General features: G+C 69.8%; 55 protein-coding genes (1 of these 55 cut by a window edge). 17 read left to right on the top strand and 38 right to left on the bottom strand.

The features are described 5' to 3' along the window. Positions 1-63: 63 nt before the first annotated feature. The 3 genes from C882_RS15425 to C882_RS15415 all read right to left on the bottom strand — a co-directional run bounded on the left by C882_RS15425 (position 64) and on the right by C882_RS15415 (position 2,291). A complete protein-coding gene (locus tag C882_RS15425; RefSeq protein ID WP_152415358.1) occupies positions 64-693 on the bottom strand; it encodes a tyrosine phosphatase family protein in 630 nt (209 codons plus the stop codon). Further along, positions 693-1,922 (bottom strand): NAD(P)/FAD-dependent oxidoreductase, encoded by a 1,230-nt coding sequence (locus C882_RS15420; RefSeq protein ID WP_009541571.1) that lies wholly within the window; start codon positions 1,920-1,922, stop codon positions 693-695. The genes C882_RS15425 and C882_RS15420 overlap by 1 nt, the downstream gene beginning before the upstream one ends. Before the next feature lie 102 nt (positions 1,923-2,024). Beyond that, entirely contained in the window at positions 2,025-2,291 is a 267-nt protein-coding gene (locus C882_RS15415; RefSeq protein WP_009541570.1) for a hypothetical protein, read from the bottom strand. Between the two features lie 141 nt (positions 2,292-2,432). On the opposite strand from C882_RS15415, the gene C882_RS23390 reads away from it, so the two are divergent. Beyond that, on the top strand, positions 2,433-3,512 hold the full coding sequence (locus C882_RS23390) for a JmjC domain-containing protein (RefSeq protein ID WP_009541569.1): 1,080 nt from the start codon (positions 2,433-2,435) through the stop codon (positions 3,510-3,512). Here C882_RS23390 and C882_RS15405 read toward each other — a convergent pair. Beyond that, positions 3,487-4,758: a BaiN/RdsA family NAD(P)/FAD-dependent oxidoreductase gene (locus C882_RS15405; protein ID WP_009541568.1), complete on the bottom strand. Its 1,272-nt coding sequence runs from the start codon at positions 4,756-4,758 to the stop codon at positions 3,487-3,489. The genes C882_RS23390 and C882_RS15405 overlap by 26 nt on opposite strands. 99 nt (positions 4,759-4,857) lie before the next feature. Between C882_RS15405 and C882_RS15400 the strand changes: the two genes are divergently transcribed. Together C882_RS15400 and C882_RS15395 are read left to right on the top strand one after the other, a co-directional pair. Next, the gene (locus C882_RS15400) at positions 4,858-5,070 is read left to right on the top strand and encodes a dodecin (RefSeq protein ID WP_009541567.1); all 213 of its coding nucleotides are present in this window, start codon (positions 4,858-4,860) and stop codon (positions 5,068-5,070) included. A gap of 7 nt (positions 5,071-5,077) precedes the next feature. Further along, on the top strand, positions 5,078-5,344 hold the full coding sequence (locus tag C882_RS15395) for a hypothetical protein (protein WP_009541566.1): 267 nt from the start codon (positions 5,078-5,080) through the stop codon (positions 5,342-5,344). Between the two features lie 14 nt (positions 5,345-5,358). Here C882_RS15395 and C882_RS15390 read toward each other — a convergent pair whose 3' ends face one another. Further along, on the bottom strand, positions 5,359-6,474 hold the full coding sequence (locus C882_RS15390; RefSeq protein ID WP_009541565.1) for a fasciclin domain-containing protein: 1,116 nt from the start codon (positions 6,472-6,474) through the stop codon (positions 5,359-5,361). A 345-nt stretch (positions 6,475-6,819) separates the two neighbouring features. Between C882_RS15390 and proV the strand changes: the two genes are divergently transcribed. The 3 genes from proV to proX all read left to right on the top strand — a co-directional run bounded on the left by proV (position 6,820) and on the right by proX (position 10,091). Then, positions 6,820-8,013 (top strand): glycine betaine/L-proline ABC transporter ATP-binding protein ProV, encoded by a 1,194-nt coding sequence (gene proV, locus C882_RS15385; protein WP_009541563.1) that lies wholly within the window; start codon positions 6,820-6,822, stop codon positions 8,011-8,013. A 3-nt stretch (positions 8,014-8,016) separates the two neighbouring features. After that, entirely contained in the window at positions 8,017-8,982 is a 966-nt protein-coding gene (gene proW / locus C882_RS15380; RefSeq protein ID WP_009541562.1) for a glycine betaine/L-proline ABC transporter permease ProW, read from the top strand. Positions 8,983-9,074: 92 nt separating this feature from the next. Next, entirely contained in the window at positions 9,075-10,091 is a 1,017-nt protein-coding gene (gene proX, locus C882_RS15375; RefSeq protein ID WP_009541561.1) for a glycine betaine/L-proline ABC transporter substrate-binding protein ProX, read from the top strand. Between the two features lie 108 nt (positions 10,092-10,199). Here the strand turns inward: proX and C882_RS25070 are convergent, their stop codons facing one another. The 5 genes from C882_RS25070 to C882_RS15350 all read right to left on the bottom strand — a co-directional run bounded on the left by C882_RS25070 (position 10,200) and on the right by C882_RS15350 (position 15,692). Then, entirely contained in the window at positions 10,200-10,706 is a 507-nt protein-coding gene (locus C882_RS25070; protein ID WP_009541560.1) for a YbaY family lipoprotein, read from the bottom strand. Next, entirely contained in the window at positions 10,703-11,074 is a 372-nt protein-coding gene (locus C882_RS25065; RefSeq protein ID WP_009541559.1) for a ribonuclease HepT family protein, read from the bottom strand. Before C882_RS25065 ends, C882_RS25070 begins: the two co-directional genes overlap by 4 nt. 367 nt (positions 11,075-11,441) lie before the next feature. Beyond that, the gene (locus C882_RS15360; RefSeq protein WP_009541558.1) at positions 11,442-11,768 is read right to left on the bottom strand and encodes a hypothetical protein; all 327 of its coding nucleotides are present in this window, start codon (positions 11,766-11,768) and stop codon (positions 11,442-11,444) included. 94 nt (positions 11,769-11,862) lie between these two features. Further along, the gene (locus C882_RS15355; RefSeq protein WP_009541557.1) at positions 11,863-14,727 is read right to left on the bottom strand and encodes a PAS domain S-box protein; all 2,865 of its coding nucleotides are present in this window, start codon (positions 14,725-14,727) and stop codon (positions 11,863-11,865) included. A gap of 107 nt (positions 14,728-14,834) precedes the next feature. Continuing rightward, entirely contained in the window at positions 14,835-15,692 is an 858-nt protein-coding gene (locus C882_RS15350; protein ID WP_009541556.1) for an alpha/beta hydrolase, read from the bottom strand. A gap of 220 nt (positions 15,693-15,912) precedes the next feature. On the opposite strand from C882_RS15350, the gene C882_RS15345 reads away from it, so the two are divergent. The 4 genes from C882_RS15345 (at position 15,913) to C882_RS15330 (ending at position 21,850) form a co-directional block, all read left to right on the top strand. Further along, on the top strand, positions 15,913-16,509 hold the full coding sequence (locus C882_RS15345) for a PadR family transcriptional regulator (protein ID WP_009541555.1): 597 nt from the start codon (positions 15,913-15,915) through the stop codon (positions 16,507-16,509). Positions 16,510-16,521: 12 nt separating this feature from the next. Continuing rightward, the gene (locus C882_RS15340) at positions 16,522-17,766 is read left to right on the top strand and encodes an efflux RND transporter periplasmic adaptor subunit (RefSeq protein ID WP_009541554.1); all 1,245 of its coding nucleotides are present in this window, start codon (positions 16,522-16,524) and stop codon (positions 17,764-17,766) included. Continuing rightward, positions 17,763-20,918 carry an efflux RND transporter permease subunit gene (locus C882_RS15335; protein WP_009541553.1) on the top strand — a complete coding sequence of 1,052 codons (3,156 nt, stop codon included), beginning with the start codon at positions 17,763-17,765 and terminating at the stop codon, positions 20,916-20,918. The genes C882_RS15340 and C882_RS15335 overlap by 4 nt, the downstream gene beginning before the upstream one ends. A gap of 176 nt (positions 20,919-21,094) precedes the next feature. Next, positions 21,095-21,850 (top strand): endonuclease/exonuclease/phosphatase family protein, encoded by a 756-nt coding sequence (locus C882_RS15330; RefSeq protein WP_009541552.1) that lies wholly within the window; start codon positions 21,095-21,097, stop codon positions 21,848-21,850. Between the two features lie 15 nt (positions 21,851-21,865). Here the strand turns inward: C882_RS15330 and C882_RS15325 are convergent, their stop codons facing one another. From C882_RS15325 to C882_RS15310, 4 genes are all read right to left on the bottom strand, one after another. Further along, positions 21,866-22,588 carry a GntR family transcriptional regulator gene (locus C882_RS15325; protein ID WP_009541551.1) on the bottom strand — a complete coding sequence of 241 codons (723 nt, stop codon included), beginning with the start codon at positions 22,586-22,588 and terminating at the stop codon, positions 21,866-21,868. Beyond that, complete coding sequence (puuE, locus tag C882_RS15320) at positions 22,585-23,520, bottom strand: allantoinase PuuE (RefSeq protein ID WP_009541550.1); 936 nt, start codon at positions 23,518-23,520, stop codon at positions 22,585-22,587. The genes C882_RS15325 and puuE overlap by 4 nt, the downstream gene beginning before the upstream one ends. A 168-nt stretch (positions 23,521-23,688) precedes the next feature. Further along, positions 23,689-24,609, bottom strand: a complete 921-nt coding sequence (locus tag C882_RS15315; RefSeq protein WP_009541549.1) for an ABC transporter permease — start codon at positions 24,607-24,609, stop codon at positions 23,689-23,691. Continuing rightward, entirely contained in the window at positions 24,609-25,394 is a 786-nt protein-coding gene (locus C882_RS15310; RefSeq protein ID WP_009541548.1) for an ABC transporter ATP-binding protein, read from the bottom strand. Before C882_RS15310 ends, C882_RS15315 begins: the two co-directional genes overlap by 1 nt. A gap of 65 nt (positions 25,395-25,459) precedes the next feature. Here C882_RS15310 and C882_RS15305 point away from each other — a divergent pair, with 65 nt between their 5' ends. Continuing rightward, entirely contained in the window at positions 25,460-25,729 is a 270-nt protein-coding gene (locus C882_RS15305; protein ID WP_009541547.1) for a BrnT family toxin, read from the top strand. Further along, entirely contained in the window at positions 25,689-25,955 is a 267-nt protein-coding gene (locus C882_RS15300) for a BrnA antitoxin family protein (protein ID WP_009541546.1), read from the top strand. Before C882_RS15305 ends, C882_RS15300 begins: the two co-directional genes overlap by 41 nt. 71 nt (positions 25,956-26,026) lie before the next feature. On the opposite strand, the gene C882_RS15295 is transcribed toward C882_RS15300, so the two are convergent. After that, the gene (locus C882_RS15295) at positions 26,027-27,070 is read right to left on the bottom strand and encodes an ABC transporter substrate-binding protein (RefSeq protein ID WP_009541545.1); all 1,044 of its coding nucleotides are present in this window, start codon (positions 27,068-27,070) and stop codon (positions 26,027-26,029) included. 215 nt (positions 27,071-27,285) lie between these two features. Between C882_RS15295 and xdhA the strand changes: the two genes are divergently transcribed. From xdhA to C882_RS15270, 5 genes are read left to right on the top strand one after another with little or no spacing between them, the layout of a single operon-like run. Further along, positions 27,286-28,725: a xanthine dehydrogenase small subunit gene (xdhA, locus tag C882_RS15290; RefSeq protein ID WP_009541544.1), complete on the top strand. Its 1,440-nt coding sequence runs from the start codon at positions 27,286-27,288 to the stop codon at positions 28,723-28,725. Beyond that, positions 28,722-31,034, top strand: coding sequence for a xanthine dehydrogenase molybdopterin binding subunit (xdhB, locus tag C882_RS15285; protein ID WP_009541543.1), 2,313 nt, complete (start codon positions 28,722-28,724; stop codon positions 31,032-31,034). The genes xdhA and xdhB overlap by 4 nt, the downstream gene beginning before the upstream one ends. After that, positions 31,031-31,816: a xanthine dehydrogenase accessory protein XdhC gene (gene xdhC, locus C882_RS15280; protein ID WP_009541542.1), complete on the top strand. Its 786-nt coding sequence runs from the start codon at positions 31,031-31,033 to the stop codon at positions 31,814-31,816. Before xdhB ends, xdhC begins: the two co-directional genes overlap by 4 nt. Then, complete coding sequence (uraD, locus tag C882_RS25885; protein ID WP_009541541.1) at positions 31,813-32,688, top strand: 2-oxo-4-hydroxy-4-carboxy-5-ureidoimidazoline decarboxylase; 876 nt, start codon at positions 31,813-31,815, stop codon at positions 32,686-32,688. Before xdhC ends, uraD begins: the two co-directional genes overlap by 4 nt. Before the next feature lie 3 nt (positions 32,689-32,691). Continuing rightward, positions 32,692-33,912 carry a urate hydroxylase PuuD gene (locus tag C882_RS15270; RefSeq protein ID WP_009541540.1) on the top strand — a complete coding sequence of 407 codons (1,221 nt, stop codon included), beginning with the start codon at positions 32,692-32,694 and terminating at the stop codon, positions 33,910-33,912. A gap of 2 nt (positions 33,913-33,914) precedes the next feature. Here C882_RS15270 and C882_RS15265 read toward each other — a convergent pair whose 3' ends face one another. From C882_RS15265 to C882_RS15155, 23 genes are all read right to left on the bottom strand, one after another. Beyond that, positions 33,915-34,568, bottom strand: a complete 654-nt coding sequence (locus tag C882_RS15265) for a TadE/TadG family type IV pilus assembly protein (RefSeq protein ID WP_009541539.1) — start codon at positions 34,566-34,568, stop codon at positions 33,915-33,917. A gap of 17 nt (positions 34,569-34,585) precedes the next feature. After that, the gene (locus C882_RS23385; protein ID WP_009541538.1) at positions 34,586-35,062 is read right to left on the bottom strand and encodes a TadE/TadG family type IV pilus assembly protein; all 477 of its coding nucleotides are present in this window, start codon (positions 35,060-35,062) and stop codon (positions 34,586-34,588) included. Between the two features lie 4 nt (positions 35,063-35,066). Then, complete coding sequence (locus C882_RS15255; protein ID WP_009541537.1) at positions 35,067-36,620, bottom strand: pilus assembly protein TadG-related protein; 1,554 nt, start codon at positions 36,618-36,620, stop codon at positions 35,067-35,069. A gap of 12 nt (positions 36,621-36,632) precedes the next feature. Next, positions 36,633-37,139 (bottom strand): A24 family peptidase, encoded by a 507-nt coding sequence (locus C882_RS15250; protein ID WP_009541536.1) that lies wholly within the window; start codon positions 37,137-37,139, stop codon positions 36,633-36,635. Between the two features lie 24 nt (positions 37,140-37,163). After that, positions 37,164-38,123 (bottom strand): tetratricopeptide repeat protein, encoded by a 960-nt coding sequence (locus tag C882_RS15245; RefSeq protein WP_009541535.1) that lies wholly within the window; start codon positions 38,121-38,123, stop codon positions 37,164-37,166. Continuing rightward, positions 38,089-39,273 (bottom strand): LytR C-terminal domain-containing protein, encoded by a 1,185-nt coding sequence (locus C882_RS25060; RefSeq protein ID WP_009541534.1) that lies wholly within the window; start codon positions 39,271-39,273, stop codon positions 38,089-38,091. The genes C882_RS15245 and C882_RS25060 overlap by 35 nt, the downstream gene beginning before the upstream one ends. Before the next feature lie 4 nt (positions 39,274-39,277). Next, entirely contained in the window at positions 39,278-40,276 is a 999-nt protein-coding gene (locus C882_RS15235) for a type II secretion system F family protein (RefSeq protein WP_009541533.1), read from the bottom strand. A 22-nt stretch (positions 40,277-40,298) separates the two neighbouring features. Continuing rightward, entirely contained in the window at positions 40,299-41,252 is a 954-nt protein-coding gene (locus C882_RS15230; protein ID WP_009541532.1) for a type II secretion system F family protein, read from the bottom strand. Positions 41,253-41,274: 22 nt separating this feature from the next. Then, the gene (locus C882_RS15225; RefSeq protein ID WP_009541531.1) at positions 41,275-42,780 is read right to left on the bottom strand and encodes a CpaF family protein; all 1,506 of its coding nucleotides are present in this window, start codon (positions 42,778-42,780) and stop codon (positions 41,275-41,277) included. Between the two features lie 46 nt (positions 42,781-42,826). After that, entirely contained in the window at positions 42,827-44,071 is a 1,245-nt protein-coding gene (locus tag C882_RS15220; RefSeq protein WP_009541530.1) for an AAA family ATPase, read from the bottom strand. Between the two features lie 57 nt (positions 44,072-44,128). Then, positions 44,129-44,431 carry a hypothetical protein gene (locus C882_RS15215; protein WP_009541529.1) on the bottom strand — a complete coding sequence of 101 codons (303 nt, stop codon included), beginning with the start codon at positions 44,429-44,431 and terminating at the stop codon, positions 44,129-44,131. 20 nt (positions 44,432-44,451) lie between these two features. Further along, entirely contained in the window at positions 44,452-45,942 is a 1,491-nt protein-coding gene (locus C882_RS15210; protein WP_009541528.1) for a type II and III secretion system protein family protein, read from the bottom strand. A 37-nt stretch (positions 45,943-45,979) separates the two neighbouring features. Further along, positions 45,980-46,999, bottom strand: a complete 1,020-nt coding sequence (cpaB, locus tag C882_RS15205; protein ID WP_009541527.1) for a Flp pilus assembly protein CpaB — start codon at positions 46,997-46,999, stop codon at positions 45,980-45,982. A gap of 81 nt (positions 47,000-47,080) precedes the next feature. Next, a complete protein-coding gene (locus tag C882_RS15200) occupies positions 47,081-47,251 on the bottom strand; it encodes a Flp family type IVb pilin (RefSeq protein ID WP_009541526.1) in 171 nt (56 codons plus the stop codon). Positions 47,252-47,833: 582 nt separating this feature from the next. Then, complete coding sequence (locus C882_RS15195; RefSeq protein ID WP_009541525.1) at positions 47,834-48,550, bottom strand: response regulator; 717 nt, start codon at positions 48,548-48,550, stop codon at positions 47,834-47,836. Positions 48,551-48,753: 203 nt separating this feature from the next. Next, positions 48,754-50,499 (bottom strand): PQQ-dependent methanol/ethanol family dehydrogenase, encoded by a 1,746-nt coding sequence (locus C882_RS15190; RefSeq protein ID WP_043645915.1) that lies wholly within the window; start codon positions 50,497-50,499, stop codon positions 48,754-48,756. 192 nt (positions 50,500-50,691) lie between these two features. After that, entirely contained in the window at positions 50,692-51,834 is a 1,143-nt protein-coding gene (pqqE, locus tag C882_RS15185; RefSeq protein WP_009541523.1) for a pyrroloquinoline quinone biosynthesis protein PqqE, read from the bottom strand. After that, entirely contained in the window at positions 51,831-52,121 is a 291-nt protein-coding gene (gene pqqD / locus C882_RS15180) for a pyrroloquinoline quinone biosynthesis peptide chaperone PqqD (RefSeq protein WP_009541522.1), read from the bottom strand. The genes pqqE and pqqD overlap by 4 nt, the downstream gene beginning before the upstream one ends. Beyond that, positions 52,122-52,889: a pyrroloquinoline-quinone synthase PqqC gene (gene pqqC, locus C882_RS15175; protein ID WP_009541521.1), complete on the bottom strand. Its 768-nt coding sequence runs from the start codon at positions 52,887-52,889 to the stop codon at positions 52,122-52,124. Further along, positions 52,886-53,827, bottom strand: coding sequence for a pyrroloquinoline quinone biosynthesis protein PqqB (pqqB, locus tag C882_RS15170; protein ID WP_009541520.1), 942 nt, complete (start codon positions 53,825-53,827; stop codon positions 52,886-52,888). The genes pqqC and pqqB overlap by 4 nt, the downstream gene beginning before the upstream one ends. A 70-nt stretch (positions 53,828-53,897) precedes the next feature. Then, positions 53,898-54,020: a pyrroloquinoline quinone precursor peptide PqqA gene (gene pqqA / locus C882_RS15165; protein ID WP_009541519.1), complete on the bottom strand. Its 123-nt coding sequence runs from the start codon at positions 54,018-54,020 to the stop codon at positions 53,898-53,900. Between the two features lie 238 nt (positions 54,021-54,258). Then, positions 54,259-55,200 (bottom strand): quinoprotein relay system zinc metallohydrolase 1, encoded by a 942-nt coding sequence (locus tag C882_RS15160; protein ID WP_009541518.1) that lies wholly within the window; start codon positions 55,198-55,200, stop codon positions 54,259-54,261. After that, a protein-coding gene (locus C882_RS15155; RefSeq protein WP_009541517.1) for a quinoprotein dehydrogenase-associated SoxYZ-like carrier crosses the window boundary here: on the bottom strand, positions 55,197-55,224 show its 3' end. 797 nt of this gene lie beyond the right edge of the window; 28 of the gene's 825 nt are visible here — the last part of the coding sequence; its start codon lies beyond the right edge, outside the window; it ends in the stop codon at positions 55,197-55,199. Before C882_RS15155 ends, C882_RS15160 begins: the two co-directional genes overlap by 4 nt.

The raw sequence follows: 55,224 nt of genomic DNA, 5'->3' as shown, positions 1-55,224 counted from the left end.
CCCGGCGGCGGTTCGGTCGGGCCGCCAGAGCCCGCGGGGGGAACGAAGCGAAGGGCGGAGCGTCTAGGGCCGTCGCACCTCGTGGGCGCGGCCGTTGATGCGCAGGTATTCCGCCAGGGCGGGGTCCTGCTCGGCGACAATGTCGTGGTGGCGGGCCATGGCCTCCACCAGCTTGCCGCCGCGGCCGAGCTTTTCGTCGGCGATGGCGCACAGCAGCCCGTTGGGCCAGCTGCGCGGACGGATCTGGCGCAGGTGCTCGAAGGCCTCTTCCTCGCGGCCCGGGTTGAACTGGGTCATGAGGATGGCCGCCGTGGCGGTGGAGCGCGAGACGCCGGCGTGACAGTGGATCAGCAGGTGGTCGACGTGGCTGTCGCGCAGGCGCTCGCCCAGTTCCAGGATCCGGTCGACGGCAGCCTCGTCGGGCATCACCGCGCCGTCCACCGGCGTCACGTGGTCGTCGAAGCGCCAGACCACGCGGGTGTGCTCGGGATAAATCTCGAACACCTCGGGGTCGGGGTGGTCGGGGTCGATGATGGTGACCACGTGGCTGACGCCCTTTTCGGAAAAGGCCACCAGCTCACGCAGGCCGCAGATGGAGATGGGATAGGGCACCAGATCGGTGCGCAGGAGGTCGCCGCAGGCCGTGGCGCGGGCGGAGGAAGCGGAGCCGGAGCGGGTCTGGTCGGTCGTCATCACACCACGTTCAGTTCTCGCACCGGCCGGTTGGCCGGGATGCGGTCGTAGGAAAAGGCCGACAGGTCAAGGCTGACCCAGCGGCCGTGCACGATCCACTCGGCAATGCCGCGCCCCACGGCAGGGGCCTGTTGCAGGCCGTGGCCGCTGAAGCCGTTTGCGAACAGCAGGTTCCGCGCGTCGGGATGCGGGCCCAGGATGGCATTGTGGTCCAGGGTGTTGACCTCGTACAAGCCCGCCCAGGCGCCAACCTGCTTGATCGCCTCGAAGGCGGGAACGCGGTGCGCGAGGATGGGCCAGATATGGTCATCGAACAGGGGGTAATCAACGTCGAGCGCCAGCGTGTCCGGGTCGTCGGCCTCGTCGGGGGAGACGCCGCAGATGAAGCGGTCTCCCTCCGGCCGCACGTAGACGCCCGAGGGGTCGACCATCAGCGGCAGGCCGGGCACCGGCTCGCGGCAGTCGAAGACGAAGACGCAGCGCCGCCGCGGCCGCACGGGAAGCTCCACCCCCGCCAGCGCCGCCACGTCGCCCGCGCGCGCCCCGGCGGCGTTGACCACCGTGCCGCAGGCGATGCGCCCGCCCGACCGGGTGAGGACGGCCGCAACGTCGCCCGTGCCGCCGCCCGCGCGGTCGAAGCCCGTCACCTCGTCGTCCACATAGGTCACGCCCAGCGACCGGGCCTTTTTGCGGAAGCCCTGGAGCAGCGCATAGGCGTCGAACCACCCCTCCCCGCTCAGGCCGAGCGTGCCGGCACAGACGTCGTCGGTGGTCAGCCAGGGGAAGCGGGCCTTGAGGTCGGCGGGTTCCAGCCAGGCGATGTCGGCCCCGGCGGCGGTCTGCAGGGCGTGGTTGCGCTCCAGGATGCCGCGCGTGTCTGGGGTGGCGAGGAACAGGTATCCGCCCTCCACCAGCGACAGCGCCGGGCCGTCGTCGCCGTCTACCGCCAGCCGCTCGGCCGCCTCGCGCAGGAAGCGGATGCCGTAGAGCGACATGGCGATGTTCTCGGGCACGCTGAACTGCTGGCGGATGGATGCCGCCGACAGGGCCGTGGAGCTTTCACGATAGCTCGGGTCGCGCTCGATGACCGTGACCGATCCGCCGAAGCCGGAGTCGCTCGCCAGGAAATAGGCGATGGCACTGCCGATGATCCCGCCGCCGACGATGACGACGTCGCTGGACGACGGCGGGCTTCCGGTGATCTTCGGCGGCGCGGCGGCGGCGGACATTCGGTCTCCCTGGTCTGGCGGCGGGCCGTTTTATGAAGATTTTATCGACGTTTTATCGTCGTTGTGCCCGCGTTGTGTCGAAAGGCTGCGAAGGGTATCCGATCAGCCCTCTTCATCCTGGTCATCGGCGGCCCGGCTGTCCAGGTATTCATCTATGAGGTCATAGATCACCGGCGCTGCTTCTTCGTCGCTGACGGCCAGGTTGGCCGTTTCGCCGAAGATGTTGAGGACATAGCCACGGGCGGCGCAGACTTTCTCCAGCGCGGCGACGAAGGGAATGATGACCTCGTCGTTCAGGCTTTCGGCGGTCTGGCACTGTTCCATGCGGGCGAGAAGGTCGCGGTGCAGCGCGTCGGGGCGCTTTGCCATGGGATGAACATCTCCTTGAGGACGGCTCGGGTTTGCGCGGCCGCAGTCTAGCCGCCTTGACCGCGCGACGGAACCGCCTTGACGCGGCCAACCTGGGCGTGCAGAAAGACGCAACGATTCACGCAGAGGACGGCGGCCTCCATGGGGATTTCCAGCTTCGCGGACCTGATCTCTCCGATGACGCCGGAGACCTTCTTTTCCCGGCACCAGGGCCGGCGCTGGGTGCACATCCCGGGCGCGGCGGACAAGTTCCGCGACGTCATGTCGTGGCCACGGCTGCAGGCATTGCTGGACATGACCGGCATCTGGTCGTCGGAGACCATGGTGGTCAAGGACGCGACGCGCACGGTGCCGCCGCAGGCCTACTGCACGCCCGAGACGGACCGCCGCAACCAGCAGGTGCTCCAGCCCGATCCCTCCAAGGTGATGGAGCTGGTGCGCGCCGGATGCTCCCTCGGCCTCAACCGGCTGGACACGCTGGACGCCGGCCTGCGGGCGGTGGGCGCGGCGCTGGAGGACGCCCTGGCCGGGAAGGCGCAGGCGAACCTGTACTATTCGCGCCGCAGCAACCAGGCCTTCGGCGTTCACAGCGACAGCCACGACGTCTTCGCCCTGCACTGCGAAGGCGAAAAGGAGTGGCATCTCTACGAAGGCGTCGACCCCGACCCCATCAACCATCCCGCCTTCAAGAAGCTGCCGCTGGAGGAACGCCGGCGCCGCGCGGGCGGCGTGGCGGAAACCCTGGTCATGAAGCCGGGCGACCTGCTCTACATTCCGCGCGGGCATTACCATGACGCGCTGTGCCGCACGGACGACTGCGTGCATGTCGCCTACGGCGTCACCCAGGTGATCGGCATGGACCTGCTGACCCTGCTGATGAACCGCGCCCCCGCCGACGCCGCCTTCCGCCGCGCCCTGCCCCACCCGGAGGCGGAGGACTACGACAGCGCCCTGGCCGCGCAACTTGCGGACCTGGGCGACCGGCTGAAGGCCATGGCGTCCGATGCCGAAAGCCGGGCCTTTCTGCGCCAGTACCAGACGGAACACTTCCGCACCCGCCGCGGCGGCTACGGCTTTCCGGTCACCGGCCCCACGGCGCAGGAACAGGCGCAGGCCGCCCGGGCCAGGGCGAACGCCGGTAACGCCCGCAGCCCCGGCACCGCCAAGCCGCTGCCCGCACAAGCCCGCGCGGCGATCATGGGGGCGGTGAAACCGCGGTGAGCCCCAGCTTGCGAGCGACGCCATCGGCCGCGCGCAGGGCGGTGGCGAAGGTGCCCTGCAGCAGGTAGCCGCCCGTCGGCGCCTCCCAGTCCAGCATCTCGCCGGCGACGAAGACGCCCGGCAACGCCGCCAGTTCCAGCGTCGCCGGGTCCACCGCGTCGAACCGCACTCCGCCGGCCGAGGAGATGGCCCGCTCCAGCCCCGCCGTTGCCGTCAGCCGCAGCGGCAGGGCCTTGAGCGCAACGGCAAGGCGGGCGGGATCGGCGCGCGTGGCGTCATCCGTGACCTCGTGCACCAGGGCCACCATCACCGGCGTGAACTTCAACGCCGCCTTGAGGTGCGCGGCCAGCGACCTGCCGCCCCGCCGCGCCGCCAGACGCTCCGCCACGGCCGCTTCCGCCAGATCGGGCTTGAGATCCAGGTGCGCCACCGCCGCCCCGTCGGCCTCCAGCGCATCGCGGAGCGGAGCTGACAGCGCGTAGACGATGCCGCCCTCGATGCCGGCCGCCGTCACCACCATTTCGCCTTTCACCGTCCGGCTGCCGCAGGTCAGGGCGACGTTCTTGAGGGGCGCCCCGGCGTGGCGGTCGCGCAGGAAGGCGCTCCACGCCACCCGAAACCCGCAGTTGCTGGGGCGGAAGGGCGCCATCGCGACGCCCCGGTCCGCCAGCAGCGGCGCCCAGGCACCGTCGGAGCCCAGCCGCGGCCAAGACGCCCCGCCCAGCGCCAGCAGGACGGCGTCGAACACCTCGTCCCGTGCGCCGGCCGGCCCCTCCACCGCCAGCACCGTCGCGCCGCCATGGCCGAAGCCGGTCCAGCGGTGGCGGGTTCGGAGTGTCACGCCCAGGCTTGCCAGTCGCCGCAGCCACGCGCGCACCAGCACGCTCGCCTTGAAGCTGTCGGGGAAGACGCGGCCCGAGGTCCCGATGAAGGTGTCGATGCCAAGGCCCTTGCACCACGCCCTGAGAGCATCGGGCGGAAATTCGGCCAGCACGGCGGCGAACCACGCGGACTGAGGGCCGTAGCGGGTGCAGAAGCGCTCCAGCGGCTCGGAATGCGTCAGGTTCAGGCCGCCGCGTCCGGCCATCAGCAGCTTGCGGGCGGGCGACGGCTTGGCCTCGAACACCGTGACGGCCGCTCCGCGCGCGGCCAGCAGCTCGGCGGCGAACAGCCCCGCGGGGCCGGCACCGACGATGCCGATGCGCGGGGCGGAGGGGGACGGGACGGCGGGCTCGGACGGGCTCATGGCCTTCCTTTATCCGGCGCGGGCGGGGCAACGCAAGGGCGCTCGCCTTCGTTGACGGGGACAGAGCTTCTACACGCATCCACAGACAATGGAGGTCACATGAGCGACCACGTCTACAGCAAGACCGAGGTCGTCGGCTCCTCGAAGACGTCCATCGACGACGCCATCCGCAACGCCATCAAGACGGCCAGCAAGTCCATCCGCAACACCGAGTGGTTCGAGGTTTCGGAACTGCGCGGCCACATCGTCGATGGCGACGTCGGACACTTCCAGGTTACGGTGAAGATCGGCTTCCGCTACGAGAAGGACTGATCCCGCCATGACAGCCGCCGCCGGCGCCGCCGCCTTCCTGCTGGTCTGGACCTACATGACCGGCCCCGACGGCGCGCCGATGGGCGGCGACCTGACCATGCAGCCCATGGCGAGCATGGACCAGTGCGAGACCGTCGGCCGCGCGACGCAGGTCTGGCTCCAGGGGCACTTCACCGACGGCGCCTCGTGGACCTGCGTGCCGGCCGATCCTCCCCCTGCCCCCGAGCATACTCCGGAAACCCAGGCCGGAGACGACGGCCCCGCTGCCGATTAGGCCGGCCGGCGCGCCTACTCGTCCAGGAACGGCCCGTCGCTCAGCCGCGCCCGCTCCATCACCTGCTCGGCCGTCAGATCGACCAGCAGGCGGCGCGGAATCGGTTCAACGGTGATGTCGTCGGCCTCGATGGTCACATGGCGGTCGCCGATGTCCAGCAGGCCGAAGAATTCCGCCTCCACCCGCAACAGCCGGCCGTCGAGCGTGGTCAGGGCGGCCTCCACGTCGCCTTCCGTGCCGTCCACCGTGATGATGTCCCACGCCTCCAGGTCCCCCGCCGTCACGCCCTCGGGCGCGTCGGCCGCGTCCGACGCGTCTTCATCCGTCTGGGCGGCGGCCTGTCGGCGCTTGGCGGGTTCGGGAGACTCGGCAGGTTTTTCGGCCTCTTGCGGCGCCGAATCCGCCGGTTCGGCCGCCGGCTGGGACTCAGGTGAGGCGGCGTCCGCCTCGGCCGCTTGCCGGGCGTCAGCCGACGGTGCGGTGTTCGTTCCCGGTGCCTGCCCGGCCGTCGCGTCTCCGGCAGCCGTCGCGTCGGCCTCTTGCGTCCCTTCCTCCCGGGCGTCCTCCTCCGCGGCTGTCTTCCGCACCCGCCGGCGATAGGCCTCCCAGGCCTCTTGCGGCAGCAGCATGGCGGAGATGCCGTGGATCACGCTGTCACCGGCCTGGATGTCGCCGATGACAACCTGCGCGGCCTCGCCCCGCACCGGCCGGCCGGGCGTGTAGAGAGTCAGGCGGCGGCCTTCCCAGGCGACGTCGATGCGCTCGTCGGCAAGGGTGTGCACCATCTCGGGCAGGGAGTCGGAGGGATAGGCCGCGCCGGGCACCAGATGGCGGCGGACCAGCGTCCGCAGGGCGTCGGGCTCGCCCCGCAGGATCTCCGCCGCCGCCGCCTCAGGCAGGCGGTCGAAGGCGCCGTCGGTGGGTGCGAAAAGGGTGTAGGGCCCGCCGGTTACCAGCGCGTCCGCCATGCCGGCGCCCTCAACGATCCCGGCGAAGCGGTCGAAGCGATCGTCGGCGCGGAGCGTCTCAAGCAAGTCGGCTCCCGCCGCCGGGCCGGACGCGGCCATCGACAGAACGACGGCCGATGATGCGGCGGCGACGGCACGGCGATGACTGGGGCTGCGCGGCATGGCGGGCTCCTCTGCTTTCCGTGGAATGGGGATGCAACGGCCCGTTGCGGCCCGGGGTTGGCGCCGCCGTGCGCGTTACCAACCCCCGCCTCTTTGTTTTTTTCTGTCTGCTTGGTCAAACGGAAGATGCAGGCGGGCTTTTCTGTTGTTCCATGAAATTCTCTTAAACGATCCGTGCGCGTAAATAAAAGTTTTACTTTTTATTGTAATCCCTCGAAACCCTTGATAAACGCGCCGGTTGCTGCTAAGTTGGTAGATAACAATCCTTCCGGGCTTCACATTACCGGCCTCCCGGTAATGCGTCAGCCTGCGTCTCTTTATGCCTAATCCATGAGGCATTCTCATATGACCGAAAAACTGGTCGTCAAAAATCTTTACAAGATATTTGGCCCCTCCCCCGACGAAGCGCTCAAGATGGCCCAGGACGGTGTGTCCAAGGCCGACATCTTCGAGCGCACGGGCAACACGGTAGGCGTCAACGACGCCAGCTTCAGCGTCAACAAGGGCGAAATCTTCGTCGTCATGGGCCTGTCGGGCTCGGGCAAGTCGACGCTGGTGCGCCTGCTCAATCGCCTGATCGAACCCACGGCCGGCGAGGTGGTGGTGGACGGGCACGACATCGCCAAGCTGTCGCAGGAAGAACTGCGCAACCTGCGCCGCCGCGACATGAGCATGGTGTTCCAGTCGTTCGCCCTGCTGCCCCACATCACCGTCATCGACAACGCCGCCTTCGGCCTGGAACTGGCTGGCGTCCCGCGCGAGGAACGCCACGAGCGGGCGCTGACGGCGCTGGACCAGGTGGGGCTGAAGGCCAATGCCCACAGCTATCCGTCGGAACTGTCCGGCGGCATGCAGCAGCGCGTGGGTCTTGCCCGCGCGCTGGCGGCGGAGCCGTCCATCATGCTGATGGACGAGGCGTTCTCTGCCCTCGACCCGCTGATCCGCACGGAAATGCAGGACGAACTGATCAAGCTCCAGGCCGACAGCGACCGCACCGTGATCTTCATCTCGCACGACCTGGACGAGGCCATGCGCATCGGCGACCGCATCGCCATCATGGAAGGCGGTCGCGTGGTCCAGGTGGGCACGCCCGATGAAATCCTGCGCAACCCGGCCGACGACTACGTCCGCAGCTTCTTCCGCGGCGTTGACGTTTCCAAGGTGCTGACCGCCCGCGACATCGCCCGGAAAGAGCAGGTGACGGTCATCGACCGCGCCGACATGGGCGTGCGCACGGCGCTGAAGCGGCTGGAAGACTACGACCGCGAGTACGGCTTCGTCATCGACAAGCAGATGAAGTACCACGGCTGCGTCACCGTGGAGTCGCTGCGGGTCGCGCTCAAGGAGCAGGACGAGCCGCGCTTCTCCAATGCCTACCTGCGCATCGTGGAACCGGTGAACGCCGACACCATGCTGACCGACCTGCTGGGAGCGGTGGCCGAAAGCCCCATCGCCATTCCCGTGGTGGACGACAACGGCAAGTACCTGGGCGCCATCTCCAAGGCGCGCCTCTTGCGCACGCTGGACCGGGAGGGCTGATCCATGGCCGAAGGCAACACGCTTCTCAATCCGTTCGAGGATGCCGTCATTCCGCTCGGCGACTGGGTGGAGACGGGCCTCGACTGGCTTGTCGACAACTTCCGCCCCGTCTTCCAGGCCATCCGCTGGCCGGTCGACGGCGTGCTGACGGGCATCGACGGCCTGCTGAACGGCATTCCCGCTCTGGCCATGCTGGCGATCATCGGCCTGATCGGCTGGCAGATCGCCGGCGGCCGCATGGGGATCGCCGCCGTCGTGTCCATGACCATCGTCGGCCTGATCGGCGCCTGGTCGGAGGCCATGACCACGCTCGCGCTGGTGCTGACCAGCGTGTTCTTCTGCATCCTGATCGGGGTGCCGACGGGCATCTGGCTGGCCCGCAGCGACAAGGCCCAGATGGCCCTGCGTCCGGTGCTGGACGCCATGCAGACCCTGCCGGCGTTCGTGTACCTGGTGCCCATCGTCATGCTGTTCGGCATCGGCAACGTGCCGGGCGTGGTGGTGACCATCATCTTCGCCCTGCCGCCGCTGATCCGCCTGACCAACCTGGGCATCCGGCAGGTGCCGGGCGACGTCATCGAGGCCGCCAACAGCTTCGGGGCCAGTCCGCGCCAGCTTCTGTTCAAGGTCCAGCTGCCGCTGGCCATGCGCACCATCATGGCCGGCGTCAACCAGACGCTGATGCTGGCGCTTTCCATGGTGGTCATCGCCTCCATGATCGGCGTCGTCGGCCTGGGCCAGATGGTGCTGCGCGGCATCGGCCGCCTGGACATGGGCCTGGCGACCATCGGCGGCGTCGGCATCGTCATCCTGGCGATCATCATCGACCGTTTCACCCAGGCGCTCGGCACCTCCCAGCGGGAGAAGGCCGGCGCCACCTGGCGGGACCGCGGGCCGGCGCGTTTCATCTTCGGCCAGAAGAGGGCGCGCGTCGCCGGCGACGCGGCTGAAAAGCGCGAGACCACCTGATCCCGCGCCCGGCGCACCCGCCATTTGCATCAAGCACCTTTGACACCCAAGTCGCTATCCATCCGAGTCTGAACCAGACAGAGGAGTCATTCATGAGCCATCGCATCTCTTTCCGCGGCCTGCTTGCCACCGGCGCCGCCCTGGGCGGCCTGATGGTCGCCGGGCCTGCCCTTGCCGCCGAGATGCCGGGCGACGGCGTCGACGTGACGCCCGCCACCAGCTCCATCGCCGAGGAAATCTTCCAGACCAAGATCCTGATGATGGGCCTGGAAGAGCTGGGCTACGACGTCAACGCCCACATCGAGCTGGCCTACCCCACCATGCACCTGGGCATCGCCAACGGGGACATCACCTACTCGGCGACCCACTGGGACCCGCTGCACAAGGCGTTCTTCGAGAAGGCCGGCGGCGAGGACGAGATCTGGCGCTCCAACGCCTACATCGAGAACTCCCTTCAGGGCTATCTGATCGACAAGAAGACGGCCGATGAATACGACATCGACAACGTCGAGGACCTGAAGGACCCGGAGATCGCCAAGCTGTTCGACGCCGACGGCGACGGCAAGGCCGACCTGACCGGCTGCAACCCCGGCTGGGGCTGCGAGCGCGTGATCGAGCATCACCTGGACGAATACGGCCTGCGCGACACCGTCGAGCACAACCAGGGCAGCTACTTCGCCCTGATGGCCGACACCATCACCCGCTTCGAGAACGGCGAGCCGATCCTGTACTACACCTGGACGCCGCTGTGGGTCTCGGGCGTGCTGGCGCCGGGCGATGAAGTGGAATGGCTGGAAGTGCCCTACACCTCGCTGCCCGACGAGCAGAATCCCGAAACCGAAACCGCCGAAGGCCTGAACCTGGGCTTCGCCGTGAACACCCAGCGCATCATGGCGACCAAGGACTGGATCGAGGAAAACCCGGCCGCGGCCGCGTTCTTCGACGCCGCCGACCTGCCGGTGAACGACGTCTCCGCCCAGAACCTGCTGATGCGCGAGGGCGAGGACAGCATCGACGACATCGAACGCCACGCGGCCACCTGGATCGAGGAAAACCGCAAGGAGTTCGACAGCTGGCTGAAGGCCGCCCGCGACGCCGCCGCGCAGTAAGCGCCAGGCGTCCGCGGCGGGAAACGCCGGGCAAGACGGAAGGGCGGGCACCGCGGGGTGCCCGCCCTTTTCCGTGTCGGTCCACCGCGCTGCCTGCGGCGGCCTGCCCTACACCTCCACCCCGCCCCAGCGCGCCAGCAGGGGCACCACGACGGGTTCCGCCGGGGAGGTGTAGGCGGCCGGGGCGAGGCTGGTGAACAGGACCTCGTCGGCCACCATCACCATGGCCACCACCGCCAGCCGCTCGCCGGGTGCCAGCGGGGCGGCGGTGCGGGGGTCCCAGGTCAGGCGGAAGGGCACGGGCGGGGCCATGGGGCCGGCGACCCAGGCCGTCGCCAGCACGCCGCGCGGCGTCCGGCCCGGGCCCAGGCGCACCAGTTGCACCCGCGCCAGCGCCTCGGGCGGCAGCACCACCGGCTCGCGGTAGACCAGCGCCCCCTGCACCACGGCCCGGTCCATCGTCGGCCCGCGCGGCGCGAGGGACGCGCCGGCCGCGTCGAGGGGCGGCGGGACGAAGGGCGGCGACGCGGGCGCAGGCCCGTCGCCCGCGCAGCCAGCCACTGCCACGGCCAGCAGCGCCGCCGCCAGCGCACGGGCCGTGCGGCGGAGGGTCATCGCACCAGGCCTTCGATGGCGTGCGAGAGGGTCGGCAGTTCCACCTCGATCTGCTCCCACACCGGGCCGAAAGTGGCGCGCGGCGGGCTGTCGAGCAGGGTTTCGGCCATGTCGACGAATCCCTGCCAGTCCACCTCGGGGTGGCGCGAGACGGCCATGGCGTCGCGCTCCCGCCCCGACCGCCCGCCGGCCATCATGCCGCTGACCAGCTCGCCGATCTGGACCATCTGGAACGAGACGGCGGCGGCGAAGATCCAGTCCTTCTCCATGCGCTCGATGAACCGCGTGCGGTCCAGTCCCTCGCGCAGGAGGCGGGTGCGCTCGATAGCGGCCGAGATGACCCGCAGGGCGTCCTGGTCGGATATCATGGTGGCGATCTCCGGTTGGGCGAACGGCATCTCCTTTTACTATCGGGGGCCGCCGCGCCCCTGCCAAGACCCTGCGCCCGCACACAGGAGGTAGATCACGCGCGGTGATGCCGCCGCGCAACATCCGGCGCCGCCGATCCCGCGGAAATTGCTCGAGTCCGATTTTTCGCGCTTTTTCTGGAACCGGCGCCCCAGCCGGCCGTTACAGTAATGATACTGCAGTGGTCCAAGCTCGGTCCGTGTGGGTATCCCCAGGGAGGCGCCAGGTCACACCCCCGCCAGGCGCCTCCCTCCTTTTCCGGGCACGCGGAAAAAGGCTGGCGCGGACGGCCTCCGCACCAGCCTTGACCGGACAGTGTATCCCGCCTCAATCGCTGAGCATTTCGCCTTCGACGTTGGCTTCGCCCAGGTTCCTGCGGAATTCGTCGAAATCCTCGCCGGTGACGGTCGGCTCCTGGGCGTTCAGGTCCAGCGCCTCGTGCCGGTCGATGACCTCGTTGGTGAACTCGTTGTTGGCGTTGAAGGTTTCGTCGGTGCCCCGCTCCAGGCCCGGGTAGTCGCCGCGGTCGCGGGCGTCGACGGGGTTGGTGTCGCCGTAGTCGCCGGGCGCCACGGCGTCCTCGGCCAGCGCCGGACCGGCGCCGACACCGACACCCAGCGCAAGGGCGGCGGCGGAAACAAGGAAGCGTCGCATGGGAGATCCTCCATGTCGTCCTGGGGTCCCCGGTGAAACGCCATGCCCCGCCGGTTGGTCCCCCGAAAATCGCGGGCGGCGGGACCGGCCGGCCTCAGCCCGCCGGCGCCTCGGCCACCTGCACCGGGCGGCGGAGGGTGTCGCGGAAGGCCTCGGACGTCAGCGGCTGGCCGAACAGATAGCCCTGCACGCTGTCGCAGTAGCGCGCCCGCAGCCACGCCAGCTGCTCGGGATGCTCCACGCCGGCGGCGACCACCTGAAGGCCCAGCGCGCGGGCCATGGCGATGACCGTTTCCACCAGACGGCGGTCGTCCTCGTCGCCCATCATGTCGCGCACGAAGGACCGGTGCAGCTTCAGCGCGCGGAAGGGATAGCGCCGCAGATGCTGGAGCGAGGCATAGCCGGTGCCGAAATCGTCCAGCGCCAGCACCACCCCTTGCGCCGACAGCGCATCCAGGCCCCGCCCCACCGCGGCCTCCTCGCGCAGCAGGACGCTTTCGCTCAACTCCAGCATCAGGGCGGCGGGCGGCAGGCCCGAGTGCGCCAGGGCCTCGGCCACCGCGTCGGCCAGGCGCCCCTGCACGAGTTGCGCGTCGGAGACGTTGACCGACACGGCCGGGGCCGCGCCCTCCCCCACCTCGCGCCGCCAGGCGGCGGCCTCGGTGCAGGCGACGCGCAGGACGTGGCGGCCGATGTCGTGGATCAGGCCGATCTCCTCGGCCAGGGGCAGGAAGTCGGCCGGGGGCAGCTGGCCGCGCGTCGGGTGGTTCCAGCGCACCAGCGCCTCGGCCCCCGTCACGCGCCGCTCGGCCGCGTCGACCACCGGATGGAACAGCACGGCGATCTCGCCGCGGCCCAGGGCCCGGCGCAGATCGCCCTCCAGCTCCAGGCGCGCCGCCGCCTTGGCGCCCAGGTCCTCGCTGTAGACGCAGTGGGTGTTGCGGCCCAGGTCCTTGGCCCGGTACATGGCGGCGTCGGCGTGCTTGAGCAGGGTCGAGGCGTCCTCGCCGTGGTCGGGATAGACGCTGATGCCGATGGACCCGCCGATGAACACCTCGCGCCCGCCGGCGATGACGAAGCCCCGGCGCAGGGCCGCCAGCACCCGCTCGGCCACGGCGGCGATGTCGGCGGCGGTGCCCGGCTCGGGCAGGAGGATGGTGAACTCGTCGCCGGCCAGCCGGGCCACCGTGTCGCTCTCGCGCACGCAGGCGGTCAGGCGGCGCCCCACCTCCACCAGCAGTTCGTCGCCCGCCTCATGCCCGAGGGTGTCGTTGACCAGCTTGAAGCGGTCCAGGTCGATGAACATCAGGCACAGGCGCTCGTCCTTGCGGCGGGCGCGGGTCAGGTCCTGGTGCAGGCGGTCCTGGAACAGCACCCGGTTGGGCAGGCCCGTGACGGCGTCGAAGTTGGCCTGCTGCCAGACGCGGCGCTCGGTCTCCTTGCGCTGGGTGATGTCCTCCTTGACGGCGACGAAATGGGTCACCGCCCCCGCGTCATCTCGCACCGGCGCGACGGAGACGGTCTCCCAATAGGCCTCGCCGTCCTTGCGCACGGCCCGCGCCTCGCCCTTCCAGGCCTTGCCGGCCGCCAGCGCCTGGGCGAAGGCGTCCTCGGCCGGCGCCTCCGGGTCGGCCAGGACGGACGCATGCCGCCCCACCAGCTCGGCCGCCGTCCAGCCGGTCAGCGCGGTGAAACGGTCGTTGACGTAGTCGATGACGCCGCGGGCATCGGTGATGACCACCGCCGCCGCCGCCTGGTCCAGAGCCGACGAAAGCTTGCGCCGCTCGTCCTCGGCCCGCTTGCGCTCGGTGATGTCCTTGATGGTGGCGACGGCCACCTTGCTGCCGTCGGCACCCGTCACCAGCGCGACGTGCAGGTTGACCACCGCCAGCGTCCCATCCGCACGCTTGAGGCGGAGTTCGTATTCATTGGGCACGGCCTCGCCGCGCAGGCGGCGCTCGTAGTTCCGCTGGACGCGCGGCAGGTCTTCGTCGGCGATCAGGTCGGCGAAGGGACGGCCCGTCAGCGCCGCCGGATCAACGCCCAGGATGCGGCCGAAGGCCTCGTTCACGAAATCGAACCGGGCCTCGCGGATGAGCACCAGGCCGTCCTGCATGCTGGTGACCAGCGTGCGGTAGTGCTCCTCGCGCACGGCCAGCTCTCGCTCGGCCCGGCGGTGCTCGGTCATGTCGACCATCAGCGCGATGAAGCCGCCGCCCGCGCTGTCGGCCAGCCGCGCCGGATAGACGGCGGCCAGAACCTCGCGCCCCTCGGCATGGCGCAGCGACAGGGTGAAGGCCTGCGACATGGCGGCATCGGGCACGAACTCCACCGCCAGGGTGGCGCACCCCTCGGGCGTCAGCACCGACGTTACCGGCCGTCCGATCAGGTCGACGCGGCCCAGCCCCAGCATGCGGCAGAGGGCATCGTTGACCTCCACCACGGTGCCCCGGCCGTCGACCTGGATGAAGCCCTCCGACAGGCTGGAAAAGATGGTGCGGTGGCGGCGCTCGCTCTCCACCAGCATCTGTTCCAGCTGCTTGGCCTCGGTGATGTCGCGCAGCTGCGCCACAAGCAGGACGTCGGCGTCCGGGTCCGGCGGCGCCGGTCCGCCGCTGTCGAGGTCGTCGTCGGGCAGGACCACCGACAGGCACAAGGCCCCCCACAGCCGCTGGCCCCGGCCGTCGATCAGGCGCACGTCGCGCTCCAGCGCACGCACCGGACCGGCGAGCAGGCGTTCCAGCCGCGTGCCCAGGGCGGCGCGCTCGCGCGGGTCCAGCAGGTCGAAGAAGGAGGCGCCGACGATAGCCTCCTCGGGGCGGCGGACCAGCAGGCGGAAGGCGTGGTTGGCCGCCAGAACGATGCCGGCGCGGCTGCACACGGCCTGGGCCTCGCCGCTTTGGGCGAAGATGGCGGCGTGATCCTCCGCCGACAGCCGCGACGCCCCCTCCTGTGTCATGTCCCCCTCTTCCATCCGACCCCGGCCACGCCCGCCCGCGCCAGTTCCCCCCAATTAGACGACCCGCGCCGCCGCCGCGCAACCGTTTCGCGGCGCGGACCGACGGATCAGGCGGCGGCCTTCAGCGTGGCGGAGGCCTCGAACGGCATGAGCCACTCTTCCAGCCCCTCGGCCACATCTTCCCAGTGGGGCTCCAGCATCATGGCATGGGCCGTGTCGGGGAAGATGCGCAGGGAATCGGCGCGATAGTAGCGGGCCGTGGCCTCGACAATCCAGGACGGAACGAAGACATCGTTGCCGGCCCCCATCACCAGCACCGGCGGCCGCGATTCCGGCAGCCAGGTCGGCGCCGGCGGAATCAGCCAGGTCAGCTGCATGCTGGCCAGCCGCGACTCGGGCTGCATCCGCTCGAACCAGCGGCGCGAATCCTCGTCGCTGGCGTGCTCGCTCAGCATGGCGGCGCGCATGCCCTGGGGCGTCGCCGCCTCGGGTCCGAACATCTGGATCATGGCGATCTCGCGCAGCAGGTCGGGATGCGCGGTGCTCATGTACAGGCCCGTCGGCGCCAGCCCCCACGGCGACAACGAACACATCAGCACCACGCCCGCCAAGTGCGGCGCGCCGGGCGGCACGGCATCCATGATCTTCTGCACCACCATGCCGCCCATGGAATGGCCGACCAGCACCGGCGGCCGTCCGATGCGCGTCATGGCCTCGCCCACGTCGGCGATGAAGTGCGCCATGCCGTATTGATCCAGGCGGTCGGGGTCGCGGCTGCCGCCGTGGCCGCTGAGGGACACGGCATAGGCCTCCCACCCGCGGTCGGCGAACCACGGCAGAAAGTGTTCCTGCCAGATCCAGGCGCCGCAGAAGGCGCCGTGCACGAACAGGAGCGGCGGCCGGCGGCGCGCCCGCTCGGCCAGGGCCGGGTCGCGCGGAACGGCTTTGAGAATCTCGAGGGTCACGCGGTCCTCCCAGGGGCAAACGTTTTCCTGCCCCCTGTATACGCCCATCGCCCGCCCTCCCGCGACCCCATTTCGCTGCAATGCAGCATTTTTTGCCGCACATGCGAAAAAGCAGCGGCTGTTGAGGATTCTCGTTGCCGTCCGTATATCGGTCCGCTATATATCGCGCCGATAGTCAGCTATATCGGTTCGATATCTCAGCCGAGGACCCGGAGTTTCCATGGACGCCAAGACCCTCTGCCTGGGCGCGCTCGCGCGCGGTCCCGCCTCGGGCTACGAGATCCGCAAGATGTTCGAGGAAGGCGCCTACGCCGCCTTCCATCCCATCGGGTTCGGCTCGATCTATCCCGCCCTGACGGCGCTTCTGGCCGAGGGGCTGGTGGCCTGCCAGGAGGAACCCCAGGCGGGCCGCCCCGACAAGAAGGTCTACACCCTCACACCGGAAGGCCATGCCGCCCTGGTGCGGTCCTTCGCCTCCAACCGTCCGGCGGTGGACAAGTACAAGTCCGACACGCTGTTCATGCTCAGCCTGGCGGAGGTCATGGAGCCCGACCGCGTCCGCCGGCTGGTGGCCGACTACAAGGACCTGAACGCCAGCGAGCTGGAAAAGATGGCCGAATGCGACCCGGCGGACATGACCGCCGGCCAGCGGTTCGTCTTCGGCCTGGGCAAGGCGGTCTATTCCGCCATCGCCACGTACATAGACAACAACGCCGGCGCGCTGGTCGACTCCCTGGAGCGCGGCGATCACGAGCCCCTGCCCGGCCGGTCGGCCGGCGAAACCGCACCGCACCGCGCCCGCAAGGCCGGCGAGTAAGGAACCGAGGTCATGCGCAAATCCTACGTCATCGCCGCGATCATCCTCCTCGCCGCCGTCGGCTGGATCGGGTCGGGTCTGGTGCTGCCGTCCGGCGAACCGGTCCCGCCGCCGAGCGCCGCCATCCCGGCCGCCGAGGACGCCGCGCCCATGCGCGTGCGCGTCGCCGAGTCGGTGGCGCACGCGCGGGTGGACGAACTGCGGGCGACCGGCCGCACCGCCGCCGACCGGGTACTGACCGTGCGCGCCGAGACGTCCTCGCCGGTCCGCCGCGTGCTCGTGGAAAAGGGCGACCAGGTTTCCGCCGGCGACGTGCTGGTGGAACTGGACATGACCGACCGGGCGGCACGCCTGGCCAAGGCCCGCGCCCAGCTTGAGCAGCGCCAGTTGCAGTACGACGCCGCCAAGGAACTGCAGTCGCGCAACTTCGCCAGCCGGGTCCGTCTTGCCGAAGCCCGCGCAGCGCTGGAGGAAGCCCGCGCCGACCTGGCCGAGATCGAGTTGGACGTGGACCGCACCACCATCGAGGCCCCCATCGACGGCGTGGTCTCCGCCCGCTCGGTGGAGGTCGGCGACGTGGTGTCGCCGGGTGCGGCCATCGCCACCATCGTCGACCTGGACCCGGTGGTGGTGCGCGCCGACATCGCCGAGCGCCGCATCGGCGACATCGAGCCCGGCGCCGTCGCCCATGCCTCGGTCTTCAACGGTCCGGATCTGGACGGCCGGGTGACCTACGTCGCCCCCGTCGCCGACGCGGCGACCCGCACCTTCACCGTGGAGGTGGAGATCCCCAACCCCGACATGAGCCTGCGCGAGGGCCAGACCGTGGACCTGCGCCTGCCCCTGCGCCGCGTCCAGGCCCACGAGCTGTCGCCGGCCCTGATGACGCTGGACGACGCCGGCCGCCTGGGCGTGAAGACCGTGGACGACGCCAACGTGGTTCGCTTCCATCCGGTCGACCTGGTCTCTGCCACGCCCGACGCCATCTGGCTGACCGGCCTGCCCGAGACGGTGCGCGTCATCACCGTCGGCCAGGAGTACGTGACGGCCGGCGAGACGGTGGACCCCGTCGCCGCCCCCGCCCCGACGGCGCCCCGGAGCGGGGCGCCCGGGAATGGCGCGGCTGACGACGGCGCCGCCCGGCCGCTGGCCGAGACCACCGCCCCCGGCGAGGACGCCGCCGTGTCGCTCGGCACCGGCGCACGCGCGGCGGAAGAGGCTTCCCTGCCGCCGGCCGAGCGTGGAGAGACGCAGTGAACGCCATCATCGACGCCGCCATTCACCATGCGCGCACGGTGATCAGCACGCTGGTGCTGATCCTGCTGGCGGGCACGGTCACCTTCGTGCAGATCCCCAAGGAAAGCGCGCCGGACATCAACATTCCGGTGATCTACGTCACCATGTCGCACTCGGGCATCTCGCCCGAGGACGCGGTGAGCATGCTGGTCAAGCCCATGGAGGCGGACCTGCGCACCGTGGAAGGCGTCAAGGAGATGCGCGCCGCCGCCTACGAGGGCGGCGCGAACATCCTGCTGGAGTTCGAGGCCGGCTTCGATGCCGACCAGGCCATGGACGACGTGCGCGAGCAGGTCGACAAGGCCAAGACCGAACTGCCCGAGGAAACCGACGAGCCCATCGTCTCCGAGGTCAACTTCAGCCTGTTCCCGGTGATCGTCGTGGCGCTGTCGGGCGACGTGCCCGAGCGCACGCTGCTGCGCGTGGCCGAGAACCTGGAGGACGCCATCGAGGGCGTGCCCGCGGTGCTGGACGCCAACGTGGGCGGCAAGCGCGACGAACAGGGGCAGATCATCATCGACCCGACGCTGGTCGAAGCCTACGGCCTGTCGGCCCAGGATTTCGTCACGTTCTTTTCCGGCAACAACACGCTGGTGGCCGCCGGCAACCTGGACACCGGCGCCGGCCGCTTCGCCGTGAAGGTGCCCGGCCTGCTGGAAACCGTGCCCGAGGTCATGGACATTCCCATCAAGGTGCAGGGCGACAGCATCGTGCGCCTGGCCGACATCGCCGAGGGCCGACACGGGTTCGAGGACGCCGAGGGCTTCGCCCGCGTCAACGGGCAGCCCGGCCTGACGGTGGAGGTCTCCAAGCGGACCGGCGAGAACATCATCGACACCGTCGCCAAGGTGCGCGAGGTGGTGGAGCGCGAGCGCCAGGACTGGCCGGACGCCATCCAGGTCACCTACCTGCAGGACCAGTCCACCAACATCCGCGACAGCCTGAACGACCTGACCAACAACGTCATCGCCGCCGTACTGCTGGTGATGGTCGTGGTGGTCGGCGCGCTGGGGCTTCGGTCGGGCCTGCTTGTGGGCATCGCCATTCCCGGCAGCTTCCTGATGGCGATCCTGGTGATCGGCGCGGCGGGGCTGACCATCAACATGGTGGTGCTGTTCGGCCTGATCCTGGCGGTCGGCATGCTGGTGGACGGCGCCATCGTCGTCACCGAATACGCCGACCGCAAGATGAGCGAGGGCCTGCACCGCCGCGAGGCCTATGCCCTGGCCGCCAAGCGCATGGCCTGGCCGGTCATCGCGTCCACCGCCACCACGCTGGCCGCCTTCCTGCCGCTGGCCTTCTGGACCGGCGTGGTGGGCGAGTTCATGAAGTACTTGCCCTACACCCTGCTGGCGACGCTGACGGCATCGCTGTTCATGGCCCTGATCTTCGTGCCCACCCTGGGGGCCATCTTCGGCCGTCGGGGCGAGAGCGATCCGTCCGTCATGCAGGCCCTGTCGGCGCAGGAGGAAGGCGACGTGCGCGACCTGCGCGGCATCACCGGCTTCTATGCCCGCACGCTCGACCGGCTGCTCAAGCATCCCGGCAAGGTGGTGCTGGCCGCCGTCATGCTGCTGGTGGGCAGCCAGGTGGCCTACGGCATGTTCGGCAAGGGGGTGGAGTTCTTCCCCTCCATCGAGCCCGAGCAGGCGTTCCTCTACGTCCACGCCCGCGGCAACCTGTCGGTGGAGGAAAAGGACGCCCTGGTGGGCGAGGTGGAGCGCGCGGTGCTGGACATGGACGGCATCGAGAGCCTGTACGTCAAGACCGGCAAGAATTCCGCCGACCGCGAGGCGCCGGAGGACGTGATCGGATCGGTGGGCATCGACTTCACCGACTGGCAGACCCGCCGCCCGGCCAGCGAAATCCTGGACGACATCCGCGACCTGACCAGCCAGCCCCGCTTCGCCGGCATCAAGGTGGAGGTGCGCGAGGCCGAGCAGGGCCCGCCCGTGGGCAAGCCCATCCAGGTGCAGATCGGCGGCAACGACCAGGACGCCATCTATGCGGCGGCCGAGAAGATCCGCGGCTACATGGAGCGTGCCGGCGGCTTCACCGACATCGAGGACACCCGCGCCGTGCCGGGCATCGAATGGCGGCTGACGGTGGACCGCGCCCAGGCGGCCAAGTTCGGCATCGACATCCGCTCGGTCGGCGACATGGTGAAGATGGTCACCAACGGCCTGAAGTTCTCCACCTATCGCCCCGGCACCGCCGACGACGAGGTGGACATCGTCGCCCGCTACCCCGACGAATACCGCACGCTGGACCAGTTGGACCGCATCACGGTGAACACGCCCGAGGGCAGCGTGCCAGTGGGGGCCTTCGTCGAGCGCGAGCCCCAGCCCAAGACCGGCGAGATCCGCCGCGTCGACAGCCAGCAGGTGGTCACCGTTTCCGCCGAAGTGGCCGAGGGGCTGCTGGCCGACGACAAGCTGCGCGAGTTGCAGGCCTGGATGGCCTCGCCGGACGCCGATCTCAACCCCCGCCTGAGCATCGACTTCAAGGGCGAGGACGAGGAACAGGCCAAGAGCCGCGCCTTCCTCATGAAGGCCTTCGGCGTGGCGCTGTTCATGATGGCGATCATCCTGGTGACGCAGTTCAACAGCTTCTATTCGGCGTTCCTGATCCTGTCGGCCGTCATCATGTCGACCATCGGCGTGTTCCTGGGCCTGCTGGCCTTCGGGCAGCCCTTCGGGATCATCATGTCGGGCATCGGCGTGATCGCGCTGGCCGGCATCGTGGTGAACAACAACATCGTGCTCATCGACACCTACGACCGCCTGAAGCACGAGTTCGCCGACGGCCACGAGGCCATCCTGCGCACCGGCGTGCAGCGCCTGCGCCCGGTGCTGCTGACCACCGTGACCACGGGCCTGGGCCTGCTGCCCATGATGTTCCAGGTGAACATCGACTTCGTCCACCGCGAGGTGACGCTGGGCGCCCCGTCCATGCAGTGGTGGTCGCAGTTGTCCACCGCCCTGGTCTGCGGCCTGAGCTTCGCGACCGTGCTAACCCTGGTGGTGACGCCGAGCGCGCTCATGGTGCGGGTGAACGTGCGCCGCTGGCTGGACGCCCGCCGCGCCCGTCGCCATGGTCCGCAGCCGGCGTGACACGGTCCTTGCACCGCCGTCATGCAGGCGTCATCGAAGTGCGCCCCATGAGCCTGTCGGCTTGTGGGGCGTTTCGGTTAGACTGGCCTTGAACCGAGGGTGCAGATGAATAATTCTTGGGCCCGGAATGGTTCTGCTCAAGATCAAGGCAGAGGACAAGCGGGGGACCGCGTGACGTGACGGTGAGAGTCGCCTCCTACAACATTCACAAAAGCGTCGGCCCCGACCGCCAGCGCCGCCCCGACCGCATCTTCCGCGTCCTGGCGGAACTGGATGCCGACATCGTCGCCTTGCAAGAGGTCGACCGGCGCTTCGGCGCCCGCGCCACCACCTTTGAGGCCGAGCAGCTGGAGCACGAAACCGGCTACCGCCTGGTCCGCCACGCCGTCAGCCCGCTGTCGTCGGGCTGGCACGGCAATGCGCTGCTGGTGCGCGGCGTGGTGGAGGCCATCGACCGCCGGCGCATCACCCTGCCGGCCCTGGAGCCGCGCGGCGCGCTGCTGGCCGACCTGGAGACCGAACAGGGGCGCCTGCGCGTGGTCGCGGCGCACCTCGGGCTTCTCGGCCGCTATCGCCGCAGGCAGGCGGAGACCATCCTCGAGGCCATCGACAGCGCCGAGTCGCACCTGCCGACGGTGGTCATGGGCGATCTGAACGAGTGGAGCCCCCACGGCAGCTGCCTGCGCGTCTTCCGCAGCCGCTTCGACATCGCCCAGCCGGGTCCGAGCTTTCCGGCCCGCCGCCCCATGTTCGGGCTGGACCGGGTGATCACCTCGGACGACATTGCGGTGCAGTCGGCCTGGGTGCACGAAACGTCGACGGCGCGCGAGGCCTCCGACCACCTGCCCGTTGTAGCGGAACTGAAGGTGCTGGCGCCCGGCGAGACGGCGGAAAACGCCCCGCTCCAGACCCACGCGGGGGTGCGGGGGTAGCGAGACCCTTTCCGTTCAGGCGCCGCTCGGGGCCTCGCCCCCGAACACGGCACGCAGGTCCACCTGCTCCTCGGCGCGTTCGACCAGCACCAGGCGATCCTCGATGTCGGCCAGGTGGCGGGTCATTTCCGCCGCGGCGCCGGCTTCGTCGCCCGTATCCAGCGCCGCCAGCAGGCGCCGGTGGTCGACCGCCGAGCAGCAGCGCGCCGCCCTGTGCTCATAAAGCGCGATGATGAGCGACGACCGCGCCACAAGGTCGCGCAGGTAGCCGGTCAGGATGCCGTTGCCCACCTGCTCGGCCAGCAGCAGGTGGAAGTCGCCCGACAGCCGGATTTCCTCGCGCCGGTCGCCGCGGGCATGGGCGGCCGCCTCGGCCTCCACATGGTCGGCCAGGGCCCGCAGCGCCGACGCCGGGCGCCGGCGGGCAAGCACGCGCACCAGCGTTTCCTCCAGCAGGCGGCGGGCGTGGAAGACCTCGCGCGCTTCCTCGGGCCGTGGCGCGGCGACGCAGGCCCCCCGGTTGCGCCGATGCACCACCAGATGGTCCCGCGCCAGGTCGCGCAGGGCGGCGCGCACCCGCGCCCGGCTGACCCCGAACACCCCGGCCAGCTGCTCCTCCACCAGCCGCGTGCCGGGGCGCAGGCGGTGGTCCTCGATGGCGAGGCGGATGGCGTCGCGGATGGCGTCCTCGTCGGGGGCGGCAACCTCGGGGGCGCGCAGGCCGGCGGTCGTCGTCATGCAGCGCCCTTTCGCGATGGCGGATGCCGCTCCCGCCAGTGGCGGGCGATGTCGACGCGCCGCGTGATCCACACCCTGTCGTGGGCCTGGACGTGGTCGAGGAAGCGCATAAGCGCCTTCATCCGCCCCGGCCGCCCCGCCAAGCGGCAGTGCAGGCCGACCGACATCATCTTCGGAGTGTCGGCGCCCTCGGCATACAGCACATCGAAGGCGTCGCGCAGGTAGGCGTAGAAATCCTCGCCGCTGGCGAACCCGTTCAGCACCGAGAACTTCATGTCGTTGTTATCGAGGGTGTAGGGCACGATCAACTGCGGCTCGGCGACGCCCGGCACCGCCTCCCAATACGGCAGGTCGTCGGCGTATGAATCCGCGTCGTAGAGGAACCCGCCCGCCTCCGCCACCAGCCGGCGCGTGTTGGGCGAGACGCGCCCGGTATACCAGCCGAGCGGCCGCTCGCCCATGACCTCCGTGTGCAGGCGGATGGCTTCGGCGATATGGGCGCGCTCCACATCTTCCGGCACGGCCTGGTAGTCGATCCACCGCAGCCCGTGGCTCGCCGCCTCGTGCCCGGCCTCGCGGATCGCGGCGGCGGCGTCGGGATTGCGGGCGAGCGCCATGGCGACGGCGTAGACGGTCACCGGAATGCCCCGCTCCTCGAACAGGCGCATGAGCCGCCAGAAGCCGGCCCGCGCGCCGTATTCGTACATGCTTTCGACCTGGATGTTGCGCACGCCCTCCAGCGGCGCGATGCCCGGCACTTCCTGCAGGTAGGCCTCGGCGTGGCTGTCGCCGTGCAGGATGCAGGCCTCGCCGCCTTCCTCGTAGTTGAGCACGATCTGCAAGGCCAGCCGCGCGCCCCCCGGCCAGTCGGCGTGCGGCGGCGTGCGGCCGTAGCCGATCAGGTCGCGGGGATAGGGGGCGGCGGCGGTCATGGATCGGGTCTCCCTTCGATATACGCCTCGATGATTGAAATCGAGGCTGCGTTCATTCGCCACGCAGGCTCACGCGCCATAAGGCGCGGCGGCCGGTGTCCGCTTCGCGTTCGTCAGGACTCCGGCCTTGCCGGGCGACAAGTGTACGATTTCAAGTGTCGCCCGGTATTATTGCCCGCCGCTGCCGCGGGTGGCCCAGCGGGTGGAGCGGCGCTCGATCTGGTTGAAGAGTTCGTACATGGCGATGCCCATGGCGGCAATCACCAGCAGGCCCGCGAACAACAACGGCATGTTGAACTTCGACGAGGCCGAGATCATCAGGTAGCCGACGCCCAGGTCCGACGCGACCGTCTCGGACAGCACCGAGCCCACGAAGGCGAGCGTGATGGCGATCTTCAGCGACGCGAAGAAGAACGGCATGGCGCGCGGGAAGCCCACCTTCATCAGGATGTCCCGCCGCGTCGCCCCCAGGCTCCGCAGCACGTCGCGCAGCTCCGGCTCCAGCGTCGCAAGCCCCGTCGCCACGTTCACCACGATGGGAAAGAACGAGATCAGGAAGGCCGTCAAAATCGCCGGCACGGTCCCGATGCCGAACCACATGACCAGGATCGGCACGACGGCCACCTTGGGCACGCTGTTGAAGCCGATCAGCATGGGGTTGAGCGCATCGTAGATCGTGCGCGAGGACCCCACCAGCGCCCCCAGCACCAGCCCGAAAACAACCGCCACCGCGAAGCCGACGACGGTAGTGAACAGGGTCTGGGCGGCGTGCATCCAGATGGCGTCGCGATACGTCCAGATGGCGGCGAAGGATTCGCTGGCCGTCGGCAGCACCGACTGCGGCACGTCGAACCCGCGCACCGCCAGTTCCCACACCACGAACAGCCCCAGCGTCGTCACCCAGGGCGCGGCGCGTTTCGCCCCCTTGTGATCGGCGACCCGCTTAAGCATCGGGCGGCGCTTGCGCGCCGGCGGGGCCGAGGCGGTGGCGGCGCGCGTCGGCTTGGCGGCGGTGTCGGCGGCTGTCTCTCCGCTGGCCGGCGCGGCGGCGGGCGGACGGGTGGAGGCGGCGTTGGAGGTCGTGCTCATCACGTGGCCCTCACGGTTCGGATGTGGTCGCGCAGCTCGTGGACGAGGTCGACGAAGGGCTGGGTGAAGCTGGTGTCCTGGTCGCGCGGGCGCGGGATGTCGTTCTTGCGCACCTCCAGGATGCGCCCCGGCCGCTTGCTCATCACATAGATGGTGTCGGCCAGGTAGGCGGCCTCGCGCAGGTCGTGGGTGACGAGGATCACGGTGAAGCGGTGCTCCATCCATAGCGCCTGGAGCGTGTCCCACAGTTCCTCGCGCGTGAAGGCGTCGAGCGCGCCGAAGGGCTCGTCCAGCATGAGCAGCCGGGGCTCGTGGATCAGCGCGCGGCACAGGTTGGCGCGCTGCTGCATCCCGCCGGAAAGCTCCCACGGGTGCTTGTCCTCGCAGCCCGACAGGCCGACCTCCGCCAGCAGGGCGCGCGCCTTGTCCTCGTACTCCGTCCGGTGCCTGCGCAGGCGGGAGCGGTGGGGCTGGACGATCTCCAGCGGCAGCATGACGTTCTGCAGCGTCGTGCGCCACGGCAGCAGGGTGGAGGCCTGGAAGGCCATGCCGACGATGGAGATGGGGTCGGTGACCTCCTGCCCGTTGACGATGACGGTGCCCTCGGTCGGCGGCATGAGGCCCGTGACCAGCTTCATGAGCGACGACTTGCCGCATCCGCTGGGTCCGACGACGGCGACGAACTCGCCTTCCTTGATGGTCATGCTGGTCTGGTCGAGGGCGAACTCATCGCCCTCGCGGTACTGGAGACGCACGCGGTCCAGTTCGACGAAGCCGGCGGTCATGCGGCCTCCTTGTTCGGGTTGGCGGGCGCTTGCGGCGCCCGGTTTTTGTAGTTACATTTACATCCATGAACACCTGGGACGAGGCCAAGCGCGCCGCCACGCTCGCCCACCGCGGGCTGGATTTCGCGGACGCCGGACGGGTGTTTCAGGGCTACCACGTCACGCGGGAAGACCGGCGCCGCGACTACGGCGAAACGCGAAACTTCACGGCGGGCTACCTCGACGGCCGCTTCGTCGTGATCTGCTGGACCCCGCGCGACGGTGGCAAACGCATCATTTCCATGAGGCACGGACATGCCGACGAAGAAGCAGCCTACGGATTCCGAGTGGACTGACCCGGACGACGCGCCGCACCTGGACGCCGAATGGTTTGCCGGCGCGGACGTGTACGACGGCGACCGGCTCGTCAGTAAGGGCGGCCGCCCCCCGGCCGAGCATCCCAAGCAGCAGGTCACGCTGCGGCTCGACTCCGACGTGCTGGAGCACTTCCGCGCCAGTGGTCGCGGCTGGCAGACACGCATCAACGAAGCCCTTCGCCACGCGGCGCATTTGGATCGGTAGCGGCTCAACAGCCTTCTCCCAGGTGGCGAGGCCCCAGCCAGCCGCATGAACCGGCCGGGGCCTGCGCGTCCTTACTGCGTCGCGGTCAGCATCCGCTCGTCCTGCGGGGGCAGGAACTCGGACGTGAACACGTCCGACACCGCCGGCTTGTCCTCGATGCCGAAGGCGTAGGTGACCTGGTCGATGGCCTTCTGCATGCGGGCCTCGTCGATGCCGCCCATGCCCTGGGTCTTGACCTCCTCGGTCAGCACGTTGTTCTCGATCGCCATCATCAGGCGATCCAGCTCCAGCGCCTCGTCGATGAGGGGGTCACGCTCCTTCACCGCGTCGATGCCCGCTTCCGGGTCGGCAATGACGTCCTGCCAGCCCTTGACCACGGCACGCAGGAAGCCGGTGACGGCCTCGGGGTTTTCCTCCATCAGCGCCGGGCTCGCGATCAGGCCGTTGCCGTACAGGTCCAGGCCCGCGTCGCGATACTGCCAGATGTTCAGGTCTTCCTTTCCCACACCCAGGCCGCGCAGGTTCAGGAGGCTGGTAAAGTAGAAGCCGGAGATGCCGTCGACGTCGCCGCGAATCAGCATGGGCTCGCGCAGGGCCGGGTCCATGCTGGTCCACTCCACGCTGTCACCGTCGATGCCGGTGGCCTGGGCGAAGGCGGGGAACAGCTTGCGCGGGCTGTCGAAGACGGGGGCGCCGAAGGTCTTGCCCTCCATCTTCTCAACGCTGTCGATGCCGCTTTCCTTCAGGGTGAACAGGGCAAACGGCGGCGCGTTGTAGACGATGAACATGGCCTTCATGGCCTGTTCGGGGTTGCTCGCGTTGAACTCGATCATGGAGTTCACGTCGGCCATGGCGATGTCGTAGGCGCCCGAGGCCACGCGGGTGACGGCGCCTGAGGAGCCGTTGCCCGAATCGATGCTGACGTCCAGGCCCTCTTCCTCGAAGTAGCCTTTCTGTTTGGCCATGAGGAAGCCGGCCGAGGGCCCCTCGAACTTCCAGTCCAGCGTGAACTTGATGGGCAGGGCGTCCTGCGCCAGGGCGGCGGCGGAGGCGGAAAGCGTCAGGGCGGCCACGCCGGCGGCGGCGAGGGTCTGGCGGAACGTGCTCCAAGGCATGAAGGGTCTCCCAATTCCGTGAGGCGGGCGCGTGCGTTGGCGCCGGACGGTCCGCACCGATCTCCCTATTTTCGGTGCACGTTTTTTGCTCATTGACGAGCTTTGCATAATCTTTGACCATCGAATGCAGATTGTCGACGATTTTTCGTCCCATTGTCTGCGATACTGCATCGAGCGGCCCGCCAGAGGCCGCGAGTGTCCGCACGGGAGCCCGCATGAGAGACGCCATCCGCTTTGCCCTGAACGGCGCCATCCGCGCGGTGGACGATGTTCCACCGCACATGACGCTGCTCAACTGGCTGCGCGCCGAGGGCCTGACCGCCGCCAAGGAGGGCTGCGCGGAAGGGGACTGCGGCGCCTGTACGGTGCTGCTGGGCACGCCCCTGCCCGACGGCGCGGAGGGTTTCGACTGGCGGGCCGTCAACGCCTGCCTGGTGCTGGTGCCGCAGGTGGACGGGCGGGCGGTCGTCACGGCCGAGGGGCTGGCGAAGGGCGGCAGCGCGCCGCACGCCGCCCAGACGCTCATGGCCGAGACGCACGCCACGCAGTGCGGATACTGCACGCCGGGGTTCGTCATGGCGCTGGCGGCACTTGGGCGGACACCCGCGCGGGATGACGAGTCGGTGATGGACTCCATCGCCGGCAACCTCTGCCGCTGCACCGGCTATCGCCCGATCCTGGAAGCCGCCCGTGCCCTGCCCCTGGAGGCTCCGGCGCCGGAGGAAGCGGCGTTGGCTGAAAAGCTGCGCGAGATCGCCGCGGCGCCGCTGGACTACCGTGCCGGCAGCCATCGCTTCCTCGCCCCCACCACGCTCGACGACGCCCTGCGCCTGCGCCAGCAGTTCCCGGAGGCCTGGCTGTGGGCCGGCGGCACGGACCAGGGCCTGCGCGTGACCAAGCAGTTCCAGGTTCCGCCCGGCATCCTCTATCTCGGCCGCGTGCCGGACCTGCGTGGGATCACCGAGGACAAGGACGGCCTGACCATCGCCGCCAACACGCCTTACGCCGATGCGCTGGAGGCTCTGGCCGCCCTGGCGCCGGGGCTGGACGGGATGATCCGCCGCATCGGCGCCGCCCAGGTGCGGAACCTGGGCACGCTCGGCGGCAACATCGGCACCGCATCCCCCATCGGCGACACCCTGCCGCCGCTGATCGCGCTGGATGCGGAAATCACGCTGGTGAGCGCGGAGCGCGGGCGGCGGACGGTCGCCGCAAGGGATTTCGTCACCGGCTACCGCAAGACCGTGCTGGACCCCGACGAACTGATCGTCGCCATCCGCATTCCCCGCCCGGCGCCGGGCACACACATCGCGGCCTACAAGATCGCCAAGCGCGTGGACCAAGATATCTCCACCGTCGCCGCCGCCTTCGCGCTGAAGGTGCAGGACGGACGGGTGGACCATGCGCGGCTGGCCTACGGCGGCGTGGCGGCGACGCCTGTTCGGGCGGAGAAAGCCGAGAAGGCCCTCCTCGGCCAGCCCTGGACGCCCGAGACGGTCGCCGCCGTTAAGCGTGCGGTGGCCGAGGACATCAGCCCCATGGACGATGCGCGCGGCACGGCCGCCTACCGCACCGCCGTCGCCGCCAACCTGCTGGACCGCCTGTGGCACGAAACCGCCGAACCCGGGACGCCCGCGCGGCTGGAGGCCCTATGAAGCTTACCCCCCCTGCCCGCTCCGCCGTGCATCATCCCCATGCCCATGACAGCGCGCTCAAGCACGCCACGGGGGCCGCGCGCTATATCGACGACATGGCGGAGCCGCGCGGCTGCCTGCACACGGCCCTGGTGACCAGCCGATGGGCGCACGCGCGCCTCACCGGGATTGATGCGAGCCGGGCACTGGAGCTTCCGGGTGTCCATGCCGTGGTCACCGCCGCCGACATTCCCGGCGAGAACGACGTCGGCGCCATCGTCCCCGGCGAGCCCCTGCTGGCCGAGGGCGTGGTGGAATACGTCGGCCACCCCGTCGCCGCCGTCGCCGCCCGCGACCTGGAGACCGCCCGCCGCGCCGCCGCGCTGGTGGAGGTCACGGCCGAGCCGCTGACGCCGGTGCTCGACCTGCGGGAGGCGGTGGAGAAGGCGCACTACGTCCTGCCGCCGTCGGAATTCCTGCGCGGCAAGCCCGGCCCGGCGCTGGCCGACGCGCCGCATCGCATCCGGGGCGAGATCATGGTCGGCGGGCAGGATCACTTCTACCTGGAGACCCAGGCCGCCCTCGCCCTGCCGCAGGAAGACCAGGACATGCTGGTCCACTCCGGCACCCAGCACCCGACGGAGGTTCAGCACCTTGTCGCGCGGCTGCTGGGCGTGGACATGAACGCCGTCACAGTGGAGGTCAGGCGCATGGGCGGGGCCTTCGGCGGCAAGGAAAGCCAGGCGACCATCATCGCCGGCATTGCCGCCGTTCTGGCGCGGGTGACGGGGCGGCCGGTGAAGTGCCGGCTCGACCGCGACACCGACATGATGGTGACCGGCAAGCGGCACGATTTCCTGCTGACATGGGATGTCGGCGTGGACGATGACGGCCGCGTGCAGGCCGTGGAGATGACTCTCGCCGCCCGCTGCGGCTGGTCGGTGGACCTGTCGCCGGGCGTGGTAAGCCGCGCCCTCAGCCATGCCGACAACGCGTACTTCTATCCGCACGTGAAGCTGACGGGCCTGTTCTGCAAGACCAACACCCAGAGCAACACCGCCTTCCGGGGATTCGGCGGGCCGCAGGGCATGATGGCGGCGGAAGCCATGATGGACCAGATCGCCCGCACCCTGAACCTGGACCCGCTGGAGGTGCGGCGGCGGAATTTCTACGGGCCGGAGGGGCGGAACCTCACGCCCTATCACCAGCCCGTGGAACACTTCCGCCTGCCCGAAATGCTCGACGAGGTTCTGGCCTCCAGCGACTACGCGGCGCGGCGCAAGGCGGTGGACGCCTTCAACGCCAAGGGCGGCGTGCTGCGCAAGGGCCTCGCGGTCTCGCCGGTGAAGTTCGGCGTCAGCTTCAACAAGCCGGAGATGAACCAGGCCGGGGCGCTGCTGCACGTCTACACCGACGGCTCCGTCAGCCTGAACCACGGCGGCACGGAAATGGGCCAGGGCCTGTTCACCAAGGTCGCCCAGGTGGTGGCCGCCGTCTTCGGGCTGGACCTGGACCGCATCAGGCCCACCGCCACGACCACCGGCAAGGTGCCCAACACATCCCCCACCGCCGCATCCTCGGGCACGGATCTCAACGGCATGGCGGCCAGGATCGCGGCGGAGACCATCCGCGACCGCATGGCCGACGTCGCCGCCGAGCACCTGGGCGCGGAAAAGAGCGCGGTGGTGTTCGAGCGCAACATGGTCCGCGCCGGCAACAAGTCCGTCCCCTTCGGCGAACTGGCGGAGCTGTGCCATGTGGCACGGGTGTCGCTGTCGTCGACGGGCTTCTACCGCACGCCGAAAATCCACTTCGACCGCACCACCAACCGGGGACGGCCGTTCTTCTACTTCGCGCACGGGCTGGCGGTGTCGGAAGTCGCCATCGACACGCTGACGGGCGAGTGGAAGCCGCTGCGGACCGATATCCTCCACGACGTCGGCGCGTCGCTCAACCCGGCGGTCGACAAGGGCCAGATCGAGGGCGGGTTCGTTCAGGGCCTCGGCTGGCTGACCATGGAGGAACTGGTGTGGGACAAGGACGGCGTGCTGAAGACCCATGCTCCGTCCACGTACAAAATCCCGACCGCCCGCGATGTGCCCCGCGACCTGCGGGTGGACCTTCTGGCCGACGCGCCCAACGAGGAAGCGACCGTCTTCCGCTCCAAGGCGGTCGGCGAGCCGCCCTTCATGCTGGCGATCAGCGTGTGGCTGGCGCTCCGCGATGCCGTGGCAAGCTGCGGCCCGGCCGGGCATGTGCCGAAACTCGACGCCCCCGCCACGCCGGAGCGCATCCTCATGGCCGTGCAGGCGGCGAAAGACACCGCATGACCGACTGGCGGGACATGGACTGGCGGAGCGCGCTGACCGCCCTGGACGCGGCGGCGGACCCGCATGTGTTGGTGACGGTCATCGAGGCGCTGGGCTCCACCCCGCGCGAGGCCGGGGCCAAGATGATCGTCACCGCCGACGCCTTCTCGGGCTCCATCGGCGGCGGCGAGCTGGAGCAGGAGGCCATGGACGCCGCCCGCCGCCTGCTGGCCGAGGGGGCGTCCGCGCCGGTGACGGAAAAGCTCATGCTGGGTGCCGATCGCAACCAGTGCTGCGGCGGGGCGGCGACGCTTCTGTTCGAGCCCTTCGCCGCACCCACGATCACCGTCGCCCTGTTCGGCGCCGGGCATGTGGCGACGGCGCTCGTGCGCGTGCTGGAGGGGACGCCGGTGCGCATCCTGTGGATCGACGAGCGCCCCGATGCCTTCCCCCCGTCCTCCCGCGCATTCACCCGCCGCGCCGATGATCCGGCGACGGAGGTGGCCGGGCTGCCGGCGGGGGCTCGGGCCTATGTGATGACGCACAGCCATGACCGCGATTACGAAATCCTGGCCGCCCTGCTGAAGCGCGACGACCTGGGCCCGGTCGGCCTGATCGGGTCCAAGACCAAGTGGGCGCGGTTCCGCAAGCGCCTGCTGGAGGACGGCGTGGCGCCGCAGCGCGTGGACGCGGTGGCCTGCCCCATCGGCCTGCCCGGCGTGGGCGGCAAGCGGCCGGCGGAGATCGCCATCGCCGTGGCCGCCGAGATTCTTGCAAATTCCCCCGACGGAGAGACCTTGTGACCGACCTGTTGAGCCTCGATGCCGTCGCCGCCATGGACGACGCGACCTTCGTGGAAACCTTCGGCGACCTGTTCGAGCATTCGCCCTGGGTGGCGGAGCGCGTCGCCCGCGCCCGTCCCTTTGCCAGCGTCACCGAGATGCACGACATGATGATGGGCGCGGTGGAAGCGGCGGAAGACGACGAAAAGCTGTCCCTCCTGCGCGCCCACCCGGACCTTGCCGGCAAGGCCGCACTGGCGGGCGAGTTGACCCATGCGTCGACCGGCGAACAGGCCTCGGCCGGGCTGGATACGCTCACGCCCGAGGAAATGGAGCGTTTCACGGAACTGAACACCGCGTATTCCATGCGCTTCGGCTTTCCCTTCATCATGGCGGTGAAGGGGGCCGACAAGGCGCGCATCCTGGCGGGGTTCGAGGGGCGCCTCGGCAATGCGCGCACCGATGAAATGCAGCGCGCGCTGGCCGAGGTCGGCAAGATCGCCTGGCTGCGGCTGCTGGACCGCGTTGCCCCGGCACCGACGGGCAAGCTGACGACGCATGTGCTCGACACCGCCGCCGGCCGCCCCGCCAACGGCCTTCCGGTGACGCTCCACCGGCTGGACGGCGAGCGGCGGACGGAAGTCGGCCGCTTCGTCACCAACGACGACGGCCGCCTGGACGCCCCCGCCCTGCAAGGGGCCGACTTCACGGCCGGAACCTATGAATGGGTGTTCGAGTGCGGCGTGTACTTCGCGCGCACCGGCACGGAAACCCACGCGCCACCGTTCCTCGATCGCGTGCCCCTGCGGTTCGGCATCAGCAACCCGGAGGCGCACTACCACGTGCCGCTTCTGCTGTCGCCCTGGGCGCTGTCCACCTACCGCGGGAGCTGACGGATGGAGCTTCCCGGCCTGGAGTGGCTGAACCTCATCGCGCGGTGGGTTCACCTGATCGTCGGCATCGCCTGGATCGGGTCCTCCTTCTATTTCGTCTGGCAGGACAACAGCCTGCTGCCGACGAAGGATGACCCGGAGCGCAAGAAGCTCCAGGGCGATATCTGGATGGTGCACGGCGGCGGGTTCTACCACGCGCGCAAGTTCAAGGTCGCCCCGCCCGATCTGCCGAGCCACCTGCACTGGTTCAAGTGGGAGGCCTATTCCACCTGGCTGTCGGGCTTCGCGCTCCTGGTGCTGGTCTATTACCTGGGCGGTGCCACCTACATGATGCCGGCCGACGGAGACCTGAGCCAAGCCGCCGCCGTCGCCATCGGCCTTGGGGCGCTGGGGGTGAGCTGGCTGGTCTATGACGGGCTCTGCCGCAGCCCGCTCGGGCGCGATGACCGCTGGCTGGCGGTGGCCGTCGTGGTGCTGGTGGCGGTTCTCAGCTACGCCATGACGCACCTGCTGTCGGGCCGGGCGGCGTTCCTGCACGTGGGCGCCGCACTTGGGACGATCATGGTGGCGAACGTCTTCTTCGTCATCATTCCCAACCAGCGCAAGAGCGTCGACGCCATGCGCAAGGGCGAGACGCCGGACCCCGTGTGGGGGATGAAGGGCAAGCAGCGCAGCGTTCACAACACGTACTTCACGCTGCCCGTGCTGTTCCTGATGATCTCCAACCACTACCCCATCGCCTACGACCACCCGCACAGCTGGCTGGTGCTGCTGGCCCTGGCGACGGTGGGGGCTGCCGTGCGGCATGTGTTCGTCCTGCGCCACACCCACCGGGCGAAAGCCTGGATGCTGCCCGCCGCTGCCGCGGCCATGGTGGCCGTCGTGGTCGGCGTGACGGCGACGCGCACCCTCGACAGCCCCGCCACCGCGTCGACCGATGCCGTCGCGCCCCTCACGGCCGAGGCGGCCGGGAGCCTGACCCCGGTGGTCACCGCCATCGTCCACTCGCGCTGCACCGCCTGTCACGCCGCGCAACCGACGTGGGAGGGCTTCGACGCCGCGCCCATGGGCGTGGTGCTGGAAACGCCCGAGCACATCCGCCACTGGGCCGCGAAGATCCACGAACAGAGCGTCGCCAGCGAGGCCATGCCGCTCGGCAACGTCACCGACATCACGCCCGAGGAACGGGCGCTGCTGGGCCGCTGGATCGACGCGATGGAATAGCGTTACCCCGGGCCGGCGGTGGACAGATCCTCCGCCGGCAGGGTGGTCAGCGAATCACCGATGGTCAGGTCGCTGACCCCGAAGGCACCCATGAAGTAGAACGGGTGGACCAGCCCCTGCACCCCCACCGACACCAGCGGCACGATGTCAGACCCCGGCCGGCCGGCGAAGCCCTGGCCGACATGGGTGTACTCGATGTAGACGTTGTCGGCCGTGGCACGGGGGAACAGGGCCGTGCCGTTGCCGTCCAGCATCTGCACGGCCGCCAGCACCCGGTTGAAGGCGGTGGCGTCGTAGCCGGGATCGCCCAGCGTTCCGCAGCCCGGACCGGTGCAGGCGCAGGCCCCGCCCTGGCAGCGCACGGTGAAGGTGTCCAGCGTCGTCAGGTCGAGCGACTGCCCGGGCACCAGGCCGCCGTCGACGACGCCGCTCCACGTCACCAGCCCGGGCGCGACGGGATCGGACTGAACCGCCTGCCGCGTGCCCTGATAGGTCGCCTTGTCGGCCAGGTTGGCCTGCCAGAAGGCGATGGCGAAGTCGACGATGGCAAAGGTGATCGAGAACAGGATCATGGCGACCAGCGTGAACTCCAGGATCGCGGTGCCCCGCTCGTCGCGGCCCAGCCTGCGGGCCTTGTGGATGATCGTTGCGCGCATGTGCCGTCCCCTCGCCCTCAGCCGTTGCCGCCGCTGTAGCGTTCCTCGTGGGCCGCGGTCAGGTCGGGCGGTGCCAGCCCGATGACGCCCAGAAGCCCCACGTCCTTGTAGGGAAGCTGGATGACGACCCGCACGATCTCGGTTCCCGTCACCGCACCGGCCACGGGTCCGGTGACCCCGATGGTCGCCAGTCCCTCCGCCGGCCAGTGGCTCAGGCGCGGCGTGCCGGAGCCGGCGGGATTGCCGTAGATGGCGATGTTCTGGGCGGCGGTGGTCGTGGTCGAGTCGATGGCCGGCGCGCGGGCCAGGAACCGGGCGGTGGCGCGGGCGGCGGTTTCGACCACCTGGTGCATGTAGAGCATCCGCCCGAATTCCACGAAGCCGACCAGAAGCAGAAGAAGTACCGGCATCACCAGCGTCATTTCCACCAGCGCGACGCCGTCGTCGCGCCGCAGGAGACCCGGCCGAAGCCGGCGCGAAAGCATGCGGCGCATGGCGTCACCTCCGGTAGATCTGCACCACGTCGCGGTGCATCTGCTTGATGGCGTTCCCGTCCGCCGGGCCCAGCGATTCCACATGGATGGTGGACCCGGCGGGGTCGCCCATGGGCTCGGTCAGGAAGACGAAGATGATGTCGTCGGGCGTGAAGCTCTTGGGGTCGAAGCCCGCCGCACCGCAATCGGCCACCACCACCGGCAGCACCCGGCGGTCGCGCAGAAGCCGCAGGTCGTTCTTCGGGGCGCCGTCGAAGTAGGTGTAGTCGGGCGTCGACAGCGCGGTGGTGTCCTTGAAGCACTGGGGCGCGCCGTCCTCGGTGGTGGTGCCGCCGCCGGCCGTCGTCTGCCCGGGCTGGACGATGGCGGTGTTCTCGATCTCGGCGCGATAGACTTCGAACCGCGTGGGCGAGGATGTGCCGTTGCGGAACTGACCGCGGTAGGGGTCCAGGAAGGACTCGCTGCCCCCGTGGTTGATGTTGACGTAATCGCTCCAGCCGCTGGAGAAGTTCCCGTCGCCGAACCGCTCGCAGGTGCCGTCGGCGATGCAGTTGTCCTGCGGCAGGGCGGCCGCCTCGGCCGGGTCCAGGTCCTGGCGGTCGCACTTGGTGCCGCCGCCCAGCGGATTGCCCTTGGGCTCGGTCGCCTGGGTGACGTTGCGGGCCGGAACATAGGCCGCCTGTTCGCGCCATGGTCCGTTTCCGTCCGACGCCTGCGGCAGCCACCAGTCGAACCGGGCGTTGAGGCCGGCACGCACCTGCTGAAGGTTGACGCCGGCCTTCATCGCCATGTCGCTGCCGCGCACGCAGGTGCCGGTGACCGATGCGATGTTCTGCCCCACCGCCTGGGCCCCGCAGTTGGTGGCGTCGTCGGCCGGGCACAGCAGGCCGAACTGACCGCCGATGTAACTGGCCGTGGAGCCGGTGGAGCCGGAACTGGGCTGCATGAAGCTCTTGATCATATTGCCCGGGTCCAGCGCGGTCGGGTCCGACGGCTTGCACATGACCAGGGGCGGAATGCCGCAGATGAGGGGGTCGTTCCCCGCCACCGCCGTCGCGCCCACCTGGTTGGTGCGGTCCGCCGCCTCGGTTGCCCCGGCCACCGCCGCGAACATGGCGGTGAACCCCACCGGCGCCAGACGCACCTCTATGAAGCGGGCCTCCGTCGGATCGGTGGTGACGTCGCTGGGGGAGATCGCGGTGTCGTCGTTGGCCGGCAGCGAGCGCAGGAAGCGCAGGCAGTTGGTGCCCGTCCCGTCGGCGCAGGTGGCGGTGGGCGCGGCGATCGTGCCCGGGGTATCGCCGAAGTCCTGCCGGTTGAGAACGGCGGCGACGGCGGCGGTCGCCCGGCTGATGGCGTCGGTCCGGCCGTCCAGTTCCTGCGCGCCGGCCAGGGCGGCGGCGTCGGCGGCGTTCTGCGCCTGGGTGTGCGTGGTGGACAGGCGGCCGACGTCCATGGCCAGCACGCCGACGCCGCCCAGCACGGTCAGCAGCACGGTGACGTAGATCAGCGCGGTCCCGCGCTCGTCCCGGAGTAGATCGATCAGACGCCGGCCCATGACGCGGTCCTCCTATCCCACGAGGGGCAGGCGCCAGGCCATGACCAGGCCGCCCGCCGCAATGGCAAGTCCGTAAGGCACACCCTCGCCGGCCGTCAGCAGGCGCGGCAGAGGCGCGCCGGTGGACCGCCCGCCGCCCAGGCGGGCCACCAGCCGCCGGACGCCCAGCACCACCAGCGCCACGACGCCGCCGGCCACAGCCATCGCCAGCAGGAACACCGGCGTCAGCGGCCCCAGCCACAGCGCGACGGCGGCGGCCAACTTCACGTCGCCGCCGCCCAGCCATCCCATGGCGAAGCAGGCCGCGCCGCCGCCGAAGACCAGCGCCGCCGCCCCCAGGTGCCAGGCCCAGTCCACGGGCTGCGGCGCCAGCAGGGCGGCGGGCACGAAGCTTGCGGCCAGCAGCACGGTCAGCAGGTTGGGAATGCGGTACTTCATGCCGTCCCAGATGGCGGCGACGATCAACGGCGCGGCGAAGATCGCCGGCAGCACCTGGGACAGGGTCAGGGTGGCGTTCATGCTGCGGTCCTCCCCGGCAATCGGTCAGGCCCCGCCGCCCGCAGGGGCGACGGTGCGCAGGTGGTCGAGGTTGAGCCGGGCGGCCTCGAAGTAGCTGGGGCTGGCCTCCAGGCTGCGCACCAGCAGGCTCTCGGCGTCGGCGTGGTCGCCCTTGAGCAGCGCCACGTAGCCCACGTTGTTGAGCACCGCCGGAAGCTCGGCCGGGGTGGCTCCGGCCACGGCATCGTCGTAGCGGCCCTGCCAGGCCAGCGCCAGGCGCAGGTTGACGCGCGGCATGTCCATGTCCCGCGCCAGGTGCGCGGCGCGGACCAGATGGCGCGCGGCGTCCTGGTGGCGGCCCTGGAGGATGAGCGAGAAGCCCAGGTTGTTGACCGGCCCGGCCTCCTCGGGCGCCAGCGCGATGGCCTTCTCGTAGGCGGCGACGGCGGAATCCCAGTTCTGCCGGCGGTCGTGAGCCGCGCCCAGGGCGTTCCAGGCGCGCCACAGGCCGTCGTCGGCGGCCACGGCGTCTTCCAGGGCCGGCAGGGCCTTCTCCGTCTGCCCCTCCTTCAGCCACGACAGGCCGACGCCCTGGTGCGCGCGGGCCGTCACGGACGGCGGCACCTCGGGCTGCCTCGCCAGGGCGGCGAAGGCGTCACGGGCCTTGGCGGTCTCTCCGGCGGCCAGCGCCACCTCGGCCAGGCCCAGGGCGGCGCGCGTGTTGCCGGGGTCGCGCGAGAGCACGATGCCGTAATGGGCCCGCGCGTCCTCCAGCCCGCCGGCGGCCAGGGCGGCATCGCCGCGCTCCAGCACCCGGTCGGCCGTGGCGACGGGCAGCGGCGCCCCCTGCCCTGTCGCCGACAGGTCCGGCGCGGCATCGCCGCCGCCGGTGGTGCCGGCGCAGGCGGACAGGCCGAGGACGGCGGCCACCGCCACGGCGGCCGCGCCCAGGCGGCGGCGGCGGGCAGGCTCAGCGGCTTGCGACTTGCTCATGGTGCTGGTCATGGTGGTCTTTCCCCTGCTTGAGTACGGCGGCGTCGAAGGCCGCCAGGTCGGCGCCCAGCACCAGCCGCACGTCCGCCGCCTGGTCGGGCGCGTGGACGACGGTCACGGCATCGGGCAGCAGCGAGGCCAGCGCGCGCGCCGCGCCGGCGTCGCCCGCGTCGCGCCAGAAGATGGCGGACGCGGCGATGGAAAAGGTGTCGGCGTTGGTCAGGCGACGGACCGGCACGCCCCGGTCGCCCAGCCAGGCGGCCGTGCGAGCGGCCATGCGGCGGATGCCGTTGCCGTTGGAAACCTCCACGGCGACGCCGTCGAACAGCCCCGCCTCCACCGGCATGGCGCGGGAGACGGGACCGGCATCGCGCGCGGCCGGCAGGACGGCATTCACCACGCGCCCGGCCTTTGGGCCCGCGACGGCGGCGGCCGCCGGTTTCACCCCTGGAACGGGCGCCGGGACCGAGGCGGCCACCGCCACCGGAGCCGGCGGCGCGGTCCGCATGGCCGGCGCGGTCTCCACCAGCCGCGAGCGCGGCGCCTCGGCGGGCGGCGGCATGGGCAGGGAGACGGCGCCGGCGCCGCTGCGCGTGGTGACAAGCTGCACCGTCGCGAAGTCGCGGCGGGTCAGGCGCGGCACCTGGTCGGCGGCCTCGGGCACCACGGCCACCTGCTCCTCCTCGGCCGCGCGGGCGGCGGAAACGGCTTCCACGGCGCCAAGGTTCGCCTGCGTCACGCCGTCCTCCGGCGCCAGGTCTGCGGCATGGCGCAGGTAGACGCGCGCCAGCTCGGGCTGGCCGCGCAGATGGCGGGACCAGCCCATGTTGTTGAGAGTCGCCGGGTCGTCGGGGGCCAGCGTCAGGGCTTCCATATAGGCCCGGTCGGCCAGGTCGAAGCGGCCCAGCCTGTCGTAGGCGGCGGCCAGACCGTTGTGGGCGCCGACATGGCGCGGGTCGCGCGCCGCAGCCGCCTGGAAGGCGTGAACGGCCGCGCCCCAGCGTCCGGCGGCGAAATGGGCCTTGCCGGTCTCGTAGAGTTGCGCGGCCGGGCCGGCCGGCGCGTCGATGGTGCTGACGGCGCGGGTCTCGAAGCCGCCGGCGGCGCAGGAGACCGCCAGAAGCGCGGCGGCGCAGACGGAGGACAGTCGCAGGGCTCGCATGGTCTCAGCCCTCCATGGTGGGAAACAGGGACCGCATGATGCGTATGGCGGCCGGCAGCATGAGCACCAGGACGAAGGCGGGCAGCAGGAACATGGCCATGGGCAGGATCATCTTGGCCGGCAGGCGCTGCGCCTTCTCCTCGGCGGCCATCATGCGGCGGTAGCGCATGTCGTCGGAGTAGACGCGCAACGTGTCACCGATGGAGGTGCCCAGCTCCTGCGACTGGATCAGCAGGGTGGAGAACGCCGTCACCTCCTCCACCCCCGTGCGGTCGGCCAGGTTGCGCAGGGCGTCCTCGCGGGCGCCGCCGGCGCGCAGTTCAAGGGCGCAGGCGCGCAGGTGCTCGGACAGGACCGGGTGGGCGAGCCGGATTTCCTCGGCGACGCGGTTGATGGCGGCGTCCAGGCCCATGCCGGCCTCGACGCACACCAGCATGAGGTCCAGTGCGTCGGGAAAGCCCGCGCGCACGGCCCAGGCGCGTTCACGCACCCGCAGGGCCACCACCGCCGAAGGAAGATAGAAGCCCAGGGCCAGCAGTCCGGCGCCCAGCATCAGGATCTCGCTCATCTCCATCTGGCGCGAGACTACCGGCAGGGCCACCACCAGCAGGCCCGGCAGCAGCACCGCCAGGGCGAGGCGCAGGCCGTAGTAGATGGTGATGGCGTTGGCCTGCGGGAAACCGGCGCGCAGCAGCGTCAGGCGGATGCGCTTGCGCTCCTCCACCTTCTGCGGCTCCAGCGTCTCGCCGTAGGGCTGGAGGAAGGCCTCCACCTTCTGGAAGGCCCCGTCCGGGCGCAGGCTGACGTCGTTGTCGGGGGCGGCGGCCGCGCCGCCCGTGCCCCGGCCGCCGCCGCGCTGGAACCGCCGGGCCGCGACGCCCGAGCGAAGGCCCGCGATGCCGTAGACGGCGAGCACCACGGCGGCGAAGACGAGCACCAGCACGCCCGCCTCGGGCGTCAGCAGGACGGTCGGGTCGGCAAGGGCCGCGGCGATGGCGTCCATGGCGTGTCTCCTCGTCTCGGGATCAGTAGCGGAAGTTGACCATGCGGAAGATCGTCACCACCCCGAGCGCCATGAGGACCCCGGCGATCATGAAGCCGGGCATGAACATCGGGTCGGCGGAGACCTCGGCGAAGTAGTCGGGGCTCAGCACGTTCACCAGGCCGAACACGGCGAAGGGCGCAGCGGTGATGCACCAGGCGGAAAACCGCGACTGGGCCGACAGCGCCTTGACCTTCAGGCCGAAGCGGGCGCGCTCGCGGATGACGCGCGCCAGGCTGCCCAGCACCTCGGTCAGGTTGCCGCCGGCGGTGCTCTGCAGGCGGATGGCGGTGACCATGAACGACAGTTCGTCCGACGGCACGCGGCGGACCATGCCGTCCAGCGCCTCGCGCAGGTCCAGGCCGTAGGTCATTTCGTCGACCACCAGGCCGAACTCGCTGCCGATGGGGTCGGACATCTGCTCGGACACCAGCTTCATGGCCGCCGTCGTCGGGTGGCCGGCGCGCAGCGAGCGCACAACCATGTCCACCGCGTCGGGAAGCTGCATGTTGAAGCGCTTCAGGCGGCGGCGGGCCTGGAGGTGCAGCGCGCCCGCCACCAGCCCGATGCCGGCCGCCGCGCCCACCGGCAGGGCGATCATCAGCCCGGCGCCGGCCAGCGCCATCAGCATCATGCCGACGACCACCGCCAGCAGCGCCATCATCAACACCAGCCGCACCGGCGAGGCGGCCACGCCCGAGCGCGCCGCAAGCCGGCCGAGCCATCCCAGCGGCCCGCCCTGCGCCGCCTGCCCAGGGGTTTCGCGGCGCAGGGTCTCCATGACCTCTTCCGAGGACTTGCCCGAGGCGCGCAGGCGCAGGCGGCGGTTCACCGCCTTGCGCGCCGTGCCGCCGCCGAACGCCATGTAGACGCCTTCCACCGCCAGCAGGACGGCCAGGAAAATACCGCCGTAGACCAGGATCATCATGTCGAGCATGGCGATGTCTCCTCCTGCTCCATCAGCCCAGCGGCATGTCCGGCGAGAAGGTGCGGGAATCCAGCTGGATGCCGCGCGCCTCCAGGTCGGGCAGGAAGGTGGGACGGATGCCTGTGGCCCAGAAATGGCCGTGAATGGTGCCGTCGGAGTCGGTGCTTTCGCGCTTGAAGCGGAAGATTTCCTGCATGGTGACGATCTCGCCCTCCATGCCGACGACCTCCGACAGGCTGACCATGCGGCGCTTGCCGTCGCTCATGCGCTCCACCTGCACGATGACGTCGATGGCCGAGGCCACCTGCTGACGGATGGTGCGCAGCGGCAGGTCGAAGCCCGCCATGCCCACCATCTGCTCGATGCGCGAGATGGCGTCGCGGCAGGTGTTGGCGTGCACCGTGGTCATGGACCCGTCGTGGCCGGTGTTCATGGCCTGGAGCATGTCGAAGGCCTCGCCGCCGCGGCACTCGCCGACGATGATGCGGTCGGGGCGCATGCGCAGGGCGTTCTTCAGCAATTCGCGCTGGGCGATTTCGCCCTTTCCCTCGATGTTGGGCGGGCGGGTTTCCATGCGGGCGACGTGCGGCTGCTGGAGTTGCAGCTCGGCGGCGTCCTCGATGGTGACGATGCGTTCGGTGCGGCCGATGAAACGGCTCATGGCGTTGAGCATGGTCGTCTTGCCCGAGCCCGTGCCGCCCGAGATGATGACGTTCAGCCGCCCCTCGACCACCGCCTTCAACAGCGCCGCCATGGGCGGCACCAGCGAGCCGATCTCGATCATCCGCTCCAGGTGGATCGGCGTGCGCGAGAACTTGCGGATGGACAAGAGCGGCCCGTCGACGGCGATGGGCGCGCAAACCGCGTTGACGCGCGACCCGTCGGCTAGGCGGGCGTCCACCAGCGGCGAGCTTTCGTCGATGCGCCGGCCGATGGCCGAGACGATCTTGTTGATGATGCGCAACAGGTGGCGGTCGTCCTTGAAGGTGACCGTCGTGCGCTCCAGCCGGCCGCGGCGCTCCACGTAGACGCTCTTGGAGGTGTTGACCAGAATGTCGGAGACGCTGGGGTCCTTCAGAAGCGGCTCGATGGGGCCCAGGCCCAGGATCTCGTCCAGGATGTCGTCGACCAGTTGGGCGCGTTCCTGCTGGTTGACCATGACGCGCTCGGCGTTGAGCTGGTCGCGCACCAGTTCGCCGATCTCGAGGCGGAACTGCTCGGGCTGCATCTTGTCGATGGCCGAGAGATTCATGACCTCCAGAAGCTTCTGATGCAGCCGCACCTTGAGGGCGATGTACTCCGCCGAGTCCGCGTCGACGCCCGGATCGGCGGCGGCGGCCTCGGGCGGCTCGACCGGCACCAGCCCGCCCGTCGCCGCCGGCATGGGGACCGAAGCATTGGCCGGCGGCTCGGGCGCCGGGGCGCGCCGTGCGAAGCGTCCGCCCCCGCGCGCCGCGGCCGGGACGCCGGCGGTGGCTGTGGCGGCGGACGGCGGTGTCTCCGCCGCCGGCCTGCGGTTACCGAAGCTGCCGAACATGGTGTGTCCTCCCCTGCGTGTCGTCTCGCCGCGCGCCTGCCGGTATTCAGCCGGCGGCCCCTGCGGTTTCCGTTCTGCGGGCCGCCGCCAGCACGGCCTTCACCACGTCCTCCACCGCCTTGCGGGCGGGACGCGCCTGACGGGCCTCGAACAGCGTCTCGCCGGCGTCGACGGCCGCGGAGACGGCCTTCCAGTCGCTTGGGATCAGGTGCGTCAGCGGGATGCCCAGCGTCTTCTCGGCGTTCTTGACCATCTCTCCGCGCCCGAACAGGCCCTTGGCGGAGCGGTTGACGACGCCGATCACCGGTGTCTCCGAAAGCCCCTCGGCGGCCAGCGTCTCAAGCTGCCGCGCCGCCTGATGGATGGCGGGAACGCTCATCTGCATGACCAGCAGCACCACGTCGGCCTGCTCCAGCGCGGTGCGGGTCCAGTCGGTCCAGGCGCTCGGCAGGTCGATGACCGTGCAGCCCCACAGGTCGCGGCAGGCGGCCGTCAGGCGCTCCACCGCCTCGGGCGTCACCTCGTCCAGCGGCACCACGTGGTCGGGCGCGCCCAGCAGGTCGAGCCCCGACCGATGATGCTGCACGGCGGCGCGCAGCATGTCGGCATCCAGCCGCCGGCCGGCGCGCAGCACCTCCACCGCCGAGGTCTCCACCGGCATGTCGAGGAACAGCCCGCAGGTGCCGAACTGCACGTCCAGGTCCACCAGGCCGACGGCGCGGGGCCGGTTGGCGAGGCGGGAGAAGGCGGCCGCCACATGCACGGCCATGGTGGTCGCCCCGCAGCCGCCGCCGGCCTTTAGCACCGCCACCGTCAAGCCGCCGCGCCGCGCCGGACGACGGTCGGCGGCCGGAGTCTCGGGGACGCCCGGCGGCACCGACGCGGTCCGTGCCCGGCGCGCCTGCGCCGCCTGGATGCCGGCCAGCAGGTCGGACCGTGTCACCGGCTGCGGCACCACGTCGGCGATGCCCAGGCGCATGAGGCGGCGCAGCCCGGCCAGGTCGGTGTCGGGCGCGGTCACCACCACGGGGACATCCGCCCAGGGGCCGGAGATCGTGCGGTCCAGCGCGTCGATCTCGGCATGGTCGGACAGGTCCAGGTCGACGATGATGACGTCGGCCGCGGCCGCGTCCTGCGCCACCGCGCCGGCGGTTTCGGCCAGGGGACCGACCCGCGTCGAGCAGCGCACAGTCCGGTCGGGGCCGAGCGCCGCCCGGACGGCATCCGCCGTCGCCTCGGACCGGCAAAGCGCGGACACGGAGAGGGACTTGCTGGACATCATGTGGGTCATGGACGGGTCTCCTGTCGCGGGGCGGCGCGGCGGTGCGGGGCCGGACGGACCGGCGGCTCACTCACTCCCGCCGCTGCCTTCGCTCTTACTCAAGGCGCCGGTGGTGGTGCTGGGGGCCGGCGGGCGGATCACGGTGCCGGTGGCGTAGCGTTCGGTGGCGAGCGCCTGACGCCGGCCCGATCCGGTCGGCTGGGCCCCCGGCCCGTAATCGGGCGCGGGGTTGATGATGTGCACCGCCATGTTGTGGCGCACGGCGGCACCGAAGTTGGGCGAGGTCTCTCCCGGCTCGGCGCAGGCGCCGAGGCTGGCGGCGGCGGCGAGGCCGAGGAAGACGGCGGGGATGCGAATGCGGGCGGTCATGGCCGGTGTCTCCCTCGGGCTCATTTCAGGATGTGGCCGTAGGGGCCGCTGATGCCGCCGCCGGGCCGGGCGCCGAGCGCGCGGGCCTCGGCGGTTGCGGGCGCGACGGCGGCCTCGCCCTCCACCTTGCCCAGCAGGAACAGCTCGGCCGTGGTCGGCGGGGTGAAGAAGTCCGTCGGCGCCACCAGCGCGCCCGGCGGGGCCGGCTGGACCAGGTGCGGCGTGATGATGATGACCAGTTCGGTCTCGTTCTGCTGGAACTCGGTGGAGCGGAACAGCGCGCCCAGCACGGGCAGGTCGCCGATGCCCGGGATCTGGCTGATGTTGTCCGAGAAGTTGCTCTGCAGCAGGCCGGCGATGGCGAAGCTTTGGCCGTCGCGCAACTCCACCGTGGTGGTGGTGCGGCGGGTGGACAGGCCCGGGATGGTGAAGCCCGACACCGTGACCGACGTGTTGGGGTCGATCTGGCTGACCTCGGGGCTGACAACCAGGTTGATCAGGTCGCCGTCCAGCACGGTCGGCGTGAAGCCCAGGCTGACGCCGAACTGCTTGAACTCGACGGTGATGGTGGTGCCGTCGTCGTCGCTGTCCTGGGCTACGGGAATGGGAAACTCGCCGCCCGCCAGGAAGGTGGCGGTGTCGCCCGACAGCGCGATCAGGTTGGGCTCGGCCAGCACCTTGACCGCACCCTTTTCCTCCAGCGCGTTCAGGGCGGTCTGCAGGAACCAGCGGCCGTCCAGAACGCCCAGGCCGGCGGTCAGGAAGGACTGCGGGTCCAGGATGTTGCTGACCAGCGCGGCGGGGCTGGCGGCGATGTCCACGGGCGAGAAGTTGGAGCCCGCGCCCGCCGCCGCCGTGATGCCGCCCAGGCCGAGCTGGCGAGCGGTGGAGCGGCGCATCTCGGCCACCTTGACCGACAGCATCACCTGCTGGCTGCCGTTCAGCGACAGCAGGTTGGTGACGGCCTCCGGCGCGTACCGTTCGGCCACCGAAAGCACGCGCTCCAGCTGGCGCGGGCTGGAGACGCTGCCCGACAGCACGATGCCGCCGTTGATGCCGCGCACCTCCACCGGCTCGCCGGGGACGATCTCGTGCAGGCGGGCCTTCAGGCCGTCGACGTCGTAGGTGACGGTCAGGTCCACCACGGCGATCAGGCGGTTGCCGGGGCCGTAGATGGTCAGGTTGGTGGAGCCCAGCTTCTTGCCGAGCACGTAGATGCTACGGTCGGTCAGCGGCATCACGTCGGCGATTTCGGGGTTGCCGACCAGGATGTCGGTGAAGCGGCGGTCGACGCGCAGCACCTGCGACTTGTCCACGGGCACCACCATGTCGCCGGCCATGCCGTCTTCGGTGGGCACCAGCAGGGGCGTCGGCGCCGCGGGCGCGGACTGGGCCCGGGCCGCATCCGGCAGCACCGGCACGACCAGGACGGCGGCCGCGAGGGCCAGGGCAAAGGCGGGCCACACGGCAAACGGCCTGCGGCGCGCGGAGAGGGTACGGACGGGGCGCATGTCCATGCCTCCTTGCGGGCGTTGATGACGAAGCGGATCAGGTACCGGACAACTGCACGACCTGATCGGAGCCGCGCGGAACCAGCACCGGCGGCGGCTCCGCCGGGGCGCGCTCGGGCGCGGGTTCGGGTATCAGGCGCGGCGCCGGAGCCGGAGCGGGCGCGACGGCGGCCGGCGGCGCGGCGCGGCCTCGGGGCTCGCTGGAAACCTTCTGCTCGCTGCTTTCCAGGCCACGCACGACGCGAACCGTGGGGCGGCCGTCGCCGGCCGGGGCAGCGCGCACGACCGGCGCGGGCGCCGAAGCGGCCTCGGGTTCTGCCTTGGGCGGCTCGGGCACGCCAAGGTCGGTCAGGGTCACCTGACGGGCGGCGGCGGCATCGACGTTGAGCACGTTGCGCAGCGCCAGGCTGAGCTGCCCGACCGTCTGGCCGAGGGTCAGCTTCTGGGCCTGCACGGGCGTGACCTCCAGCGTGACCGCGCGGGCGACGACGGGGTCGTCGTTCTTCTCGCTGGCCTGCTGGTCGACGCCCAGAACCTTCACGTTCTGCAACAGGATGTCGGTGACGCCCTGGTCGCGGTCGGGGGTGCGGGTCAGGATGACGTCCACCCGGTCGCCCGGCAGGACGAAGCCTGCGACGCCGTTGACGTCGTTGACGCGGATGGTCACCGCGCGCATGTCGTCGGCAATGATCGACGACAGCGTGGCGCGGCCGCCGAAGCCCGAAACCTTGCTCGCCAGCACGGGCTCGCCGGGCTCGATGCCGCGCAGGACCACGCGGCTTTCACCGTCCGGACCGCCCAGCAGGGCCTCGATGGAGGTGAACGCGCCGTCCGGCAGGGTCTCCGCCGGCCAGCGGACGACTCGCAGATTTTCTTCGGCCAGCGTGTTGCCGAAGTGCAGGGGCACGCGGGCGACGACGACGCCGGTCAGCTCGACCGCCGGCTCGGACGGCCCGGCCACCCGTGTGTTGCCCTCGACCCACTGCCGCGCCAGGAAGACCGAACCGGTCCCCAGGGCCACGGCCAGGCCGAGAACGAGGATTGAACGCATACGCATGATCGCCTCCCCCGTGCCGGAGACGGAGCCGGGCCTTCAGGCGGCCCGGCCCCGGTTCTTCGCATTCGGTGCGACACCGGCTCAGAAGTTGCCGTTGAAGGTGTTCCAGTAGCCCAGGACCTTGGTCCCGACGGTGCTGATCACCGTGATGACGGCCGCCGCGATGAGGGCGAGCAGGATGGTGTATTCCACCAGGGCCAGGCCCTCGTCGTCCTTCATGAGCGAACGGCTGAGCGCAACAATCTTCGACATGTCTTCATCTCCTCGGCTGAACGGAGCAGTTGGATTTCGTCCGAGACAGTCGAGGCCACGCGAACATTTGGCGAGACGCCTCGACGACACGCAAAGGGTCGCAGGCGTCATGCCCCTGTCGCAATCTATCGGCGGGAGAGGAGGTCCGATATTTTGAGCGAAGCAGACTCGCGGAAGGCGTACTCTCACCCGTTGTTCCCGCGGCGCCCGATGACGTCGCGTCCCCAACGCATCCGACCGGGGTGAGACCCGGCAAGACACCAACTTCCGGCAGTTCCCGGTCAATAATGCCGCCCTCAGGTTGCCTGAGCGATGGCTTTCGGGGTGCGGTCGCGCGACCGAGGTCGGAGAGACGGGACAGGTCGAAGGACTCGTTCTACCACCCGCTGCTGCTGCGAGCCCCGGCTGATTCAGCCACGACGTGCGCGCCGCGGCTACGCCGAACGGTGAAAGAGACGGAAAATATTCGTTCAGGCGAGAAAGAAAAAGACCGCCCCCCGGAAAACCAAAAGCCCCACGCGCCCCGGCATCATTGCGGGAGCGGCGGGGCCAGGCGCCGGGGCGGGCGGCAGAGCGCCGGCGTCAGAGCTGGTCGATGATCTTGCTGGCGGTGATGACGGCCTGGGTGCGGCTGGTCACGCCCAGCTTGCGCAGGATGGCGGAGACGTGCGCCTTGACCGTGCTTTCGGCGATGTCCAGCTCGTAGGCGATGATCTTGTTGGACTTGCCCGCCACGAGCATTTCCAGCACGCGGCGCTGCTGGTTGGTCAGGGCGCCCAATTGCTCCACCAGCGCCTGTTCCTCGGGGGTGAGCGCGCGGCCATCCTCCATCTGGCGTTCCAGGTCGGGCGGCAGATAAATGTCGCCGTCCAGAACGCGCCTCAGCGCGTCGGCCATGTCGGCCTTGGACAGCGATTTCGGCAGGAAGCCCGACGCACCGAAGGTGAGCACCTGGCTGGCCGTCTGCGCCGTTTCGGTGGCGGAGACGACGACGATCGGCACCATGGGCACCTCGTTGCGCAGGGCGATCAGGCCGTTGAAGCCGTTCATGCCCGGCATGTTCAGGTCCAGCAGAATCAGTTCCAGGGCGTCGTCCTCGCGCGCGGCCGCCATGGCCTCGTCGAAATTCTGCGCCTGTCGGGTGTCGTGCTCGGCGAAGGTTTCCGTCACCACCTGGAAAAGAGCGTCGCGGAACAGCGGGTGATCGTCGGCGATGAGGATGGAGCCGGCCTCGTCCGCAAGGACGGCAGGCGGCGTGTCGGTGGCGTTTTCCTTGGACATCAGCAGATCCCGGGGCATGCCCGTCCTTCTCCCTGTCGTCGATATTTCTTTTTACTTATATGGTTCGAGACCCCTTGAAAGAACGATACCCCCGCTCCGACGCCGGGGTCGAGTAGCACTTTGGAGGCATACACCAGACAGAAAAATGGGCGGCCCGCAAGGAGCCGCCCGAGTCGTCCAGGTGAGGTGTTACATCGTCGTCACGTCAGGGGCCGGGTCGATCAGGTGCGGCCGGCGTCCTTGGGCAGCTTGAAGACCCAAACCATGCCGCCCTGGTTGAGGTACTTGACCGACTTGGCGACCTCGCCGCCCCACAGCGGCACAGCACCACCCCAGCCGGAGACGACGGCCATGTACTGCTCGCCGTCCTCTTCCCAGGTGACGGGGCTGGACACGACGCCAGAGCCGGTCTGGAACTTCCACAGTTCCTCGCCGCTTTCGGCGTCGAAGGCCTTGATGAAGCCTTCCGGCGTGCCGAAGAACACCAGATCGCCGGCCGTGGAGAGCACGCCGCCCCAGACGGGGGCCGGGTTCTTGTACTCCCACTTGATCTCGCCGGTGGTCGGGTCGATGGCGCGCAGGGCGCCGATGTAGTCCTCGTACAGCGGCTTGATGGTGAAGCCGGCACCCAGGTAGGCCGCGCCCTTCTTGTAGGTGACGGGCTCGTTCCAGATGTCCATGCACCATTCGTTGGCGGGCACGTAGAACAGCTTGCTCTTGGGGCTGTAGCCCATGGGCATCCAGTTCTTGCCGCCCAGGAACGACGGGCAGGAGTACACCGATTTGCCCTTGGTCCCGTCGGCCTCGGCGGGGTTGCCCGGCCGGCCTTCGGGGATGACGATGGGCTTGTTGGTCTCCAGGTCCCAGCCCTCGGCCCAGGTGATCTTGGTCACGAAGGGCGTGACGGACAGGGGCTTGCCGGTCTCGCGGTCGGCGACGAAGAAGAAGCCGTTGCGGTCGGCCTTGGCGCCGGCCTTGATGACCTCGCCGTCCTTTTCCATGTCGAAGGCGACGAACTCGTTGACCCCGTCGAAGTCCCAGCCGTCGTGCGGCGTGGTCTGCAGGTGCCACTTGATCTCGCCGGTATCCGGGTCGAGCGCCAGGGTGGACGAACTGTACAGGTTGTCACCCGGACGGAGGTGGCTGTTCCAGGGTGCGGGGTTGCCGGTGCCGTAGTAGATGAGGTTCGTCTCGGGATCGTAGGTGCCGCCGTTCCAGGTCGCACCGCCGCCCCACTTCCACATGTCGCCTTCCCACGAGGCGTTCAGCGTGCCGGTCATGGTGCTTTCCTCGCCGTTGAGGGTGCCCATGTGGCCCTCGATGACGGGACGCGACCAGACCAGTTCGCCGGTTTCGGTGTCGCGCGCCTCCACCTTGCCGACGACGCCGAATTCGCCGCCCGACACGCCGGTGATGATCTTGCCGTTGACGATCATGGGCGCGGCGGTGGCGGAGTAGCCCGCCTTGTAGTCGCCCATGGTCTTGCGCCACACCGTCTTGCCGGTCTTGGCGTCCAGCGCCACCAGCTTGGCGTCCAGCGTCGCGAAATACACCTTGTCGCCGTAGAGCGCCGCGCCGCGGTTGACGACGTCACAGCAGGGCATAATGCCGTCGGGCAGGCGGGCCTCGTACTCCCACAGCTCCTCGCCGGTCTTGGTGTCGATGGCATAGAGGCGCGAGTAGGACCCCGTGACGTACATCACGCCGTCCTTGATGAGCGGCTGGCTTTCCTGGCCGCGCTGCTTCTCTCCGCCGAAGGAGAACGCCCAGATGGGGGTCAGTTGCCCGATGGTGTCGCGGTTGATCTTGTCCAGCGGGCTGTAGCGCTGGCCCTGCGGGCCGAGGCCGTAGGAGACGACGTCGTCCGTGGTCTGCTGGTCGTTGAGGATGTCCTCGTCCGTCACGCCCGCCGCCTGCGCCGGGGCCGTCATCAGGGCCAGCGCCAGGGACACGCCGGCCCCCGCCATCGCCCAGTTGCGAATGGAATGCTTCACCGCTTCCTCCCTTGTTCCGATGATCCCGCCCGCGCCCCTTTGGGCACAACGGTAGCGTTCTCCAGGAAAGCTGAAGAGAAAATCCCTTCGTTTTTCAGTGGAGTTCCCGGGTGCTATCCAGGGTATGTTGATTATTTTCTTTGGCGGGCCTTTCACCCGCAATGGTCAAAAAGTACTATCCTTGTGCGCCCCGAAGGCGCGATAGACGAAAGCGCGCGCGTCGGCGTCGGCCTCGTCTTCCGCCATCGCCGCCATGGCGGCATGGTGCGGAGACAGATCGCACGCCGGGTCCATGGCCGCCGCGTCGCCGGCGATCGCCAGCGCCTGGCAGCGGCAGCCGCCCCAGTCGAATTCCTTGCGCTCGCAGGAGCGGCAGTCCTTGGGCATCCAGGCGTCGCCGCGATAGGCCTCGAAGGCCTGGCCGGTGTCCCAGATGTCCCGCAGCGGCCTGTCGCGGACCGTATCGAAGACAAGGCCCGGAATGGTCTCGGCGGCGTGGCAGGGCAGCACCTTGCCCGTCGGCGTGACGTTGAGGAACCGCCGCGCCCAGCCGCCCATGCAGGCCTTGGGCCGGCGGGCATGATAGTCGGGGATGACGTAGTCGATGACCATCCGGCCGGTATAGCGCGCCTGCCGCTCGCGCACCGTCGCCGTCATTTCCGCCAGTTGCGCCCTGGACGGCATGAGGGCGGCCCGGTTCATCAGCCCCCAGCCGTAGTACTGGACGTTGGCGACCTCGGCCCGCTCGCACCCCATCTCCAGCGCCATGTCGATCATCGCCCCCACGCGCGGGGCGTTGTGGCGGTGGATGACCAGGTTGGCGGTCAGGGCCAGCCCGGCATCCTTCACCAGCCCGGCCGCCGCCCGCTTCTTCCCCAGCGCGCCGTGATAGCCGCCGACGATGTTCGCCCCCTCGTCCTCGGAATCCTGGAAGGCGAGCTGCACATGCTCCAGCCCCGCGCGTGCAAGGTCCGACACCATGGCCGCATCCAGCAGCACGCCAGAGGTGATGAGGTTGGTGTACAGCCCCTCCTCCACCGCATAGCGCACCAAGTCGACGATATCCCGCCGCGCGGTCGGCTCGCCGCCGGAGAAATGCACCTGCATCACCCCCATGGCCGCGGCCTGGGACAGCACCCCGCGCCATTCGGCGGTAGACAATTCACATTCCGGCCGCTCCAGCGCCACGGGGTTGGAGCAGTAGGCACACCGCATGGGGCAGCGGTGCGTCAGTTCCGCCAGCATGGCGACGGGCAGGTCGATCGGCGGCGCGGTGTTCGCGCGGGGCTTGGGGTGCAGGTTGGTCATGCGCGGACGAACCCCTTGTCGGCCAGCGCCTGGAGAAGCTCGCGGACGTCGCCCGCGATGTCGTCCTCCGGCGCGTTGAACTCTTTCGCCAGCAGGCCCACGACGGCGGCGACGGAGCGCTCCCCGTCGCAGCGCTGGAGGATTTCCACCGCGATCTCGTCGGGCACAAGCATCCGCTCCGGCCCCAGCACCACCCAGCGGTCGCGGACCGTGTCGTGCTTGAGCGTGACGTGCGGGGCGAGGCGCGGGACGGACTCCGCCGTAATCAGCGTGCGGGTCACCAACATTCAGCCCTCCTGCGGGACGAAGGCCCCCGGCGGGATCATGCCCGGCGCCACATAGGCCGCGTAGAGGGCATCAAGCTGCGCCCACAGGACATTGCACTTGAACGTCAGCGCGTTCAGCACCGCGTTCTGCTGCTCCACGGTCTTCGCGTTGTCGAGCACGTAGCGCAGCGCGAAGTCCACGTCGCGCGGGGCCTGGTCCAGCCGCTTGCGGAAGTAGGCCATCACCCGGTCTTCCACGAAATCGTAGTGCTCCAGCATCCCGGAAATGCGCTCGGCGTGGATCTTGGGCGCGAACAGTTCCGTCAGGCACGAGGAGATGGCGACAAGGCCGGGATTGTCCCAGACGAAGCGCACGTATGCTTCCACGGCGAATCGCGTCGCCGGCAGGGCGCCCTGCTGGCTGATGACGTACTCGCGGTCCAGCCCCAGGTGATCGGTCAGGATCAGCCAGCGCTCGATGCCGCCCTGGTCGGCGTCGCGGCCGTCGTGGTCGAGCACGCGCTGAAGCCAGATGCGGCGCAGCTCCCGATCCTCCAGCCGCGCCATGACGGCGTGGTCCTTGCGCGGGATGGCCGCCTGGTAGCAGTAGCGGTTGAGCGCCCACGCCTGCACCTGGGGCTTGGACAGCTTGCCGCCGTGCAGCAGCTTATGGAAGGGGTGCAGGTTGTGGTAGCGCTCCGCCCCGATGGCGTGCAGCGCGGCCTCCAGTTCCGACGGGCTCATGGGCGCGGCGTCGGCGACGGGCGGGCGAACGAACTGGAAGGTCATAAGGCAATCTCCATCCCGTCGAAGGCCACGTCCCAGCCGGCCTCTTCCACCGCGCGGCGTTCGGCGGTGTCGGCGACCAGGACGGGATTGGTGTTGTTGATGTGGATGTAGACCTTGCGGCCGACATTCAGCTTTGCGAAGGCGGCGAGCGAGCCGTCGGGGCCGCTCATGGCCATGTGGCCCATGCGCCCGGCGGTCTTGGTGCCGACCTTGTGGGCGGCCATCTCGTCGTCGGTGTAGGTGGTGCCGTCGAACAGCACCAGCGCCGCGCCGTCCAGCCGGGCCGCCAGATCGGGCGGCAGCGCGGCGCAGCCGGGAATGTAATAGAAGTGCGCGCCTTCCTCGCCGCCGGGCAGGACCTCGGTCACCTTCACGCCGACCGTATCCTCGGGCACGGAGCCGAAGCCGGGCTTGGTGGGGTCTTCCAGCCACAGGGCGATCTTGCCGGGCACGGGGAACAGCTCCACCGTGAAGCCCAGGCCCTCCCCGCGCGCGTCGGTGAGCGGCTCGGGCGCCTCCACGGCCAGGGGGCGGCGGTCGACGATGTCACGGTTGAGCACGTTGAAGATGGCGTTGGCACCCAGGATGCCGTGCACCCGGTTGGTGGCGTAGAGCGGGAACGGATGCCCCTCGCGCAGGGTCAGCAGGCCCGCCACATGGTCCACGTCGGCATTGGTCACCACCACCGCCGAGATGGGGCTGTGGCGGGTGTCGCTGACCGGGTGCAGCGTCGGGCGATCCAGAAGCTGGCGGCCCAGGTCCGGCGAGGCATTGATGAGGGTCCAGCGCAGGCCGTCGGCGGAGACCGCGATGGACGACTGGGTGCGGACGGGGGCCGCCGGATCACCGGCGCGGGCGCGGCGGCACTGGGCGCAGCCGCAATTCCATTGAGGGAAACCACCACCGGCTCCCGCGCCGAGGACTAGGATGCGAAGCAAGGCGTGCTCCTGTGGTCATCGTTCATCGAAGGAGGCGGGAGCCGGCGGGGCTGGTCGGTACCGCCGGCGCTCAGTCCTCGGCGCAGGCGTAGCTGTTGATTTCCAGGCCGACCATGATCTCGACGAACTTCGGCTTCTTCCAGGTCTTCATCGCGTCGTCCTTTCCAGGTTTCCAGGTGTCTTTACGTGACAAGAAAACTGTATGGCCGGCGCCCCCCGCCAACAATGCGACTTTGGACTAGTTGGCGTGACCGGATGATGGGGCAGCTTCAGGAGGGTTCCGCGGAGTGTTGCCCAAGTCGTCTGACAGCGGATGTGGATTCCTGCTTTCGCAGGAATGACGACGTTGTTTAAGCGACTGTTTTCCATAATGAAATCCGTCACCCCTGCGAAAGCAGGGGTCCACGCGTGCCGCCAACCGCCCCGCCCCCTCAATTGGACGCCGGGGGCAGGCTGTCGCGGGCAAGCTCCGGGTACAGCGTCAGCACGCTACGCGTCAGTTCGTCGCGCACGAGGTCCATGTCGGCGAATTCGGGCGGGATGGGCATACGGATGACCTCGGTGATCTCGCGCCCGCCGGCGGCCGCCTCGCGAAGGGCGCCGTTCAGCCATTGCAGATAGGCGCGGGTCTGCTCGATGGGGCCGGCATCGCGGGTGACGGGGCCGTGGCCCGGCACCAGCACCTTGAAGTCCAGCGCCTGGAGCGTGTCCAGCGACTCCAGCCACACCGCGATGTCGGCGTGCGGGAAAGTCGGCGCGCGGTCGTGGAAGACCAGGTCGGAGGCGAACAGAACGCCCGTCGTCTCGTCCATCACCACAAGATCGCTCTCGGTATGGCCCGACAGTTCCAGCAGGCGCAGGGTATGCCCGCCGACCTTTATCACCTGCCCGTCCTCCAGCGTTTCCGACGGCACGACGGTTTCCGTCCCGCGCATCCAGTCGCCGCTGAGGCGGTAGAGGTTTTCCGTCACCATGGTCCCCTCTTCGGCGATGCCGGCGCGGGTCGCGGCGGTGGCACCCACCGGTACGTCCTCGAAGGCCTGTCCGCCCAGGAAGTGGTCGGGGTGCAGGTGGGTGACGATGACGCGCAGCACCGGCTTGTCGGTCACCCGCGCGATGGCGGCGCGCAGTTCCTCGCCATAGCGCTTGGACGGGCCGTTGTCGATCACCACCACGCCCTCGTTGGTGACGATGAAGGCGGTGTTGACGATGTTGCCGCCGTTCTCGCGGGTGAAGTATTCCCGCGTGCCTTCCAGTACGTAGGTTCCGGGCGCGACCTCCTGCGGCGTCAAGTCGTAGGACAGGTCGGCCGCCTTGGCGGAAATGGCCAGCGCAAGCGCCACGGCGGACAGGATCAGGGCGCGGCGGATCATCGCATGGCCTCCTGCAGGGGCGGC

Source organism: Caenispirillum salinarum AK4 (assembly GCF_000315795.1).
Classification (GTDB): domain Bacteria; phylum Pseudomonadota; class Alphaproteobacteria; order Rhodospirillales; family Rhodospirillaceae; genus Caenispirillum; species Caenispirillum salinarum.
Note: the sequence above shows the minus strand (reverse complement) of the source record. Positions and strands in the feature narration are given on the sequence as shown.

Excerpts from the sequence above, each read along its gene's own strand:
- C882_RS15360 (WP_009541558.1), bottom strand. The coding sequence starts at position 11,768 with ATGCGACGCTTCCTTGTTTCCGCCGCCGCCCTTGCGCTGGGTGTCGGT.
- C882_RS15340 (WP_009541554.1), top strand. The coding sequence starts at position 16,522 with ATGCGCAAATCCTACGTCATCGCCGCGATCATCCTCCTCGCCGCCGTC.
- pqqE (WP_009541523.1), bottom strand. The coding sequence starts at position 51,834 with ATGACCAACCTGCACCCCAAGCCCCGCGCGAACACCGCGCCGCCGATC.
- C882_RS15160 (WP_009541518.1), bottom strand. The coding sequence starts at position 55,200 with ATGATCCGCCGCGCCCTGATCCTGTCCGCCGTGGCGCTTGCGCTGGCC.
- C882_RS15345 (WP_009541555.1), top strand. The coding sequence starts at position 15,913 with ATGGACGCCAAGACCCTCTGCCTGGGCGCGCTCGCGCGCGGTCCCGCC.
- puuE (WP_009541550.1), bottom strand. The coding sequence starts at position 23,520 with ATGACCGCCGCCGCCCCCTATCCCCGCGACCTGATCGGCTACGGCCGC.
- pqqC (WP_009541521.1), bottom strand. The coding sequence starts at position 52,889 with ATGACCTTCCAGTTCGTTCGCCCGCCCGTCGCCGACGCCGCGCCCATG.
- C882_RS15305 (WP_009541547.1), top strand. The coding sequence starts at position 25,460 with ATGAACACCTGGGACGAGGCCAAGCGCGCCGCCACGCTCGCCCACCGC.
- C882_RS25060 (WP_009541534.1), bottom strand. The coding sequence starts at position 39,273 with ATGCGAGCCCTGCGACTGTCCTCCGTCTGCGCCGCCGCGCTTCTGGCG.
- proW (WP_009541562.1), top strand. The coding sequence starts at position 8,017 with ATGGCCGAAGGCAACACGCTTCTCAATCCGTTCGAGGATGCCGTCATT.
- C882_RS15200 (WP_009541526.1), bottom strand. The coding sequence starts at position 47,251 with ATGTCGAAGATTGTTGCGCTCAGCCGTTCGCTCATGAAGGACGACGAG.
- C882_RS15245 (WP_009541535.1), bottom strand. The coding sequence starts at position 38,123 with ATGACCAGCACCATGAGCAAGTCGCAAGCCGCTGAGCCTGCCCGCCGC.
- C882_RS15415 (WP_009541570.1), bottom strand. The coding sequence starts at position 2,291 with ATGGCAAAGCGCCCCGACGCGCTGCACCGCGACCTTCTCGCCCGCATG.
- C882_RS15210 (WP_009541528.1), bottom strand. The coding sequence starts at position 45,942 with ATGCGCCCCGTCCGTACCCTCTCCGCGCGCCGCAGGCCGTTTGCCGTG.
- C882_RS15315 (WP_009541549.1), bottom strand. The coding sequence starts at position 24,609 with ATGAGCACGACCTCCAACGCCGCCTCCACCCGTCCGCCCGCCGCCGCG.
- C882_RS15250 (WP_009541536.1), bottom strand. The coding sequence starts at position 37,139 with ATGAACGCCACCCTGACCCTGTCCCAGGTGCTGCCGGCGATCTTCGCC.
- pqqD (WP_009541522.1), bottom strand. The coding sequence starts at position 52,121 with ATGTTGGTGACCCGCACGCTGATTACGGCGGAGTCCGTCCCGCGCCTC.
- C882_RS15190 (WP_043645915.1), bottom strand. The coding sequence starts at position 50,499 with ATGGCGGGGGCCGGCGTGTCCCTGGCGCTGGCCCTGATGACGGCCCCG.
- C882_RS15225 (WP_009541531.1), bottom strand. The coding sequence starts at position 42,780 with ATGTTCGGCAGCTTCGGTAACCGCAGGCCGGCGGCGGAGACACCGCCG.
- C882_RS15420 (WP_009541571.1), bottom strand. The coding sequence starts at position 1,922 with ATGTCCGCCGCCGCCGCGCCGCCGAAGATCACCGGAAGCCCGCCGTCG.
- C882_RS23385 (WP_009541538.1), bottom strand. The coding sequence starts at position 35,062 with ATGCGCCGCATGCTTTCGCGCCGGCTTCGGCCGGGTCTCCTGCGGCGC.
- cpaB (WP_009541527.1), bottom strand. The coding sequence starts at position 46,999 with ATGCGTATGCGTTCAATCCTCGTTCTCGGCCTGGCCGTGGCCCTGGGG.
- C882_RS15220 (WP_009541530.1), bottom strand. The coding sequence starts at position 44,071 with ATGACCCACATGATGTCCAGCAAGTCCCTCTCCGTGTCCGCGCTTTGC.
- proV (WP_009541563.1), top strand. The coding sequence starts at position 6,820 with ATGACCGAAAAACTGGTCGTCAAAAATCTTTACAAGATATTTGGCCCC.
- C882_RS15310 (WP_009541548.1), bottom strand. The coding sequence starts at position 25,394 with ATGACCGCCGGCTTCGTCGAACTGGACCGCGTGCGTCTCCAGTACCGC.
- C882_RS25065 (WP_009541559.1), bottom strand. The coding sequence starts at position 11,074 with ATGATATCCGACCAGGACGCCCTGCGGGTCATCTCGGCCGCTATCGAG.
- proX (WP_009541561.1), top strand. The coding sequence starts at position 9,075 with ATGAGCCATCGCATCTCTTTCCGCGGCCTGCTTGCCACCGGCGCCGCC.
- C882_RS15355 (WP_009541557.1), bottom strand. The coding sequence starts at position 14,727 with ATGACACAGGAGGGGGCGTCGCGGCTGTCGGCGGAGGATCACGCCGCC.
- C882_RS15215 (WP_009541529.1), bottom strand. The coding sequence starts at position 44,431 with ATGACCGCCCGCATTCGCATCCCCGCCGTCTTCCTCGGCCTCGCCGCC.
- C882_RS25070 (WP_009541560.1), bottom strand. The coding sequence starts at position 10,706 with ATGACCCTCCGCCGCACGGCCCGTGCGCTGGCGGCGGCGCTGCTGGCC.
- C882_RS15300 (WP_009541546.1), top strand. The coding sequence starts at position 25,689 with ATGCCGACGAAGAAGCAGCCTACGGATTCCGAGTGGACTGACCCGGAC.
- C882_RS15405 (WP_009541568.1), bottom strand. The coding sequence starts at position 4,758 with ATGAGCCCGTCCGAGCCCGCCGTCCCGTCCCCCTCCGCCCCGCGCATC.
- xdhB (WP_009541543.1), top strand. The coding sequence starts at position 28,722 with ATGAAGCTTACCCCCCCTGCCCGCTCCGCCGTGCATCATCCCCATGCC.
- C882_RS23390 (WP_009541569.1), top strand. The coding sequence starts at position 2,433 with ATGGGGATTTCCAGCTTCGCGGACCTGATCTCTCCGATGACGCCGGAG.
- C882_RS15195 (WP_009541525.1), bottom strand. The coding sequence starts at position 48,550 with ATGCCCCGGGATCTGCTGATGTCCAAGGAAAACGCCACCGACACGCCG.
- C882_RS15425 (WP_152415358.1), bottom strand. The coding sequence starts at position 693 with ATGACGACCGACCAGACCCGCTCCGGCTCCGCTTCCTCCGCCCGCGCC.
- C882_RS15395 (WP_009541566.1), top strand. The coding sequence starts at position 5,078 with ATGACAGCCGCCGCCGGCGCCGCCGCCTTCCTGCTGGTCTGGACCTAC.
- C882_RS15325 (WP_009541551.1), bottom strand. The coding sequence starts at position 22,588 with ATGACGACGACCGCCGGCCTGCGCGCCCCCGAGGTTGCCGCCCCCGAC.
- C882_RS15230 (WP_009541532.1), bottom strand. The coding sequence starts at position 41,252 with ATGCTCGACATGATGATCCTGGTCTACGGCGGTATTTTCCTGGCCGTC.
- xdhA (WP_009541544.1), top strand. The coding sequence starts at position 27,286 with ATGAGAGACGCCATCCGCTTTGCCCTGAACGGCGCCATCCGCGCGGTG.
- xdhC (WP_009541542.1), top strand. The coding sequence starts at position 31,031 with ATGACCGACTGGCGGGACATGGACTGGCGGAGCGCGCTGACCGCCCTG.
- C882_RS15390 (WP_009541565.1), bottom strand. The coding sequence starts at position 6,474 with ATGCCGCGCAGCCCCAGTCATCGCCGTGCCGTCGCCGCCGCATCATCG.
- C882_RS15265 (WP_009541539.1), bottom strand. The coding sequence starts at position 34,568 with ATGCGCGCAACGATCATCCACAAGGCCCGCAGGCTGGGCCGCGACGAG.
- C882_RS15270 (WP_009541540.1), top strand. The coding sequence starts at position 32,692 with ATGGAGCTTCCCGGCCTGGAGTGGCTGAACCTCATCGCGCGGTGGGTT.
- C882_RS15295 (WP_009541545.1), bottom strand. The coding sequence starts at position 27,070 with ATGCCTTGGAGCACGTTCCGCCAGACCCTCGCCGCCGCCGGCGTGGCC.
- C882_RS15255 (WP_009541537.1), bottom strand. The coding sequence starts at position 36,620 with ATGGGCCGGCGTCTGATCGATCTACTCCGGGACGAGCGCGGGACCGCG.
- C882_RS15235 (WP_009541533.1), bottom strand. The coding sequence starts at position 40,276 with ATGGACGCCATCGCCGCGGCCCTTGCCGACCCGACCGTCCTGCTGACG.
- C882_RS15400 (WP_009541567.1), top strand. The coding sequence starts at position 4,858 with ATGAGCGACCACGTCTACAGCAAGACCGAGGTCGTCGGCTCCTCGAAG.